Source organism: Sphingomonas sp. (genome assembly GCF_019749955.1).
Classification (GTDB): Bacteria; Pseudomonadota; Alphaproteobacteria; order Sphingomonadales; family Sphingomonadaceae; genus Sphingomonas.
On the sequence record NZ_JAIEPC010000033.1, the window covers coordinates 1 to 53,348 of the forward strand.

The 53,348-nt window shown below is 64.6% G+C and carries 60 protein-coding genes; 32 read left to right on the forward strand and 28 right to left on the reverse strand.

Annotated features, from left to right (window positions below):
- The first annotated feature begins 119 nt into the window (after positions 1-119).
- A complete protein-coding gene (locus K2W81_RS08970; RefSeq protein WP_294103504.1) occupies positions 120-1,121 on the forward strand; it encodes a hypothetical protein in 1,002 nt (333 codons plus the stop codon).
- Here the strand turns inward: K2W81_RS08970 and ung are convergent.
- Positions 1,118-1,828, reverse strand: a complete 711-nt coding sequence (gene ung, locus K2W81_RS08975) for a uracil-DNA glycosylase (protein ID WP_294103506.1) — start codon at positions 1,826-1,828, stop codon at positions 1,118-1,120. The two genes, K2W81_RS08970 and ung, sit on opposite strands and share 4 nt — an antisense overlap.
- Before the next feature lie 97 nt (positions 1,829-1,925).
- Here ung and K2W81_RS08980 point away from each other — a divergent pair, with 97 nt between their 5' ends.
- On the forward strand, positions 1,926-2,531 hold the full coding sequence (locus tag K2W81_RS08980; protein WP_294103508.1) for a DUF6445 family protein: 606 nt from the start codon (positions 1,926-1,928) through the stop codon (positions 2,529-2,531).
- Positions 2,532-2,558: 27 nt separating this feature from the next.
- Complete coding sequence (locus tag K2W81_RS08985; RefSeq protein WP_294103510.1) at positions 2,559-4,148, forward strand: cisplatin damage response ATP-dependent DNA ligase; 1,590 nt, start codon at positions 2,559-2,561, stop codon at positions 4,146-4,148.
- Here the strand turns inward: K2W81_RS08985 and K2W81_RS08990 are convergent.
- Both K2W81_RS08990 and K2W81_RS08995 read right to left on the reverse strand, forming a co-directional pair.
- Positions 4,129-4,650 carry a GNAT family N-acetyltransferase gene (locus K2W81_RS08990; protein WP_294103512.1) on the reverse strand — a complete coding sequence of 174 codons (522 nt, stop codon included), beginning with the start codon at positions 4,648-4,650 and terminating at the stop codon, positions 4,129-4,131. The two genes, K2W81_RS08985 and K2W81_RS08990, sit on opposite strands and share 20 nt — an antisense overlap.
- Before the next feature lie 124 nt (positions 4,651-4,774).
- Entirely contained in the window at positions 4,775-5,548 is a 774-nt protein-coding gene (locus K2W81_RS08995) for a cold-shock protein (RefSeq protein ID WP_294103513.1), read from the reverse strand.
- A gap of 361 nt (positions 5,549-5,909) precedes the next feature.
- On the opposite strand from K2W81_RS08995, the gene K2W81_RS09000 reads away from it, so the two are divergent.
- From K2W81_RS09000 to K2W81_RS09025, 6 genes are all read left to right on the forward strand, one after another.
- Positions 5,910-6,530 carry a ribonuclease D gene (locus K2W81_RS09000; RefSeq protein WP_294103515.1) on the forward strand — a complete coding sequence of 207 codons (621 nt, stop codon included), beginning with the start codon at positions 5,910-5,912 and terminating at the stop codon, positions 6,528-6,530.
- Positions 6,523-7,161: an LPS export ABC transporter periplasmic protein LptC gene (gene lptC, locus K2W81_RS09005; protein ID WP_294103517.1), complete on the forward strand. Its 639-nt coding sequence runs from the start codon at positions 6,523-6,525 to the stop codon at positions 7,159-7,161. The genes K2W81_RS09000 and lptC overlap by 8 nt, the downstream gene beginning before the upstream one ends.
- Positions 7,162-7,166: 5 nt before the next feature.
- Positions 7,167-7,709: an LptA/OstA family protein gene (locus tag K2W81_RS09010; protein WP_294103519.1), complete on the forward strand. Its 543-nt coding sequence runs from the start codon at positions 7,167-7,169 to the stop codon at positions 7,707-7,709.
- A gap of 135 nt (positions 7,710-7,844) precedes the next feature.
- Complete coding sequence (gene lptB / locus K2W81_RS09015) at positions 7,845-8,618, forward strand: LPS export ABC transporter ATP-binding protein (protein ID WP_294103521.1); 774 nt, start codon at positions 7,845-7,847, stop codon at positions 8,616-8,618.
- A 4-nt stretch (positions 8,619-8,622) separates the two neighbouring features.
- Positions 8,623-10,107, forward strand: a complete 1,485-nt coding sequence (gene rpoN / locus K2W81_RS09020) for an RNA polymerase factor sigma-54 (RefSeq protein ID WP_294103523.1) — start codon at positions 8,623-8,625, stop codon at positions 10,105-10,107.
- 78 nt (positions 10,108-10,185) lie between these two features.
- Positions 10,186-10,590, forward strand: a complete 405-nt coding sequence (locus K2W81_RS09025; RefSeq protein ID WP_294103525.1) for a hypothetical protein — start codon at positions 10,186-10,188, stop codon at positions 10,588-10,590.
- A 23-nt stretch (positions 10,591-10,613) separates the two neighbouring features.
- Here the strand turns inward: K2W81_RS09025 and K2W81_RS09030 are convergent, their stop codons facing one another.
- Together K2W81_RS09030 and K2W81_RS09035 are read right to left on the reverse strand one after the other, a co-directional pair.
- Positions 10,614-11,096 carry a hypothetical protein gene (locus K2W81_RS09030; protein WP_294103527.1) on the reverse strand — a complete coding sequence of 161 codons (483 nt, stop codon included), beginning with the start codon at positions 11,094-11,096 and terminating at the stop codon, positions 10,614-10,616.
- Between the two features lie 95 nt (positions 11,097-11,191).
- Entirely contained in the window at positions 11,192-12,190 is a 999-nt protein-coding gene (locus K2W81_RS09035; protein ID WP_294103529.1) for a ligase-associated DNA damage response exonuclease, read from the reverse strand.
- Between the two features lie 18 nt (positions 12,191-12,208).
- Between K2W81_RS09035 and K2W81_RS09040 the strand changes: the two genes are divergently transcribed.
- The 3 genes from K2W81_RS09040 (at position 12,209) to K2W81_RS09050 (ending at position 17,051) form a co-directional block, all read left to right on the forward strand.
- Complete coding sequence (locus K2W81_RS09040) at positions 12,209-14,644, forward strand: ligase-associated DNA damage response DEXH box helicase (RefSeq protein WP_294103531.1); 2,436 nt, start codon at positions 12,209-12,211, stop codon at positions 14,642-14,644.
- Positions 14,645-14,683: 39 nt separating this feature from the next.
- Positions 14,684-15,589, forward strand: a complete 906-nt coding sequence (locus K2W81_RS09045; protein ID WP_294103533.1) for an aspartyl protease family protein — start codon at positions 14,684-14,686, stop codon at positions 15,587-15,589.
- A 64-nt stretch (positions 15,590-15,653) separates the two neighbouring features.
- Entirely contained in the window at positions 15,654-17,051 is a 1,398-nt protein-coding gene (locus tag K2W81_RS09050; protein WP_294103535.1) for a M20/M25/M40 family metallo-hydrolase, read from the forward strand.
- A gap of 7 nt (positions 17,052-17,058) precedes the next feature.
- Here the strand turns inward: K2W81_RS09050 and K2W81_RS09055 are convergent, their stop codons facing one another.
- Positions 17,059-19,020 (reverse strand): potassium transporter Kup, encoded by a 1,962-nt coding sequence (locus K2W81_RS09055; RefSeq protein ID WP_294103537.1) that lies wholly within the window; start codon positions 19,018-19,020, stop codon positions 17,059-17,061.
- 87 nt (positions 19,021-19,107) lie between these two features.
- On the opposite strand from K2W81_RS09055, the gene pdeM reads away from it, so the two are divergent.
- A complete protein-coding gene (gene pdeM, locus K2W81_RS09060; RefSeq protein WP_294103539.1) occupies positions 19,108-19,782 on the forward strand; it encodes a ligase-associated DNA damage response endonuclease PdeM in 675 nt (224 codons plus the stop codon).
- A 159-nt stretch (positions 19,783-19,941) separates the two neighbouring features.
- On the opposite strand, the gene msrA is transcribed toward pdeM, so the two are convergent.
- The 4 genes from msrA to pabB all read right to left on the reverse strand — a co-directional run bounded on the left by msrA (position 19,942) and on the right by pabB (position 23,963).
- On the reverse strand, positions 19,942-20,601 hold the full coding sequence (gene msrA / locus K2W81_RS09065) for a peptide-methionine (S)-S-oxide reductase MsrA (RefSeq protein WP_294103541.1): 660 nt from the start codon (positions 20,599-20,601) through the stop codon (positions 19,942-19,944).
- A 64-nt stretch (positions 20,602-20,665) separates the two neighbouring features.
- Positions 20,666-20,809 (reverse strand): hypothetical protein, encoded by a 144-nt coding sequence (locus tag K2W81_RS09070; protein ID WP_294103543.1) that lies wholly within the window; start codon positions 20,807-20,809, stop codon positions 20,666-20,668.
- Between the two features lie 158 nt (positions 20,810-20,967).
- Positions 20,968-22,167, reverse strand: coding sequence for a pyridoxal phosphate-dependent aminotransferase (locus K2W81_RS09075; protein ID WP_294103544.1), 1,200 nt, complete (start codon positions 22,165-22,167; stop codon positions 20,968-20,970).
- A gap of 32 nt (positions 22,168-22,199) precedes the next feature.
- Positions 22,200-23,963: an aminodeoxychorismate synthase component I gene (pabB, locus tag K2W81_RS09080; RefSeq protein ID WP_294103546.1), complete on the reverse strand. Its 1,764-nt coding sequence runs from the start codon at positions 23,961-23,963 to the stop codon at positions 22,200-22,202.
- An 86-nt stretch (positions 23,964-24,049) separates the two neighbouring features.
- Here pabB and K2W81_RS09085 point away from each other — a divergent pair, with 86 nt between their 5' ends.
- The gene (locus tag K2W81_RS09085) at positions 24,050-24,709 is read left to right on the forward strand and encodes an MBL fold metallo-hydrolase (RefSeq protein WP_294103548.1); all 660 of its coding nucleotides are present in this window, start codon (positions 24,050-24,052) and stop codon (positions 24,707-24,709) included.
- A gap of 3 nt (positions 24,710-24,712) precedes the next feature.
- On the opposite strand, the gene K2W81_RS09090 is transcribed toward K2W81_RS09085, so the two are convergent.
- Positions 24,713-25,150, reverse strand: coding sequence for an MAPEG family protein (locus K2W81_RS09090; protein ID WP_294103552.1), 438 nt, complete (start codon positions 25,148-25,150; stop codon positions 24,713-24,715).
- A 204-nt stretch (positions 25,151-25,354) separates the two neighbouring features.
- On the opposite strand from K2W81_RS09090, the gene rpmF reads away from it, so the two are divergent.
- The 5 genes from rpmF to K2W81_RS09115 all read left to right on the forward strand — a co-directional run bounded on the left by rpmF (position 25,355) and on the right by K2W81_RS09115 (position 28,268).
- Positions 25,355-25,534: a 50S ribosomal protein L32 gene (rpmF, locus tag K2W81_RS09095; protein ID WP_294103553.1), complete on the forward strand. Its 180-nt coding sequence runs from the start codon at positions 25,355-25,357 to the stop codon at positions 25,532-25,534.
- 29 nt (positions 25,535-25,563) lie between these two features.
- Complete coding sequence (gene plsX / locus K2W81_RS09100) at positions 25,564-26,589, forward strand: phosphate acyltransferase PlsX (RefSeq protein ID WP_294103554.1); 1,026 nt, start codon at positions 25,564-25,566, stop codon at positions 26,587-26,589.
- Positions 26,586-27,548 carry a beta-ketoacyl-ACP synthase III gene (locus tag K2W81_RS09105; protein WP_294103556.1) on the forward strand — a complete coding sequence of 321 codons (963 nt, stop codon included), beginning with the start codon at positions 26,586-26,588 and terminating at the stop codon, positions 27,546-27,548. Before plsX ends, K2W81_RS09105 begins: the two co-directional genes overlap by 4 nt.
- Positions 27,549-27,629: 81 nt before the next feature.
- Complete coding sequence (locus K2W81_RS09110; RefSeq protein ID WP_294103558.1) at positions 27,630-27,929, forward strand: integration host factor subunit alpha; 300 nt, start codon at positions 27,630-27,632, stop codon at positions 27,927-27,929.
- Between the two features lie 12 nt (positions 27,930-27,941).
- Positions 27,942-28,268 carry a MerR family transcriptional regulator gene (locus K2W81_RS09115; protein WP_294103560.1) on the forward strand — a complete coding sequence of 109 codons (327 nt, stop codon included), beginning with the start codon at positions 27,942-27,944 and terminating at the stop codon, positions 28,266-28,268.
- Positions 28,269-28,350: 82 nt separating this feature from the next.
- Here K2W81_RS09115 and K2W81_RS09120 read toward each other — a convergent pair whose 3' ends face one another.
- Positions 28,351-28,980, reverse strand: coding sequence for a TetR/AcrR family transcriptional regulator (locus tag K2W81_RS09120; RefSeq protein ID WP_294103562.1), 630 nt, complete (start codon positions 28,978-28,980; stop codon positions 28,351-28,353).
- 110 nt (positions 28,981-29,090) lie between these two features.
- Between K2W81_RS09120 and K2W81_RS09125 the strand changes: the two genes are divergently transcribed.
- Together K2W81_RS09125 and cutA are read left to right on the forward strand one after the other, a co-directional pair.
- Positions 29,091-31,424, forward strand: coding sequence for a TonB-dependent receptor (locus K2W81_RS09125; protein ID WP_294103564.1), 2,334 nt, complete (start codon positions 29,091-29,093; stop codon positions 31,422-31,424).
- On the forward strand, positions 31,394-31,747 hold the full coding sequence (cutA, locus tag K2W81_RS09130) for a divalent-cation tolerance protein CutA (protein WP_294103566.1): 354 nt from the start codon (positions 31,394-31,396) through the stop codon (positions 31,745-31,747). The genes K2W81_RS09125 and cutA overlap by 31 nt, the downstream gene beginning before the upstream one ends.
- 186 nt (positions 31,748-31,933) lie before the next feature.
- Here cutA and K2W81_RS09135 read toward each other — a convergent pair whose 3' ends face one another.
- The 8 genes from K2W81_RS09135 to hisN all read right to left on the reverse strand — a co-directional run bounded on the left by K2W81_RS09135 (position 31,934) and on the right by hisN (position 39,981).
- Positions 31,934-33,505, reverse strand: coding sequence for a peptide chain release factor 3 (locus tag K2W81_RS09135; RefSeq protein ID WP_294103568.1), 1,572 nt, complete (start codon positions 33,503-33,505; stop codon positions 31,934-31,936).
- Between the two features lie 101 nt (positions 33,506-33,606).
- Positions 33,607-34,479, reverse strand: coding sequence for an aldose 1-epimerase family protein (locus K2W81_RS09140; RefSeq protein WP_294103569.1), 873 nt, complete (start codon positions 34,477-34,479; stop codon positions 33,607-33,609).
- A 20-nt stretch (positions 34,480-34,499) separates the two neighbouring features.
- On the reverse strand, positions 34,500-34,928 hold the full coding sequence (locus tag K2W81_RS09145) for a DUF6855 family protein (protein WP_294103570.1): 429 nt from the start codon (positions 34,926-34,928) through the stop codon (positions 34,500-34,502).
- An 18-nt stretch (positions 34,929-34,946) separates the two neighbouring features.
- Positions 34,947-37,310, reverse strand: a complete 2,364-nt coding sequence (gene pheT / locus K2W81_RS09150) for a phenylalanine--tRNA ligase subunit beta (protein WP_294103571.1) — start codon at positions 37,308-37,310, stop codon at positions 34,947-34,949.
- Entirely contained in the window at positions 37,307-38,386 is a 1,080-nt protein-coding gene (gene pheS / locus K2W81_RS09155) for a phenylalanine--tRNA ligase subunit alpha (protein WP_294103572.1), read from the reverse strand. Before pheS ends, pheT begins: the two co-directional genes overlap by 4 nt.
- Positions 38,387-38,490: 104 nt before the next feature.
- Positions 38,491-38,856, reverse strand: a complete 366-nt coding sequence (rplT, locus tag K2W81_RS09160; RefSeq protein ID WP_294103573.1) for a 50S ribosomal protein L20 — start codon at positions 38,854-38,856, stop codon at positions 38,491-38,493.
- A gap of 14 nt (positions 38,857-38,870) precedes the next feature.
- Entirely contained in the window at positions 38,871-39,074 is a 204-nt protein-coding gene (gene rpmI, locus K2W81_RS09165) for a 50S ribosomal protein L35 (protein ID WP_294103574.1), read from the reverse strand.
- Positions 39,075-39,198: 124 nt separating this feature from the next.
- The gene (gene hisN / locus K2W81_RS09170; RefSeq protein WP_294103575.1) at positions 39,199-39,981 is read right to left on the reverse strand and encodes a histidinol-phosphatase; all 783 of its coding nucleotides are present in this window, start codon (positions 39,979-39,981) and stop codon (positions 39,199-39,201) included.
- Between the two features lie 73 nt (positions 39,982-40,054).
- Here hisN and K2W81_RS09175 point away from each other — a divergent pair, with 73 nt between their 5' ends.
- From K2W81_RS09175 to K2W81_RS09195, 5 genes are all read left to right on the forward strand, one after another.
- On the forward strand, positions 40,055-41,128 hold the full coding sequence (locus K2W81_RS09175; protein ID WP_294103576.1) for a phospholipase A: 1,074 nt from the start codon (positions 40,055-40,057) through the stop codon (positions 41,126-41,128).
- A gap of 67 nt (positions 41,129-41,195) precedes the next feature.
- Positions 41,196-41,735: a peroxiredoxin gene (locus tag K2W81_RS09180; protein ID WP_294103577.1), complete on the forward strand. Its 540-nt coding sequence runs from the start codon at positions 41,196-41,198 to the stop codon at positions 41,733-41,735.
- Positions 41,736-41,850: 115 nt separating this feature from the next.
- Positions 41,851-42,894 carry a GGDEF domain-containing protein gene (locus K2W81_RS09185; RefSeq protein WP_294103578.1) on the forward strand — a complete coding sequence of 348 codons (1,044 nt, stop codon included), beginning with the start codon at positions 41,851-41,853 and terminating at the stop codon, positions 42,892-42,894.
- A gap of 552 nt (positions 42,895-43,446) precedes the next feature.
- Positions 43,447-43,569, forward strand: a complete 123-nt coding sequence (locus K2W81_RS09190; protein WP_294103579.1) for a hypothetical protein — start codon at positions 43,447-43,449, stop codon at positions 43,567-43,569.
- A gap of 8 nt (positions 43,570-43,577) precedes the next feature.
- Entirely contained in the window at positions 43,578-43,883 is a 306-nt protein-coding gene (locus K2W81_RS09195) for an alkylphosphonate utilization protein (protein WP_294103706.1), read from the forward strand.
- An 18-nt stretch (positions 43,884-43,901) separates the two neighbouring features.
- On the opposite strand, the gene K2W81_RS09200 is transcribed toward K2W81_RS09195, so the two are convergent.
- Positions 43,902-44,396, reverse strand: coding sequence for a DNA starvation/stationary phase protection protein (locus tag K2W81_RS09200; protein ID WP_294103581.1), 495 nt, complete (start codon positions 44,394-44,396; stop codon positions 43,902-43,904).
- 99 nt (positions 44,397-44,495) lie between these two features.
- On the reverse strand, positions 44,496-45,059 hold the full coding sequence (locus K2W81_RS09205) for a TMEM165/GDT1 family protein (protein ID WP_294103583.1): 564 nt from the start codon (positions 45,057-45,059) through the stop codon (positions 44,496-44,498).
- Between the two features lie 184 nt (positions 45,060-45,243).
- On the opposite strand from K2W81_RS09205, the gene rpmG reads away from it, so the two are divergent.
- Entirely contained in the window at positions 45,244-45,411 is a 168-nt protein-coding gene (gene rpmG, locus K2W81_RS09210) for a 50S ribosomal protein L33 (RefSeq protein WP_294103585.1), read from the forward strand.
- Between the two features lie 36 nt (positions 45,412-45,447).
- Here rpmG and K2W81_RS09215 read toward each other — a convergent pair whose 3' ends face one another.
- The gene (locus K2W81_RS09215) at positions 45,448-45,852 is read right to left on the reverse strand and encodes a response regulator (protein ID WP_294103587.1); all 405 of its coding nucleotides are present in this window, start codon (positions 45,850-45,852) and stop codon (positions 45,448-45,450) included.
- 43 nt (positions 45,853-45,895) lie between these two features.
- Between K2W81_RS09215 and K2W81_RS09220 the strand changes: the two genes are divergently transcribed.
- The 3 genes from K2W81_RS09220 to K2W81_RS09230 are packed head-to-tail and all read left to right on the forward strand — an operon-like array spanning position 45,896 to position 47,267.
- Positions 45,896-46,168, forward strand: a complete 273-nt coding sequence (locus K2W81_RS09220) for a DUF3572 family protein (RefSeq protein ID WP_294103589.1) — start codon at positions 45,896-45,898, stop codon at positions 46,166-46,168.
- Positions 46,165-46,803 (forward strand): HAD family hydrolase, encoded by a 639-nt coding sequence (locus tag K2W81_RS09225; RefSeq protein WP_294103591.1) that lies wholly within the window; start codon positions 46,165-46,167, stop codon positions 46,801-46,803. Before K2W81_RS09220 ends, K2W81_RS09225 begins: the two co-directional genes overlap by 4 nt.
- Positions 46,800-47,267 carry a RidA family protein gene (locus tag K2W81_RS09230; RefSeq protein ID WP_294103593.1) on the forward strand — a complete coding sequence of 156 codons (468 nt, stop codon included), beginning with the start codon at positions 46,800-46,802 and terminating at the stop codon, positions 47,265-47,267. The genes K2W81_RS09225 and K2W81_RS09230 overlap by 4 nt, the downstream gene beginning before the upstream one ends.
- Positions 47,268-47,429: 162 nt before the next feature.
- Here the strand turns inward: K2W81_RS09230 and rlmN are convergent, their stop codons facing one another.
- From rlmN to K2W81_RS09245, 3 genes are all read right to left on the reverse strand, one after another.
- Positions 47,430-48,614, reverse strand: a complete 1,185-nt coding sequence (gene rlmN, locus K2W81_RS09235) for a 23S rRNA (adenine(2503)-C(2))-methyltransferase RlmN (RefSeq protein WP_294103597.1) — start codon at positions 48,612-48,614, stop codon at positions 47,430-47,432.
- 1 nt (position 48,615) lies between these two features.
- A complete protein-coding gene (locus K2W81_RS09240; RefSeq protein ID WP_294103599.1) occupies positions 48,616-49,335 on the reverse strand; it encodes an NYN domain-containing protein in 720 nt (239 codons plus the stop codon).
- Positions 49,336-49,483: 148 nt separating this feature from the next.
- Positions 49,484-50,236, reverse strand: coding sequence for a Coq4 family protein (locus K2W81_RS09245; RefSeq protein WP_294103600.1), 753 nt, complete (start codon positions 50,234-50,236; stop codon positions 49,484-49,486).
- A 198-nt stretch (positions 50,237-50,434) separates the two neighbouring features.
- Between K2W81_RS09245 and K2W81_RS09250 the strand changes: the two genes are divergently transcribed.
- Together K2W81_RS09250 and K2W81_RS09255 are read left to right on the forward strand one after the other, a co-directional pair.
- Positions 50,435-50,647: a helix-turn-helix transcriptional regulator gene (locus K2W81_RS09250; RefSeq protein ID WP_294103601.1), complete on the forward strand. Its 213-nt coding sequence runs from the start codon at positions 50,435-50,437 to the stop codon at positions 50,645-50,647.
- On the forward strand, positions 50,634-51,311 hold the full coding sequence (locus tag K2W81_RS09255) for a hypothetical protein (protein ID WP_294103602.1): 678 nt from the start codon (positions 50,634-50,636) through the stop codon (positions 51,309-51,311). The genes K2W81_RS09250 and K2W81_RS09255 overlap by 14 nt, the downstream gene beginning before the upstream one ends.
- An 89-nt stretch (positions 51,312-51,400) precedes the next feature.
- Here the strand turns inward: K2W81_RS09255 and K2W81_RS09260 are convergent, their stop codons facing one another.
- Both K2W81_RS09260 and dnaN read right to left on the reverse strand, forming a co-directional pair.
- Complete coding sequence (locus K2W81_RS09260; protein ID WP_294103603.1) at positions 51,401-51,823, reverse strand: contact-dependent growth inhibition system immunity protein; 423 nt, start codon at positions 51,821-51,823, stop codon at positions 51,401-51,403.
- 205 nt (positions 51,824-52,028) lie between these two features.
- On the reverse strand, positions 52,029-53,141 hold the full coding sequence (gene dnaN / locus K2W81_RS09265) for a DNA polymerase III subunit beta (protein ID WP_294103604.1): 1,113 nt from the start codon (positions 53,139-53,141) through the stop codon (positions 52,029-52,031).
- Between the last annotated feature and the right edge of the window lie 207 nt (positions 53,142-53,348).

Genomic DNA, 53,348 nt, shown 5'->3' on the forward strand with positions numbered 1-53,348 from the left:
TCGCGCGCCCGCGCGCGTGCGCGTAGGGCGTGACTTTTGGGACTTTTCGATCCGCGCGCGGCGCTTGTCGGTCGGACGGTCCGCCGATAGCATAGTGCATCCTCCGGGGGGCTCCGCACATGACGCTCGTCGAACGGCTCAAGGCGTTCCTGTTCCGCAAGCGGCGCTGGCGCTGGATCGCCGTCGGCGTCGCGCTGGTGGCGATCGGCCAAATCCTGGACGCGCAGAATATTGAGGCAAGCACGGCGGCAAAGCGCGGCGTCGCCTTGACGGCGCGGATTCACAACCGCCTGGCGACGCTACAGCCGCAGGCCATCGCCGAACTCTATCGCCGCGCCAGGCGTGATCGCCACGGCATCGGCTGGTGCGGGCCGACCGAAGCCCATGAGCCGCTGTCGCTGCGCCCCGGGCCGCATCTCAAGCGCAACCCCAATGCGCCGCCGGTCGATCTCGCCACGGTGCTGGCGGAGGCCGCGCGGCGCCATCCTGCGCCAGCCGCAGGCGGCCTTGGTGATCCGATCGGCAATGTGATGGCGCCGCTCGACCGCCAGGTCGGCTTGCCGCGCTCGCGCCTCACCCCCGATCCGCTCGCCCCGCTGACCGAGCGTGAGGGGCTGGGCGCGCGGCAGGCCGATGTCGCGCCCCCGCCAAAGCGGGCGGCGCCTGACTGGAACTGCGAGCGCGGCTGGCTTGCGATGATCGATGCCGCCGCGCTCAACCTGCGCACGACGCCCGAAATCATCTGGGTCGTGTGGAAGGAAGGCGGCTGGTCGGCGACGATCCTGCTCGCGCTGACGCTGGCCGGGATGGCGGCGCTGATCATTTCGATGTGGAAAACCAAGGACATCGGCTGCGCAGCCTTCCCGGCAACGCTGGTCGTGCTCGCGCTGGGGCCGCTCCTTGCGGGCGGGCTGTTCTGGGTGATGCTCTGGGCGTTGCTCGCGCTGACGAAGATACTGGGGCATGTGCTGGCCGGGCTTGCGCTGGTGCTGGGGTGGCTCGCCGGGCTGTCGAAAATCGTCATGATGGGCTTTGAAACATTGACCAAGAGCGACGAAGCCGAGGAGAATTATGCAGCGCTCAAGGCGAGCCTGGGGATGGAAAAGCCTCCCCCCGACTAAACGGCGGGCGGCAGCGCCCAGTCGATTGGCGCGAGCCCGCGCGCTGTGAGGAAGGCATTGGCCTGCGAAAAATGCCGACAACCGAGGAAGCCGTTATGCGCCGACAAGGGACTGGGATGCGCCGCCTTCAGCACCAGATGATGCCCCCCCGCCGCGACATCGCGCACGAACGCCGCTTTTTTCTGGGCATAGCTGCCCCACAGCAGGAACACGACGGGGGCCTCCTTGGCCGCGACCAGCGCGATGACGACGTCGGTGAAGCGCTCCCACCCCTTGTCCTTGTGCGATGCCGCGCGCCCGCTCTCGACCGTCAACACACTGTTGAGCAGCAGCACGCCTTGCCGCGCCCAGCTTTCGAGGAAACCGTGGCGCGGCGGGTCGATGTCGAGGTCAGCCTTGAGTTCCTTGTAGATATTGCCCAGGCTCGGCGGTGGCCGCACCCCCGGCGGCACCGAAAAGCAAAGCCCATGCGCTTGCCCCGGCCCATGATAAGGGTCCTGCCCCAGAATGACGACGCGCACCGCATCGAGCGGCGTCAGGTCGAGCGCGCGGAACCAGTTGCGCGCCGCCGGGAAGATCGCCTTGCCCGCGTCGCGCTCCGCGACAAGAAACGCGCGCAGTGCCGCCATATGGGCGCTACTGAACTCGCCCGACAGCGGCACGCGCCAGCTCGGGTCGAGTTTCACGGCTTGGTCGCTTGCGGTCACGCTGTCTCCTGGTCTGTCGCCAGCTTGGGCGACCACGCCCGGCGCCGTCAATGTCGGCGGGCTTTCGCTGGTGCGCCAAAACTGGCAGCAGGGGAGGGTGCTGCCCTCGCTCATGATCATCGACGATTTTCTGTCGGACCCGCACGCTGTGCGCCGCGCCGCGCTGGCGCTTGGCTATGATCCGGCGACCAAGGCGGGCAACTATCCCGGACTGCTGTCGGATCGGCCACTCGCGATCAAGGGATTCGATGAAGCGGTGTCGGCGCGGATCGGGGTGCCGGTCGCGCCGATGGCGGGGACCAGCCACGGCCATTGCCGCCTGACGCTCGCGGGCGACAAGGGTTTGAGCGGGGTGCACATCGATCCGTGTTTCTATTCGGGCATCCTCTACCTCAGCCTGCCCGAGCATGCGCGTGGCGGCACCGACTTCTTTCGCCACAAGCCGACCGGGCTCGAACGCGTTCCCGCCGACGATCTGGCGCTGGCGCGCAGCGGCTTTGTCGATGTCAACGATCTGGTCGAGCGCGTGGTCAACGCCGATACGCTCAAGCCCGCGCGCTGGGAAAAGGTGATGACGGTGCCGATGCGCTTCAACCGGCTGATCCTGTTCAGTCCCTGGCTGTTCCACAATTCGGCGCCGGGCTTTGGCAAGTCGGGCGACGACGGGCGGCTGGTGATGCTGCTGTTTTTCGCGCGACGCTGAAACCGTGGCGCGGGCGGTGTTCGGCTGATGCGTGCCTTTTCCAACCTGCTCGATTCGCTCATTTACACGCGCTCGCGGAACGCCAAGCTCAAGCTGATCGCCGATTATCTGACGGCGACGCCCGATCCCGATCGCGGCTGGGCGATCGCCGCGCTGACCGGCACGCTTGATATTCCGGCTGTGAAGCCTGGCGTCATCCGCGCGCTGATCGAATCGCGAGTCGATCCGGTACTGTTCCGGATGAGCCGCGACTATGTCGGTGACACGGCCGAGACGGTTGCCCTGCTCTGGCCCGCACCAGCGCTGCCCGACGATCCGGCGCCGCTGTCGCTCGATCAGGCAGTGGCGCGGTTGCTTGGCCTGTCGCGGTCGGACGCGCCGGCGGCGCTCGCGGCCATGCTCGACCGGCTGACAGCGGAGGAGCGGTTCGCGCTGCTCAAGATGGCGACCGGCGCCTTGCGGATCGGCGTGTCGGCGCGGCTGGCGAAGACGGCGTTCGCGCAAGCGTTCGGCGTCGATGTCGAGGTGGTGGAGGAGCTGTGGCACGGCCTGACCCCGCCCTACACCGCGCTGTTCGCCTGGGCCGAAGGGCGGGCCGAGGCACCCGATACCGCCAACCTGCCGCTGTTCCGCGCCTTCATGCTTGCTCAGCCGCTCGAGGATTTGCGCGTCGAGCTCGATGACTATGCCGCCGAGTGGAAATGGGATGGCATTCGCGTTCAGCTGGTGCGCGCGGGCGGGGCAACGCGGCTCTATTCGCGCGCGGGCGACGATATCACGGCGAGCTTTCCTGAAGTCGCCAGTGCGTTTGTCGAAGACGGGGTGCTCGACGGCGAATTGATGGTTCGCGGTGCGGCGCAGGGCATCGATTTGGGGCATGAGGGTGCAGCGAGCTTCAACGCGCTCCAGCAACGGCTCGGGCGCAAGACTGTGTCGGCGAAAATGCTCGCCGAAGCCCCAGCGTTCGTGCGGCTCTACGACATATTGTTCGACGGGGCTGAGGATCTGCGCGGCCAGCCGTGGACAGCGCGGCGTCTGCGGCTCGAAGCCTTCGCCGCGCGCTTGCCGCCCTCGCATTTCGATGTGAGCGCGCTGATCGACGCGCCCGATTTCACCGCGCTTGAGGCCATGCGCGCGGGCGCCCGTGATGCCGCCATTGAAGGGGTGATGCTCAAGCGGCGCGATTCGCTCTACGTCACCGGCCGGCGTGCCGGGCTATGGTATAAATGGAAGCGCGATCCGTTCACCGCCGATTGTGTGATGATGTACGCGCAGCGCGGTAGCGGGCGGCGCTCGTCCTTCTACTCGGACTATACCTTTGGCTGTTGGACCACGGCGGGCGATCTGTTGCCGGTCGGCAAGGCCTATTCGGGGATTACCGATGAAGAGCTCAAATTCCTCGACAAGTTCGTGCGCGACCACACCAGTGCGCGCTTCGGCCCGGTGCGCGAGGTTGAAAAGTCGCTGGTGCTCGAAATCGCGTTCGATTCGATCCATTTGTCGAAACGCCACAAATCGGGCGTCGCAATGCGCTTCCCCCGCATCGCGCGCATCCGCACGGACAAGCCCGCTACTGAGGCCGACACGATCGACGCGCTCAAGCGGCTGGTGACGTAAACGGCTTTTCGAGCACGACGAAGATCAGGTCGGCGACACGCGGTTGGCCGAAGCGTTCGTCGCCATAGGGGAAGGGGCGCGTTTCGCCCGTCAGCGCATAACCACGCCGCTGGTAAAAGGCGATCAGCTCGGTGCGCTGGCGGATCACCGTCATTTCAATGCGGGTTGCGCCAAAGCGCGCGCGTGCTTTTTCCTCAGCCGCGTCGATCAGCGCCTTGCCAAGCGCGCGACCCTGCCAGTTGGGGGCGACCGACAGCATCCCCAGATAGGCCAGACCCGCCACCGCGCGGCTGATCTCGACGCAGCCGACCAGTGCATCGCCGTCGCGCGCGAGCAGGATGATGTGATCAGGGTCAGCTATCGCCTGCGCCAGCGCGGCTTGATCGGTGCGCTGGCCGTCGAGCAGATCGGCTTCGTGCGTCCAGCCCCCGCGCGCCGAATCGCCGCGATAGGCCGATTCGACCAGCGCATGCAGCGCCGGGACGTCCCTGGGAGTCGCCACGGAAAAGTCGATCGGCAAGGTCATCGGCGCAAATCACTGTCCTGGGCGTGCCACCAACGACAACGGCCCGGCCAGCAAGCTGACCGGACCGGTAATCGTCCCAACCACCCGAGCGGGCGTTTGGTTATTGGATGCCCGAAAGGTTCACCGCAGCATATTTGCCACGGCGATCGACTTCGAGTTCGAACTCGAGCCGGTCACCTTCGTTGAGCGTCGGCATACCGGCGCGTTCGACCGCGCTGATGTGCACAAACGCATCGGGCTGGCCGTCATCGCGCTGGATAAAGCCGAAGCCCTTCATCGCGTTGAAGAACTTGACCGTGCCCGTCGCCTTTTCGCCGGTCAGCTGGCGCTGCGGTCCGGCACCACCCGACGGGGCTGCGTCGCGCGGCGCGCGTTCCTGCACCGCGATCGGCTCGCCGTCGATCTTGAGGTCGGTCGCCGAAATGCGGCCGCCGCGGTCAACGAGCGTGAAGCCCAAAGGCTGGCCTTCCGCAAGGCTGGTCAGGCCAGCCTGTTCGACCGCGCTGATGTGCACAAACACATCCTCGCCGCCGTCATCGCGTACGACAAAGCCGAAGCCCTTTTGCGCGTTGAAGAATTTGACGATGCCCGTGCCTTCGCCGACGACCTGGGGCGGCATGCCACGGCCTGCGCCGCCACCACCACCACCGCCGCGGAAGCCACCGCCACCGCCGCCGCCGCCGAATCGGTCACCACCGCCACCGAAGCGATCACCGCCGCCGCCGAATCGGTCGCCACCACCGCCAAAGCGGTCACCACCGCCAAAACGATCACCGCCACCGAAGCCGCTGTCGAAGCCGCCATCGCCAAAACCGTCGCGTTTATCCCTACCGCGCCCGCCGCGATCACCGCGGCGCCCTTTATCGAAACTCATGCCCTGTTCGTCTTCCCGGTCCGCCCGTAACACATGCAAGAACCCTGGCTTCGGACGACAAACGCAGGTCTTCGGACGCTCTTTCGCTTTGCGCCACGACACTTCATATCGCAAAAGCGCCGTTGCTGCGAATAAATTCGTCGCCTTGACCTTAGCGGATCATGCGCGGCCTGCGCGAGGGCTGAATCACCGTGTTTTGAGGTTTTTCGCACTTCGTTCAGCGACGTGGCACGCCGCGCTTGGCGCAAGCGCCTCCCGGTGCCAATCGCCCCTCCTGACCGACGACGGCAAGATGCCGCGACTCGGAGGAAAAGCCGCACGAGCCATTGAGCCGAACGCCGCAAGCCGCTACGCGCCGCACATGACCGTTTATTTCCACGAAGAAGATCTGCCCGGCGACGTTTTTGCACCGGGCGCCGCGATTGCTGTCGACACCGAGACGATGGGGCTGATCACGCCGCGCGATCGGTTGTGCGTCGTGCAGCTATCGGATGGCAGCGGCGACGAGCATCTCGTCCGCTTCGGGCCCGGCAGCGATTACGCTGCGCCGCACCTGCGCGCGGTGCTCGGTGATCGCACGCGGCTGAAGCTCTATCACTTCGCGCGCTTCGATCTGGCCGCGATCAGCCATTATCTCCACGTTACCGCAGCGCCGGTTTATTGTACCAAAATTGCCTCAAGGCTGATCCGCACCTACACTGATCGCCACGGGCTGAAGGAGCTGGTGCGCGAATTGCTCGGCCAGGAATTGTCGAAGGTCCAGCAATCGTCGGACTGGGGTGGCCCCGATCTGTCCGATGCGCAGAAGGATTATGCCGCCTCCGACGTGCGCTATCTGCATGCGCTGAAGGCGGAACTCGACCGGCGGCTGATCCGCGAAGGGCGAATGGCGCTGGCGCAGGCGTGCTTCGATTTCCTGCCGGCGCGGGCCGGGCTCGATCTGGCGGGCTGGCCCGAGGTCGATATCTTCGCCCATGTCTGACGTCGCTGTCCGCGTCCGCTCGGAACGGCGGCGCTGGGCAGCGCCGGGCAGCAGCCATGACCGCGTCGTCGCGGTGTCGCGCTTCTCGCTGCCGGTGCTGATCGGCGTGTTGGGCGCGTTCATGGTGTTCATGCCGCTGCAAGGCGGCGGCGACGTCAGTTTTCTGCTCGACAAGAAGAAGGTTGAAGTCGCGACCGAGCGGCTGCGCATCCAATCGGCGATGTACCGCGGGTCGGATCAGCGCGGGCGCCCCTTTTCGATCAGTGCCGATTCGGCGGTGCAGAAGAGCTCGGACGAACCGATCGTTCAATTGAGCGGCCTGGCCGCGCAAATCGGCATGGCGGAAGGGCCGGCGACGCTCTCGGCCGATCAGGGTCGCTATGACCTGCGGCGCGAGCAGGTCGAGATCGACAGCAATGTGCAGTTCAAGGCAGCCGACGGCTATAAGCTGACCGCCAGCAGCGCGGTGATCGATCTGAAGTCGCGCGAATTGCGGAGCGATTCGCCGGTGAAAGGCACGCTGCCGCAAGGGGCGTTCAGCGCCGACCGGATGACTGCCGATCTCGACGCCCGCGTCGTGCGGCTCGATGGCAACACGCACTTGCGCATCACGCCGCGAAGAACGAGATAGCTGCCATGCGCTTGTTGCCGACTCTTCCGCTCCTGATATTTGTCGGCCTCGCCAGCGTTGGCAGCGCGCAATCGCGCCACGATTCGTCGGCGCCGATCGATTTTTCGGCGGCGCATCAGGAATTTGATGACCGCGCCAAGCGGGTTGTGTTGTCGGGCGATGTCGTCGTCCGCCAAAGCGAGATGACCTTGTCCGCCGCGCGCATGTCGATTGCCTATAGCGGTGATATTTTCGGCGGCGGGTCGCCGCAGGCATCGCGCGTCGATGCGTCGGGCGGCGTCACGCTGACCCGCCCCGAACAGACCGCGCGCAGCCAATATGCGATTTATGATCTCAATCGCCGGGTGGTGACGATGATCGGCAATGTCTCGCTGCGGCAAAGCAACGGCAATGTCATCAATGGCGGGCGACTGACCTTCAATCTCGATACCAACCGCGCGACGATTGACGGCTCGTCGGTGGGGGGCGGTGCGCCCGGCACGACCGAAACGGCGCCCGGCGGCCGCGTGACCGGACGGTTCTCGGTCCCCAAGCGCGACGACAAGTAGCGCCGGCGCGGGCAATCGAGTCGACCGACGCTTCCCAGCATCCGATTGTTCGGGCAATAGAGCCATGCAGGAATCTTGCCAGCCGCCGCGCGGGTCGGAATCGATTAACCATTTAACGCCACAGATGGACCGATAATGGACGATGTGACCAGCCTTGCCGCCCCAATCGCTGAAGCGCAGGCCGCATCGTCCGGGCTTGCAGTGGTCTCGATCGCCAAGGCCTATGACAAGCGCCCGGTGCTGACCGATGTGTCGGTGTCGGTCGGCCACGGCGAAGTCGTCGGGCTGCTCGGCCCCAATGGCGCGGGCAAGACGACGTGCTTTTATTCGGTGATGGGGCTGGTGAAGCCCGATTCGGGCCGCATCATGCTCGATGGCGTCGATATCACCGGCTTGCCGATGTATCGCCGCGCGATCCTGGGGCTCGGCTATCTGCCGCAGGAAACCTCGATCTTCCGCGGGCTATCCGTTGAGAAAAACATCCTGAGCGTGCTCGAACTGGTCGAACCTGACCCGGCAGCGCGATCGGCGCGGCTCGACGAGCTGCTCGATGATTTCGGCCTCACCCGGCTGCGTGATGCGCCTGCGATGGCGCTGTCGGGGGGCGAGCGCCGCCGTGCCGAGATCGCGCGCGCGCTGGCCGCCGATCCCTCGATCATGCTGCTCGATGAACCGTTCGCGGGCATCGACCCGATTTCGATCGCGGATATCCGCGATCTGGTGATTGCGCTCAAGAATCGCGGTATCGGCGTGCTGATCACGGATCACAATGTCCGCGAGACGCTCGAAATCGTCGATCGCGCCTATATCATCTATGACGGTCGCGTGCTGTTCGCCGGGTCGCCCGACGAGCTCGTCGCCGATGCCAATGTCCGCCGCCTGTATCTGGGCGAGGGCTTTTCGCTTTAGTGCCATGAGCCTCGCCCCCCGGCTGGACCTGCGTCAATCGCAATCGCTGGTGATGACGCCCCAGCTGCAGCAGGCCATTCGCCTGCTCGCGCTGTCGAATCTCGAGATTGAGACGTTCATCGCCGAGGAGATTGAGCGCAACCCGCTGCTCGATTCAGCGCCCGAGGACGACGGCACGCCCGAACTTCCCGCGCCGCCCGCCGAACGCAGCGAGCCCGCGAGTGCCGACGAGCTACTGTCGGGCGTTGGCGATACCGGCGAGGCTGCACTCGACGTCGATTTCGCCGCCGAAACCTTCCATCACGATAGTGCCGCTGACGGCGCAGGCATGGACGGCGCGCTCGGCCTGAACGGTGCGAGCGGCGCGGCAAGCCTCGACGCGCCCGATTTCGACTCAGTCGCCGATACGGGCATCAGCCTTGCCGATCATCTGCTCGCGCAGGCGGGGCCGGTGGTGAGCGGCGCCGATGCCTTCATTGCCGCGCATCTGATCGATCAGATCGACGAGTGCGGCTATCTGACCGTGCCGTTGCTCGATATCGCCAACCGGCTCGGGGTGCCGCTCGCGCGGGTCGAAGCGGTGCTGGCGTTGATCCAGACCTTCGATCCGACCGGCGTCGGCGCGCGCAACCTTGCGGAATGTCTCGCGCTTCAGGCGAAGGAAGCCGATCGCTATGATCCGGCGATGGCGCGGTTGATCGACAATCTCGATTTGCTCGCGCGCGGCGAATTGACGCGGCTCAAGCGGCTGTGCGGCGTCGACGACGAAGACATGGCCGACATGATCCGCGAGCTGCGCAACTATGATCCCAAGCCCGGCTGCCGTTATGGCGGCGAGCCATCGCAACCGGTGATTCCGGACATTTTCATCGCGCGCCGCAAGGGTGGCTGGGCGATCGAAATGAACGCGGCAACGCTGCCGCGCCTGCTCGTCAACCGCAGCTATTACAGCGAGTTGAGCACCGGCCCGCAGGACAAGACATCGAAGGCGTGGCTCGGCGAAATGCTCGCAAGCGCCAATTGGCTGGTGAAAGCGCTCGACCAGCGCCAGCGCACGATCGTCAAGGTCGCCACCGAAATCGTCAAGCAGCAGGAAGCCTTTTTCCTGAACGGCGTCGCGCATCTGCGCCCGCTGACATTGCGCCAGGTAGCCGACGCGATCGAAATGCACGAATCGACCGTCAGCCGCGTGACGAGCAACAAATATCTCAGCTGCGAGCGCGGGCTGTACGAGCTCAAATATTTTTTCACCTCGGCCATCCAGTCAGCGGACGGCGGCGATGCGGTGTCGGCCGAGGCGGTGAAGGCGGCGATCAAGACGCTGATCGCGGGCGAGGGCAATGCGATCCTGTCGGACGACACATTGGTCGATCTGTTGAAAACCAAAGGCTTCGACATCGCGCGGCGCACCGTCGCCAAATACCGCGAGGCGCTGGGAATCGGCAGCAGCGTGCAACGGCGGCGGGCCAAGGCGCTCGGCGGCGGCTAGTCGCACATCGTGGCGCGCTTGGTGCGCTCAAATCCCAGTTTTGCGCTTTTTTAACCTTAAGCCGGATAATCAATTCGGATGAACGCAAACTTCTCCTTCGATGTCGACCCGGCCCGCGATCTGGTGATCATCACCTTGGGTGGCTTCTTCTCGCGCGCCGATGTTGACGCTTTTCTTGCCGCCCGTGTGGCCGCGCATGCGCGACTGCGCTGTGGTCCCAACCAGCATGTAACGCTCGCCGATGTGCGCGCGATGCAGATTCAGGCGCAGGATATCGTGACCGCCTGGGGCGATGTGCTGTCCGGCGCCGCCTATCGCTCGCGCAAGCTGGCGTTCGTCCAGGCATCGTCGCTCGCCCGGATGCAGCTGCAGCGCGCGGCGGCCATGCGCGACGTGCGCTACTTCACCGCCGTCGCCGATGCCGAAGCCTGGCTGTTCGAAGATGAGCAGGCGGTATCGTACCCGAACCGGGCCTTCGGCTAAGCTGGCTAGCCCATCTGCGGGCGCTATTTGCGGGTCTTGGTCCCGAAGGTGACCCCGGCTTCGATCTGCACCTTCGCCCACTCGCGCACATCGACTCCGGCCAGCAACCCAACCATGCTGTTGATGACGGCAGGGTCCTTGATCAACCCTTCCATCGAATATTCTCCGAGCGCGCCGAATGCCTTTTCGAGTGCGCCGTCACCATCCTGCTTGATCGTCTGGACCGCTTCAGCGCGGCAATCCACCGTAACCAAACGATTGAAGATTTGGCCCGCCTGCTTCGAAAGCTCGTCGCGTTGCGCTGTAGTAATGGTCGACATGTCCTTGACCTGCGGGCTTGCCGTCATCACCCCGAAAATCCACCGTACCAACGTCAATTGATCGGCGCGCGATACTTTGGCGATCAAACATTCGGAAAGGGGACCTCGGCCCTGTGCGTGCGCGTGGCCGGGGTTCGCCGCAACCAGCGAGAACGCCGTCAGAATCCAAGTCATGCGCTTTGTCATCAGTGCCCCCGCGACCGGTGAAGTTAAGCTCTCACGCTAACCAACAGGCAGCACCGTGCAAGTCTGAACTCCGACGATATGTCGGTTTTTGCTTCTCAATCGTCCTCATCTTCGAATCCGGCGACGTGCAGCGATTTCGCTTTGATCTGGCGCGTCATGCACCAGTGCACCAGCGCTTCTTCGCGGCCGTGCGTGACCCAGACTTCCTTGGGCGCAATTTCGGTAAGCGTGTCGGTCAGCTCATCCCAATCGGCGTGATCGGACAGGATCAGCGGCAGTTCGACGCCGCGTTGCACCGCGCGCTGGCGCACGCGCATCCAGCCGCTTGCCATCGCGGTGATCGGGTCGGGCAGGCGGCGCGACCAGCGATCCTGTAGCGCCGAGGGCGGCGCGACGACGATATGCCCGGCCATCGCCGCTTTCGCGGCCTCAGTCGCGGGACGTAAGTCGCCAAGGTCGACGCCGTGCGCGACATAAAGGTTACACAGCCGCTGCATCGCGCCGTGGATGTAGATCGGCGCTGCATGACCCCGGTCGCGCAGCTCACGGATCACCCGCTGCGCCTTGCCGAGCGCATAGGCACCGACCAGCACGCAACGGTCCGGGTTGGCGTGCAGGGCCGCCAGCAGCTTGTCGATCTCGTCGCCGGTATCGGGATGGCGGAACACCGGCAGGCCAAAGGTGGCCTCGGTAATGAAGACATCGCATTTGACCGGCTCGAACGGTGCGCAGGTCGGGTCGGGTCGGCGTTTATAATCGCCCGAGACCACAATCGTCTCGCCGCGATGCTCGAGCACGATCTGCGCCGAACCGAGCACATGCCCGGCAGGCACGAAGCGCACCGACACATCGCCCATGGCCAGCCGCTCGCCATAGCCGACAGCGGTCCCCGCCTGCGGCCCATAGCGCACGCCCATGATGGCGAGCGTTTCCGCCGTCGCCCACACCGCGCCATGCCCGCCGCGCGCGTGATCGGCATGGCCGTGGGTGACGAGCGCGCGCGGCTGCGGCGTTGATGGGTCGATCCACGCATCGGCGGCGGGCACATAGATGCCGTGCGGATGCGGTTCGATCCAGTCGCCGAGCTTGGTCATCCATCCTATATGCCGGCGATGCCCGACGGTTCCCAGCCCGACTTGCCGCCAGCGCTACCCTTGGTGCTCAGCGACTGGTTCGCCGCCAAGGGCTGGGCGCCACGTCGGCATCAGGTCGACATGCTTGCCGCCGCGCGCGCCGGCGCCCACGCGCTGCTGGTCGCGCCGACGGGGGCGGGCAAGACGCTTGCGGGATTTCTGCCGACCCTGACTGACCTGATCGAACACCCGGCGGAAGGTCTGCACACGCTCTACGTTTCGCCGCTAAAGGCGCTCGCGGTCGATGTGCAGCGCAATTTGATTACCCCGATCGCGGACATGAACCTCGACATTCGCGTCGAGACGCGGACCGGGGACACGCCATCCGACCGCAAAGTGCGGCAGCGGATCAGGCCGCCGCAGATATTGCTGACAACGCCCGAATCGCTGTCGCTGCTGCTCAGCTATCCTGACAGCTTCCTGATGTTCGCAGGGCTGAAAACGATCGTGATCGACGAAGTTCATGCCTTTGCGACCCAGAAGCGCGGTGATTTGCTGAGCCTGTGCATGGCGCGGTTGCAGGCGATTGCGCCCCACATGCGCCGGGTGGCGCTGTCGGCGACAGTGGCCGATCCCGATGGCTATCGCGCCTGGCTCGCGCCCGATGGCGATATCGATCTGGTCACCACTGTGCAGGGCGAGGCGGGGGCAGACCCCGACATATCGATCCTGCTCCCCCAAGGGCGCGTACCCTGGTCGGGACATTCGGGGCGCTATGCCGCTGAACAGGTGATCGCCGAGATCGAGACGCACAAGACCACGCTCGTCTTCTGCAATACGCGCGCGCTGGCCGAGCTGATTTTTCAGGATCTGTGGAAGGCGAACGACCTGCAGCTGCCGATCGGCATCCACCACGGATCGCTCGCGCTGGAGGCGCGGCGCAAGGTCGAAGGCGCAATGGCCGATGGCAAGCTGCGCGGCCTTGTCTGCACCGCCAGCCTCGACATGGGGATTGACTGGGGCGATGTCGATTGCGTGATCCAGATGGGCGCGCCCAAGGGCGCGTCGCGGCTGTTGCAACGTATTGGCCGCGCCAACCACCGGCTCGACGAACCAAGCGAGGCGATCGTCGTGCCGGGCAATCGCTTCGAATATCTCGAAGCACGCGCCGCGCTCGACGCGGTGGCGGACCGCGAGCTCGATGCCGATGATTTCCGCCCCGGCGGGCTCGATGTGCTGGCGCAGCACATCATGGCGTGTGCCTGCGCCGCGCCGTTCCGCGAGGATGCGCTGCTGGCGGAGGTACAGTCGGCGCTGCCCTATTCCGCGCTGACGGCGGAGCAGTTTACGCATGTGCTCGGGTTCATCAGCGACGGTGGCTATGCGCTCAAAGCCTATGACAAATTCAAGCGGCTGGTGCGCGATGCCGACGGCAGCTGGCGCGTCAGTCACCCGAAATTTGTGGCGCAGCACCGGCTCAACGCCGGGATCATCGTCGAGGCGACGATGCTCAAGGTGCGCTTTCGCAACGGGCGACAATTGGGGCGCGTCGAAGAGGGGTTCGCCGCGACGCTGTCGGTCGGCGATACCTTTTTCTTTTCGGGCATGAGCCTCGAGGTTGAAAAGATCGATACCGAGGATCTGGTGGTGCGCGCGACGGCGCGGCCTGCGCGCATCCCGAGCTACGGCGGGGCGCGGATGCCGCTGACCACCAATTTGGCGAACCGGGTGCGGGGTTTCCTGGCGGATGCAAGCGGCTGGGATCGGTTTCCGCCCGATGTGCGCGAATGGCTCGACATCCAGTCGAAGCGGTCGATCATGCCCCAGCCGGGGCAATTGCTGGTCGAGACCTTCCCGCATGAAGGGCGGCACTACTTGGTCGCCTATTGCTTTGAGGGTTGGAACGCGCACCAGTCGCTTGGCATGCTGCTGACGCGGCGGATGGAGACATTGGGGCTGAAGCCGCTGGGCTTTGTGGCGAACGACTATGCGCTCGCCTGTTATTCGCTCGATCCCGTCACCGACCCGGCCGCACTGTTTTCGGCGGACATTTTGGAGGATGAGTTCGTCGACTGGGTGCAGGGTTCGCATCTGCTCAAGCGCGCGTTTCGCGAAGTCGCGGTCATCGGCGGGCTGGTCGAGCGCCAGCATCCGGGCAAGCGTAAGACCGGCAGGCAAGTGACCTTCTCGACCGATCTGATCTACGACGTACTGCGCCGCTATGAGCCCGATCATCTGCTGCTCAAGGCCGCCTGGGCCGATGCCCGCGCGAAAATGACCGACGTCGGGCGCCTCGCCGATCTGCTCGACCGGGCGGCGGGAACGATGCTGCATGTGACGCTTGACCGGGTGTCGCCGCTCGCGGTGCCGGTGCTGGTGATGATCGGGCGCGAAAGTGTGCCGCAGGGACTCGCCGATGATGCGATCCTGATCGAAGCCGAAGCGCTTGCCATCGAGGCGATGCGGCTCGACTGAGCGCTTGGAGAAACGATCGGGCGGGCGTATCGTGCTGGCATGCGTGGCTTTATCGCCCTGTTGCCGTTGTTGCTCGCTTCTGCCGCCCCGCTGGCTGGTCAGGATCCCGAACCGCCGACCGATGCCCAGATTCTGGGGATCGGCACCGATATTCCCGGCCGGATGACGGTACCGGTGACGATCGAGGGCAATGGCCCCTATCCCTTCACGATCGACACCGGCGCCGAACGCACGGTGATTTCGCGCGAACTGGCGGCGCGGCTGAACCTGAGCGCGGGGCGCGGCGTTCGGATGACGGCGATGACGGGGACCAGCACCGTTGGCACGGTTGTCGTCCCCGCCCTGTCCGTGTCGACGGCCGGCAAGGCACGGATTGAGGCGCCGCTGCTGGCGGGTGTCGATCTGGGCGCGCCCGGCCTGCTCGGGCTCGATTCGCTACAGGGGCATGCGGTCTCGATCGATTTCGACCAGCAGCGCATGGCGGTCACCAAATCGCGGCGCGGCGGGCTGGTCGGCAGCGATCCGGCTGATATCGTCGTTCAGGCCAAGAGCTTGCACGGCCAGTTGGTCGTCACCGATGCCTTTTATCGCGGCGTCCGGGTGCGGGTGGTGCTCGATACCGGATCGGTGGTGAGCATGGGCAATCTGGCACTGCGCGCGAAAGTGGCGCGGCGGCAATCGGCCTTTCAGCCGATCACCCTGTCGAGCGTGACCGGCGACACGATGACCGCCGATTATGCGCAGATCGGCGAAGTCAGCATGGGCGCGGTGATCTTCCAGAACCTGCCGGTTGCCTTCGCGGATGCCGCACCCTTCCGGCAATTGGGGCTGAACGACAAACCGGCGATTCTGCTCGGCATGGACGCGCTCAAGCAGTTCCGCCGCGTCGACATTGATTTCGCCAGTCGTCAGGTCCGCCTCGCATTGCCCCGCACCCCCCGCTGACGGCTTGCCAAGCGACGCACGACCGAGTCTAATCGGTGGCAAAGCGAACAAGGGAGTCGGGGCGATGCGGTTTTTCGGGCTGATGATGACGGCGGCAGCCGCGTTGATTCCGGCGGCGGCGCATGCACAGGCGCGGCCCGATCAGAAAGCGTTCTTCGGGCTCTATAAGGAACTGGTCGAAACCAACACGACCTTGTCGGTCGGCGATTGCACCAAGGCCGCCGAGCAGATTGCGACGCGGATGAAAGCGGCGGGCTATGCGGCCAAGGATTTGACGATCTTCGCGCCGCCGGGCCATCCCAAGGAAGGTGGCCTTGTCGCGATCCTGCCGGGCAGCGATGCGAGCGTGAAGCCGATGCTGCTGCTCGCGCATCTCGATGTGGTGGAGGCCAAGCGCGAGGATTGGGCGCGTGATCCGTTCAAGCTCGTCGAAGAAAACGGCTATTATTACGCGCGCGGGACCGTCGACGACAAAGCGCAGGCCGCGATCTGGACCGATTCGATGATCCGCTTCAAGCAGGAAGGCTATAAACCCAAGCGGACGATCAAGCTCGCGCTGACCTGCGGCGAGGAGACCAACGAAGCGACCAACGGGGCTGACTATCTGACGCGCGAGAAACGCGCGCTCGTCGACGCCGAATTCGTGCTCAACGAAGGTGGTGGCGGGCGCTACACCCCCGACGGCAAGCGTGAAGTGCTGGCGCTTCAGGTCGGCGAGAAAGCCTCGCAGAATTTCACCTTCACGGTCACCAACCCCGGCGGGCACAGCTCGCAGCCGGTGCCCGACAATGCGATCTACCAGCTCGCCGACGCACTCAAGGCCGTCCAGGGCTATGAATTCCCGATCAAATTCACCGAAACGACGCGGCAGTTCTTCGGCGCGATGGCGTTTGCCAAGGGCGGCGCGCTCGGCAGCGCGATCACCAAATTGCTCGCCGATCCGACCGACAAGGCGGCGGATGCGATCGTTAGCCAGGACAAGACGCTGCATTCAACGCTGCGCACCACCTGCGTCGCAACGATGGCGAGCGCGGGCCATGCCGGCAACGCGCTGCCGCAGCGCGCGCAGGCGACGGTCAATTGTCGCATCTTCCCCGGCGAAACGGTGGAGGGGACGCTTGCCAAGTTGAGCGAACTGGCAGGGCCGAAGGTGAAGGTGTCGGCCAACCAGCCGATCCGTCCACTGGCGATTCCGCCGACGCTCGACCCCAAGATTGTCGGCCCGGCCAAGGCGCTCGCGGCCAAGCATTTCCCCGGTGTCCCGATGTTGCCGATCATGTCCACGGGCGCGACCGACGGCATTTTCTTCGAAGCGCTCGGGATTCCGGTCTACGGCGTCCCCGGCACTTTCGTCGATCCTGACGGCAATGGCACGCACGGCCTCAACGAACGCATCCGCGTCGAGTCGATCTATGCGAGCCGTGACTATCTGTTCGATCTCGTGAAGGCCTATGCGGGGTAGTCCCGACCTAGACCGTCACCTGCTCGCCCAGTTCGAGCACCTTGCCCGGCGGGATGCGCAGGAAATCGGTCGGGTCGCTCGCGTTCCTTTGCAGGAACATGAAGATGCGGTCCTGCCATAGCGGCATGCCTTCGTCGGCCGATGCTTTCAGCGTGTTGCGGCCAATGAAATAGCTGGTCTTCATGGGGTCGATCGGCGCCATCGCGTCGCCCGCGCCGCGCGCCAGATCGGCGGGGACGTCGGGCGTTTCCATAAAGCCGTATTTCAGCACAACGGCAGCGAAATTTTCGTCGATCCGCTGCACATGCGCGCGCTCTTCGGGCAGCACGACGGGCCGGTCAGCGGTGCGGACGCTGACGATCAGGTTGCGAGCATGCAGCACTTTGTTGTGCTTCAGATTGTGCAGTAGCGCGCCCGGCGTGTTCGCCGGATTGGCGGTGAGGAACACGGCGGTCCCCTCGACGCGTTCGGGCGGGCGTTTGGCGAGTGCTGCGGCGAGATCGGCGAGCGGAATCGCCTGGCGCCCCTCAAACGCGCCGACAATTTTGCGCCCGCGCATCCAGGTGATGATCAACAACCCGATCGTCCCTGCGATCAGCAACGGCACCCAGCCGCCTTCGACCACACGCAGGATATTCGCGCCGAAGAAGATGAGGTCGAGCGCAAGGAAAGGCGCGATCAGCAGGATCGCGGTCGACCGCTTCCAATGCCAGTGATGCCGCACGACAATATAGGCGAGGCAGCTCGTCACCACCATCGTGCCCGTTACCGCAATGCCGTACGCCGCCGCCATTGCCGATGACGTGCGGAACTGCGTTACCAGCACGATGATGCCGATCAGCAGCAGCCAGTTGATCGACGGCAGGTAAATCTGCCCGAGGTGCGCCGCCGAGGTCTGGCGGATGCGCAGGCGCGGCAGCAGTCCGAGCTGAATCGCCTGTTGCGTCAGCGAATAGGCGCCGGTGATGACAGCCTGGCTCGCGATGATCGTTGCTAGCGTCGCGAGGATGATCAGCGCAATGCGCACCGGCTCGGGCGCCATCAGGAAGAACCAGTCCTGATTGGCAAAGGGCTTGCCCGCGGCCGCCGCAGCCTCGAGCGCTGAAAGCGCGAACGCGCCTTGCCCCAGATAATTGAGCGAGAGCGCCGGCAAGGCGAGCGCGAACCAGCCGAGCTGAATCGGGGCACGACCGAAATGGCCCATATCGGCGGTCAGCGCTTCGGCGCCGGTGACGGTCAGGAACACGGCGCCCAGCACGAACAGCCCGATCACGCCGTGGCTGAACATGAAGCCGACGCCATAGCTTGGGATCACCACCCGCAGGATCGATGGCTCGTCAGCGATGTGATAAATGCCGAGGCCTGCAAGCGTCAGGAACCACAGCACGCAGATCGGGCCGAATAATTTCGAGACGCTCGCGGTGCCGCGTGACTGAATGAGGAACAGCCCGACCAGAATGGCGATCGTCAGCGCGATGATCGTGTCCTCGCTGAACAGCGCACCGGCCCCCGGGATCGTCTTCAGCCCCTCGACTGCCGACAGCACCGACAGCGCGGGCGTGATGATTGCATCGCCATAGAACAGCGCGGCGCCGGTCGCACCCAGCGCCAGCGCGATCGTCGCGCGCGCGCCAGCCCCCTGCGATTCGCGAAGCGACCGGCGGGCAAGCGCGGTGAGCGCCAGCACCCCGCCTTCGCCCTGATTGTCGGCGCGGGTCAGGAACAGCACATATTTTAGGCTGACGACCAGGATCAGCGCCCAGAGCGCGAGGCTGAGCACACCCAGGATTTCGCTCGGGTCGATGCCATCGCCTGCGGTTTGCTGAAGCGCTTCACGAAACGCATAAAGCGGGCTGGTGCCAATATCGCCGAACACAACCCCGATCGCGCCCAGCGTAAGCGGCAGGGTGGCGAGGCTGATCCGCGACGAGCCGGGGGGCGCATGGGGAGCGGAAAGCGTAATGGTCATGGGGTCGCGCGGCCTTTACGCCTGTCGTTGTGGGGTGCAAGAAATTTCGGTGCTTGAAGGCGGCGCGCGCACCCTGCATAGCGAGCCATGGTTCGCCTTTCGTTCGCTGGACATGATTTCGACGCCCTGCCGCAGGGCGCGCTTTATTGGCCTATGCGGCGGGCGTTGCTGGTTGCCGACCTCCATTTCGAAAAGGCGAGCTGGTTTGCCCGCGGCGGCCAGATGCTGCCGCCCTATGACAGTATGGCGACGCTGAGCGATCTGACGGCAATCGCCGCCGCGCTCGACCCGGTCGAAGTCTGGTGTCTTGGCGACAGTTTTCACGACAACGCAGGCTGCGACCGGCTGGGCGACGAAGCACAAACCCGGCTCCGCGCGCTGACAGCCGCGACGCGTTGGACCTGGATCACCGGTAATCACGACTTTCGCGCGCGCGCCGACCTGGTCGATCGTTGTGGCGGCGCTGTGGTCGACGAAGCGTTGGTCGACGGATTGCTGCTCCGGCACGAGGCCGATCCTGCCGAGACACGTCCTGAACTCTCGGGGCATTTTCATCCCAAGCTGCGCGTGCGGCTGCGCGGTCGCTCGGTGTCGCGGCGGTGCTTCGTCGCCAGCGCGACCAAGCTGGTGCTGCCCGCCTTCGGATCGCTGACGGGCGGCCTCGACGCCGCGCACCCCGAAATCGTGCGCGCGGTTGGCCGCGAAGCCGAAGCGCTGGTGCCGGTGGAAAACCGGCTGCTGCGCTTCGCCCTCGCGGCCTGAACGCGGTTGCAGACTGAGCTGACTCTCTTCCAACCGTTCGCCCTGAGCTTGTCGTAGGGCTGTCCTTTCTACCGCGATGACCTCGCAAAGAAGAGCGGTGCTTCGACAGGCTCAGCACAAACGGGGTAAGGTTGGTCAAACCCCGTCGGACGTCGCCTTTTAGCGCGCAATTGGCGCGAAGGCGGTCTTGAACGCTGCGACCTTGGGCTTGTCCCAATGGACGATGTACGGGTGGTAGGGATTCCGGTCGAAGAAATTCTGGTGATAGTCTTCGGCGGCGAAAAACTGGCCCTGTTCGATCCGCGTTACGATCTTCGACGGATAGACATGCGCGTTGTCGAGCTGCGCGATGTACGCTGCTGCAACCGCGCGCTGCTGGGCATTTTGCGGGAAAATCGCCGAACGATAGCTCGGGCCGCTGTCGGGGCCCTGACGATTGAGCTGCGTCGGGTCATGCGCGACCGAGAAATAGACGCGCAACAGCGTGGCATAGCTCACCACCGACGGATCATAGACGATCTTCACGGCTTCGGCATGGCCGGTGGCTTCGGTGCTGACCTGATCATAGGTCGCGGTGGCTGCGGTGCCGCCGGCATAGCCCGACGTGACGGACTTCACGCCCTTCACATGTTCGAAAACGGCTTCCATGCCCCAGAAACAGCCGCCCGCGACGATCGCGGTCTGGAGTGTGCCGGTGCGGGGGGCATCGATCTTGGCGGCCGGAATAACCACCGCGCGTTCGGCGCTGGCCGAACCGGCACTCAGGGCGGCGATGGAAAGTCCGGCAAAGCCGACAAAAGCTATCAAACTGCGCGTCATACAAATCCTCTTGGTTGACCCAAGCGACTATTCGGTCGGCGCTCGCTGACGGTTACAACCGAAATCAGTGCACGCCCGACACAGCCGCTGGGACGAGCGCAAGCAGCGGCGACGCGGTGGCGGGCGACATTGCCATCATGCCGATCGTGCCGAGCACGAAACCGCTGGAGATCTGCCACAACAGCGGCGACTTGAAAAACTTCAACATAACATTCTTCCCTAAGGCGCAGCGCGATCACATCGGCGACCAGACGCTGGTGCATTCGCAGTAGCGCCAAAATCGTTACGACCGGTTGCGAAACAAGCCTTCTCAATCGTCAACGCAGCGTTTCGCAACACGGCGCGATTGGGATGGATGATCGACGCTCAAGCTACGGCGGCGCAGGCTTCCTGGATGCGCGTGCAGGCTTCGCGGAGGATTGTTTCCGACGTCGCGTAGCTGATCCGCATCGCCGGCGAGAGGCCAAAGGCGACGCCGGGGACGGCCGCGACGCGCGCTTCGTCGAGCAAATAGGTGACGAGCGCGCTATCGTCCGTGATCACCGCGCCCTTGGGCGTACGGCGCCCGATCAGCCCCGAACAATCGGGATAGACGTAAAAGGCGCCCTCGGGCTTGGGGCAGTGCATGCCGCGTGTGCCGTTGAGCATACCGACGACGAGATCGCGCCGCGCCTGAAATGCCGCCGCGCGCGTTTTCAAAAAGCCGTGGTCGCCGTTGAGCGCGGCGACTGCCGCCGCCTGCGCGATCGAACAGGGGTTCGACGTCGATTGCGACTGGAGCTTGCCCATCGCCTTGATCAGCCATTCGGGGCCACCAGCATAGCCGATCCGCCAGCCGGTCATTGCATAGGCTTTCGAACAGCCATTGACCGTCAGCGTGCGCTCGTAAAGCTCTGGCACCACTTGCGCGATCGTTGCGAATTCAAAGCCGTCGTACAGGATGTGCTCGTACATATCGTCGGCAAGCACCCAAACCTGCGGGTGGCGCAGCAACACCTCGCCCAACGCACGCAATTCGGCGATTGAATAGGCGGCCCCGGTCGGGTTCGACGGCGAATTGAGGATGACCCATTTGGTGCGCGGCGTGATCGCGGCTTCGAGCTGTTCGGGGGTCAGCTTGTAATTCTGGTTGGGACCGGCGGGCACGAACACGGGGGTGCCGTTGGCGAATTGCACGACATCGGGGTAGCTGACCCAATAGGGCGCGGGGATGATGACTTCGTCGCCCGCGTCGATCGTCGCGACCATCGCGTTGAACAGCGTGTGCTTGCCGCCGACATTTGCGGTGACCTGGCTGATGCCATAATCAAGCCCGTTGTCGCGCTTGAACTTGGCGACGATCGCGGCCTTGAGCGCGGGCGTGCCGTCGACGTCGGTATATTTGGTTTGGCCTGCGCGGATTGCCTCAATCGCCGCTTCTTTCACGAAATCGGGGGTGTCGAAATCGGGTTCGCCTGCGCTCAGGCCGATCACATCGACGCCAGCGCGCTTCAGGGCGCCGACTTTCGCGGTGATGGCGAGCGTGGGCGACGGGCTGATGCGGTTGAGCGCGGCGGAGGGCTGCATGCTGCGGGGCCTTATGCGGGAGGGTCGCAGGGCTATAGACGCGCCCGTTGCTGCGGTGCAACCACCGCCGGGACCAGGCCGCGCAAGGCATTGCCGATGAAGAAGCCGTTGGCGAGATCAGCGGGCGTCAGATCAGCTTCGACCGCGCCACCGCTATCGATCAGGCTCGAGCGTAGCACCCCGGGGAGCAGCCCGCGCGCGAGCGGCGACGTCAGCAGCATACCGTCGCGTTCGATGAACAACGAGGTGAAGCTGCCCTCGGTCAGAAAACCCTCGGCATCGGTGAAGGCGACTTCGAATGTGCCCGCCGCGATCCGGGCATCATCGTAAAAGGCTCGGTCGCTCGTCTTGTATCGCAGTCGGAAGTCGGTCGGGGGCACGGGCAGGGGGACGACGGCCACCGCCACGGGCGTATCGGGCCGCATCGGGGCGGCGGCGGTTTCAATGGCGAAGGCGCCGCTCTTGCTCAGCAACAGCCGCACCCGACTGGGGCTGGCCAAGCGGAATGTCGCCGCCTGGAGCTCGTTGCGCGCGGCATGCCGGTCGAAGGCGAAGCCGAACGTCGCGGCGCTCGCCTTCATGCGGGCGAGATGGCGTTCGAGCAGCGGGATGCCCGCGACGGGATCGAATGCCATTGTTTCAATCAGGTCGAAACCGCGCAGCCCGGTCGTCAAGAAGGCGCCTTTCGCTTGCGCCTCGTCCCATTCGGCGAAGCTGGTTGAATCGGCGACGATGCCCCCGCCCAACCCGATGGTTGCTTCCGCCGCGCCTTCAGTCAGACGCAGCGTCCTGATCGCCACGTTGAACATCGCGTTACCGCCGGGATCAATCCGCCCGATCACGCCGGTATAGACGCCGCGCGGCTGGCCTTCGATCGCGGCCAGCGCTTCGATCGCCCGGATCTTCGGCGCGCCTGTAATCGATCCGCAGGGGAAGAGCGCGCCCAGTACGTCGACCGCGTCCTTGCCCGGCGCGAGATCGGCGGTGATGGTCGACACCATCTGATGCACCGTCGGATAATGCTCGACCGCGAACAGCTCGGGCACGGCGACCGATCCCGCGACGGCGACGCGCGACAGGTCGTTGCGCATCAAGTCGACGATCATCAGATTTTCGGCGCGCTGCTTCGGATCGGTCGCGAGCGATTCGGCTGCCGCGCGGTCAAGTGCCGGGTCGGCATCGCGTCGCGCGGTGCCCTTCATCGGGCGCGCCGTCAGCTGCCCGCCTTCCAGCGCGAAGAACAGCTCGGGCGATAGCGACAGCAGGGTTTCCTCCCCGGTCGCGACCACCGCGCCATAGCCTGCCGCCGATGCCGCGCGCAGCCGCGCATAGAGCGCGAGCGGATCGCCCTCGACCCTGACCTGCGCGGGAAAGGTCAGATTGGCCTGGTAGAGATCGCCGGCGTTGATCAACGCAATCACTTGCGCCAGTCGGGCGTCATAGGTGGTGCGATCAATCTGCGGTTCGGGCGCCGCGTTCCACGCTCCCGCCGGATCGGGCAGCCATCCCGCGACATCGGCGATGGTTGCAAAACCGTCGAACAGGCCGAACCACAGCAGTGGCCCGGCGATGTCGGCGGGCGGTGCCAGCCCGGGCTCGAAGGCGGCGGCGGCCTCATAGGCAAGATACCCCGCCGCATGCAGCCCACGCGCGACGCCCGCCCGCACCACATCAAGCGCTGGACCCACCGCCGCAATCTTGCCCGCCACGATCACCTCGACCGGATCGCGATAGAGGCGCGCGATCGCGCCGCCCGGTCGGGCATCGTCAAGCAGGATGAAGGGAGGCAAGGGCATGGGCTGCCGACAAATGCACCGTGGCGCGCCCGCTCGGCAACCCCCGTTGCTTGCGGCGCTCTATTGCGGGGGCTATCCCCGGGGGCATGACGACTTCACCGATTCAGGCCGCGATCATCCCGGTCACGCCGCTCCAGCAGAATTGCACCTTGCTGTGGTGCACGAAGACGATGCGCGGGGCCTTTGTCGATCCCGGCGGCGATCTGCCCAAGCTGCGCGCGGCGGTCGCCAAAACCGGGGTGACGATCGAGAAAATCCTGATCACCCACGGCCATATCGATCACTGCGGCGAGGCAGGTGTGCTAGCTGAGGAGCTGGGTGTGCCGATCGAGGGGCCGCATGAGGCCGATCGCTTCTGGATCGCGCGGCTCGATGAGGATGGCCGCAACTATGGCATTCGCGGCGTGCCGTTCGAACCCAACCGTTGGCTCGATGAAGGCGACACGGTCACGGTCGGCGATCTCACTCTCGCCGTGCGCCACTGCCCTGGCCACACGCCGGGTCATGTCATTTTCCACCACGCGGGCGCCAAGCTCGCGCTCGTTGGCGATGTGTTGTTTCAGGGCTCCATTGGGCGCACCGATTTTCCGCTCGGCAATCACCAGGACTTGCTCGACTCGATCGTCACCAAGCTCTGGCCGCTGGGTGACGACACGGTGTTCATCCCCGGCCATGGCCAGCCGAGCGATTTTGGCACCGAACGCCGCCAAAACATGTTCGTCAGCGACCGCGCGCTCGCGGCCTGAGGGTCAGCCGCGCGCCGGTGGTGCGTCGACGGCGACCGGCGCGGGCGCGGCGCGGAGTGGCAGCGACAGCGCGTAAAGGCCAAGGCCCAGCGTCACCAGCAGCGCAAGGATGGTGCCGATGAACCGGCCTTGCGGGAAACGATTCTCCATCCCCAGCGGATGCGCGATTCGGCCAAACAGGAACAGCCCGGCGACGATCCACAGCCACAGGCTCGATCCTTCGGCCAGCTCGATCACCCCGATCAGGACGAGCACAACGGGCGTGTATTCGGCGAAATTGGTGTGCGAGCGGCTGCGCGCCAGCAGCAGATCATTGTCGAGATGGCCCAGCCCACCGCCCGCCGCCGCGCGCGAACGACCGCTGCGAAGCGCGAGCCAGACATTGATCAGTCCGGCGATACCCGCCGCGCTCAAGGTGATCGGCAACAGGGCAACGGCCATCAGGCAATCTCGCAACGGGTGAAGGTGCGCGCGTGGTGCCACCCATCGGCACCGCTTGCAACTGCGCGTGAAATCGGTATAGGCAGCGCCCTTCGCGAAGAGTCTGGCCGCTGGTGGCTATCTGCGGCCGGGCGGCTGTGGTATCCATCGGCAGCTTGGCGTTCGCCGTTCGTTTGCCATTTTGTCGAAAGCTAAGGTGCCGCCATGGCCGTCCCAAAAAGAAAGACCTCGCCCTCCAAGCGCGGCATGCGTCGCAGCCACGATTCGCTGAGCGTCGCCTCGTTCCAGGAATGCCCGAATTGTGGCGAACTGAAGCGCCCGCACGTGCTATGTGGTGCCTGCGGCCATTATAACGGCCGCGAGATCGTCTCGGTCGAAGGCTGAGATCAGCCGACCGGGGGGACTGACGTGGCATGAACTCCCGGATCGCGATCGACGCGATGGGCGGCGATGACGGCTTGGCGGTAATGCTGGCCGGCACGGCGCAAGCCTGTTCGCGCTATCCCGACTCAAGCTTCCTGCTGGTGGGTGATGAAGCGGCGATTCGCGCCGGCTTGGCGCGCTATCCCGATCTGGCCGCGCGCGCGGAAATCGTCCACGCGCCCGATGTCGTCACGTCGAGCGAAAAGCCGAGCACGGCGCTGCGCCGCGCCAAGACCACCTCGATCGGCATCGCGATCGATCTCGTCAAGCAAGGTCAGGCCGCCGCCGCCGTATCGTCGGGCAATACTGGCGCGCTGATGGCGATGGCCAAGCTCGCGCTGCGCACGCTCCCCGGCATCGACCGGCCGGCGCTCGCCGCGACCATGCCGAGTCTCGGCGAGAATGACGTGGTGATGCTCGATCTGGGCGCCAACACCGAATGCGATGCGGCCAATCTGGTGCAGTTCGCGGTGATGGGCGCGGCCTATGCCCGTACCACTTTCGACCTCGCCTCGCCGCGCGTGGCCCTGCTCAATATCGGTACCGAGGATCTGAAGGGCACCGACAATATTCGTGACGCCGCCGCGCAATTAAAGGCCGCGACGCATTTGCCGATGACTTTTGCCGGCTTTGTCGAGGGCAACCGGCTGTCGCGCGGCGATCTCGATGTCATCGTGTGCGACGGCTTTTCGGGCAATATCGCGCTGAAGACCGCCGAGGGGACCGCCCGCTTTGTCGCCGACCTGCTCAAGCGCGCGTTCAGTAGCTCGTTCCGCTCGAAGGTCGGGTTCCTGATCTCGCGCCCGGCGACCAAGCTGCTGCGCGATCACCTCGACCCCAATAATCATAATGGCGCGGTGTTTCTGGGGCTGAACGGCATTGTCGTCAAAAGCCACGGCAGCGCCAATGAGAATGGCGTGGCGCATGCGATTGCGCTCGCCGCCAAGCTGGTGCGCGACGATCTGACCCGGCGGATCAGCGACGACCTCGGCAATTTCGAGGCCAAGGCAGCATGATTCGCGCGGTCATCAGCGGCACCGGCTCGGCCCTGCCCAAGCGCTGCGTGCTCAATGCCGAGCTAGCGGCGATGGTCGATACCTCGGACGAATGGATCGTCGAACGCACCGGCATCCGCATGCGCTATATCGCTGGCGAGGGCGAGACCACCGCGAGCCTTGCCACCGATGCCGCCCGCGCCGCACTGGCAGCGGCGGGTCGGGACGCGCGCGATGTCGACCTGATCGTGCTGGCAACCGCGACGCCCGACCAGACTTTTCCGTCGTCAGCGACCAAGGTCCAGCATGCGCTCGGTGCGGGCGATTGCGTGGCGTTCGATGTCGCGGCGGTCTGCTCGGGCTTCCTCTACGCGCTGCAAGTGGCGGAAAACATGATCCGCGCCGGGACCGCACGCTGCGCGCTGGTGATTGGCGCCGAGACGTTCAGCCGCATCCTCGACTGGGAAGACCGTGCGACCTGCGTGTTGTTCGGCGACGGCGCAGGCGCGATCGTGCTTGAGGCCGAAGAGGGCGACGGCACGCGCGGCGTGCTCGCAAGCAAACTCCACGCCGATGGCGCGTTCAACGATCTGCTGTTCGTCGATGGCGGCCCGTCGACCACGGGCACGGTCGGCAAGGTCCGCATGAAGGGGCGCGAGGTTTTCCGCCATGCCGTGTCGAAGCTCGCGGCCGTGATGGAAGAAGTGCTGGCGACTGCCGGGCTGACCGCCGCCGATGTCGACTGGGTCGTGCCGCACCAGGCCAATGTCCGCATTTTGGATGCAACCGCGAAGAAGCTTGGGCTCGATCCGGCGCAGGTGATCGTGACGGTCGATGTCCACGCGAACACCTCGGCGGCCTCGGTGCCGCTCGCGCTCGACACGGCGGTGCGCGACGGTCGCATCAAGCGCGGTGACCTGCTGGTGCTCGAAGCGATGGGCGGTGGCTTCACCTGGGGCGCAGCGCTCGTTCGCTTTTGATCGCCACGGCGGCGCATCAGGTAATTTGCTAAGCTTTACGGCTGTGTTAGGCTGATTTCCTGTCAAGGGGAGGAATGCCGCATGGTTGCAGCGGGGACGTTAACACGGGCCGATCTGGCCGAAGCGCTTCATCGTCAGGTCGGTCTGTCGCGGACTGATTCGGCGCGGATGGTCGAACAAATCCTGGGTCACATGTGCAACGCACTGGCCGAGGGCGAGAATGTGAAAATCTCGGGCTTCGGCACGTTCGTGCTGCGCGAAAAGGGCGAGCGCATCGGTCGCAATCCAAAGACCGGCGTCGAAGTGCCGATCGCACCGCGCAAGGTGATGACCTTTCGCGCGAGCCAGATGATGCGTGAGCGCATCGTCAAGGCGGGGTAAGTCATTCCTATCATGTCGGAAAAGGCGCCGGGCGCCTATCGGACGATTGGCGAACTGTCGGAAGAAACGGGCGTCGCGCGGCATATATTGCGCTATTGGGAAACGCGTTTCCCCCAGCTCAGGCCGCTGACCCGGGCGGGCCGGCGACGCTATTACCGACCCGATGATGTGGCGCTGGTACGCCGCATCAACGCGCTGTTGGGCAGCGAGGGCTATACCATTCGAGGCGTGCAGACGCTGCTCGCCAGCGAAGCCAAACGTGTGGCGACCTGCGACGCTGATGCGGTTGGAGCCGTGCGCCGTGCCCTTGTTGCCGCGCTCGACGCCGATCGCGGTTGACGATCACCGTCGCGAGTCGCGGCAGTATTTGTGGTCCGATCACGCGCCAAAATCGGCTGATGGCGTTCGAATCGCTGCCCAATTACCCGGATTGGGTACCTTGCTCCGGGACCAAGCCGCTGCGCAACAATCGGGCGACCGCGCGCGCCACGGTGTCGGCGCTCAATTCCTCGCCCCACACGCCATAGCGCAGGCCGAGGAACACGTTCATGCCCATGATCGCCCACGCATGGACTTCGCTGTGGTCGCCGCGCACTTCGCCGCGCGCCGCTGCCGCTTCCAGACGCTGGGCAATGCGCTCCGCCGTCGTCGAATAATGCGCGCGAAAGCTTTCGGGATCGACGAATTCAGCCTCGTCGATGATGCGGTAGATTTCCTTGTGGCCGCGCACAAAGTCGATGAACGCTTTCAGCCCCGCCTGCTCGGCGGCAACCTGGTCGGGCGCCGACTGTAGCACCGGGGCGACATGATCGCGGACCTGATCCGACATGTCGCGCACCAGCGCGCGGAACAGCGCGTCCTTGCTGTCGAAATAAGTGTAGAAACTCCCCAGCGCGACGCCCGCGCGTCGGGTGATGCCGCTGATCGACGCTTCATGAAAACCGCGCTCGCCGAATTCGCTGCGGGCGGCATCAAGGATGGCGCGCCGCGTCTTGCGACCGCGATCGGTGCGCGGCTGTTTGGCGTCGGGTGAGGCGGTTGTTACCGGCATTGCGTTTGGTGTTATCTCCGAAGTTGAAACATGGTTCAACTTTCAGTATAGGTCGCTGGAACCCGAGCGCAACCCGCAGAAGTCCGCGCCGGCCATAGGAGGGACTCACGATGACACACCGCACTGCCAGCCTTCGTGCCGCGCTTTTCGCAGGCGCCACGTTGATCGCCTTGCCTGCCGCCGCCCAGACAGCGCCCGCGCCGGAACCGCAAGCCACCCCTGCGGTCGCCGATACGGACGATGTAGTCGTGATTGCGCGGCGCCGCGAGGAACGGCTGCTCGACGTGCCGATCGCGGTATCGGCGCTGTCGCAGACCGATCTCGCCAAGCTGCAGGCAATCGATCTGTCGGGCATCCAGGGCGCCATCCCGAACGTCAATCTGGTGCAGGGGCGCGGCTCTTCGACCAGCGCCAACTTCTTCATTCGCGGCATCGGCCAGCCCGATGCGCTCCAGACTTTCGATCCGGCGGTCGGCGTCTATGTCGACGGCGTTTATCTCAGCCGCATTCAGGGCGCGCTGCTCAACCTGTTCGACGTCCAGCGCGTCGAAGTACTGCGCGGGCCGCAGGGCACGCTTTATGGCAAGAACACGATCGGCGGTGCGGTCAACATCGTCACGCGCAAGCCCGATCTCACCGGCTTCCATGCCAGCGCCGACGTCACCTATGGCGCGTACAATCAGGTGCTGCTCAACGGCTATGCCACTGCGCCGCTGATCGAGGACAAGCTCGCGCTGTCGCTGGCGGGGACGTATGACACGCGCGACGGGCTGGTCACCGATCCACTGACCGGGCGCCGCTTCAACGACCGCAATTTGTGGGCCGGACGCGGCATTTTGCGCTTCAAGCCCGCTGACGGCTTCGAATTCACGCTGTCGGGCGATTACACCAAGCAGCGCAATGCCGCGACCTTGGGCTATCCGACCGCGCCGCTGCTGCGCACCAGCCTGTTCCCGGCCGGCGCCACGGTGCTGGTACCGGCCCAACCCTATGGCCCCTATAATTTCCGCGCCTCGACCAGCCTGACACCCACCCAGGGCCAGCGGCTCGACCATTGGGGCATCGGCTTCACCGCCAACATCGACATCACCGACACGCTGCAATTCGTGTCGATCACCGGCTATCGCAAGCTCGACCCCAGCTTCTTCATCGACATCGATGCCAGCCAGTTCCTGCTCGGCGACGTGTTCGTCGGCGTGAACCAGAAGCAGTTCAGCCAGGAACTCCAGCTCAAATACAACGGCAACAAGCTGAAGGGCGTGTTCGGGCTTTATTATCTGAACGAGGATGTCCGCTCGCATCAGGAAGCCTATGGCAACGACATTTTCACGTTCCTCGGCGGGCCGGTGTCGTTCACCCGGCTGATCGACGATGTGCAGAACACCAAAAGCTATGCCGCGTTCGGCCAGCTCACCTATGATTTCACCGATCGTTTCGCCTTCACCGGGGGTTTGCGCTACACCAAGGAAGACCGGCGCTATAACCGCTTCACGACGACAATCTCGTCGCTGGCGTTGCTGAACAACCTTCAGTTCCGTTTCCCCGACAATCTGCCGGCGCCGCTCAACACCGATAACGTGGCGAGCTTCGATGCCTGGACGCCGAGCTTTACGCTGAGCTTCAAGCCCAACCGCGACAGCCTGATCTACGCCAGCGCCAATCGCGGCTTCAAATCGGGTGGGTTCAATGGCCGTGCGAACAGCGTCAATGATCTGACGTTGGTCGTCAACGGCGCGCCGACGATCGTCAACCGCTTCCGCCCCGAAACCGTGTGGACGTATGAAGTGGGCGCCAAAGGCAGCTTTGCTGATGGCCGGGTTAAGCTGTCGGCAGCCGCCTTCTATTCGGATTACAGCGATTTTCAGGCACGCGTCGGCGGCGGCGTGGTGGGCGCGGCCAACACCGGCGTGTTCCCGGTGATCAACGCCGGCAAGCTGCGCATCTGGGGGATCGAACTCGAAGCGATCGCCAAGCCGACGCGCAACTTCACGCTGACGGGGTCGTTCGGCTATCTCGACGCCAAATACCTGCGCTTCGATGATGGTCGCCGGGTGCCGCCGGGCACCTTCTCGTGCAACCCGACCGGGGCTGCGATCACCTGCCGTCCGGCGTTCGCGCCGCCAATCTCGGCGCGCCTCGCAGGCGATTATGTCGTGCCGATCGGGTCGAGCAAGCTGACACTCGGGCTCGAAGGGCGCTTCATCGACAAGCAGTTCCTGTCGGTCGACAATCGCGCAGGGTTGACCGAGCCGGGCTATGCGCTCGGCAATGCCTATGCGCAGCTCGACCTGGAGCGCAATTTCTACCTGCGCGCGGCGGTGAAGAATTTCTCTGATACGCGCTATCGCACCGACGGGCAGGAATTTTCGAGCGTCGCCAACATCCAGACGGTCTATTATGGTGACCCACGGACATGGTCGATCACGGCGGGGTTCCGGTTCTGAGCGATTGCGTGGTGCTGATGTGCGCGGTGGGCGAGCGCGACGAGGCCGAGGCGATTGCTGCGGCGCTGGTCGCGGCCCGGCTCGCCGCGTGCGTCCAGCTGATGCCGGTCGATAGCGTCTATCGCTGGGAGGGGAAGACCGAGCGCGCAAGCGAAGTGATGCTGCACGCGAAGACGACGCGCGATCGACTGGCCGAGGCCGAGGCGCTGATCAAGGCGCGGCATAGTTACGCGCTCCCGGAGATCATCGCGGTGCCGATCGTCGGCGGGTCGGCGGAGTATCTGGCGTGGGTGCGGGCGGCGGTGACTCAGGAGCCAGCGTGATCCATCTCGACCCGTTTGTTTCGAGCGAAGTCGAGAAACGGGCCGCGAGCGACGCACAAGGTGTCTCGACTTCGCTCGACACGAACGGGAAGGGCTATGCTTGACCCAATCTCATCGCCCGCCCGCCGCCCTGTGGGCCACGGCACAAGGCCGGGGTGACGATGAGCGGGGAAGGCGGGCTGGGCGCTACCGCTCCCGCGTCGCGCTGAAGGTGACCTTGTTGTAGCGTTCGGCGATGTAGTTCACTTCCCACGCCGATTTCGCCAGAAACACCGGGTTGCCGTCGCGGTCCTTGGCCATCGCGCCGCGATTGAGGTCCATGAAGCTCTTGAGTTCGGCCGGGTCGGTCGCCGATACCCAGCGCGCTGTTTCGAACGGTGCCATTTCGAGTCCCGCGTCGACCTTATACTCGGCCTCCAAGCGCGACAGCAGCACTTCGAGCTGGAGCTGCCCGACCACGCCGATGATCCAGTTCGAGCCGATTTCGGGATAAAAGACCTGCGTCACCCCTTCCTCGGCCATATCGTCGAGCGCCTTGCGCAGTTGCTTGGTTTTGGTCGGGTCCTTGAGCGCCACGCGGCGCAGGATTTCGGGCGCGAAATTAGGGAGGCCGGTGAAGCGCACATCGGCGCGCTCGCTTAGCGTGTCGCCGACCCGCAGCGTCCCGTGATTGGGGATGCCGATGATGTCGCCGGGAAAAGCCTCGTCGGCCAGTTCGCGGTTCTGGGCGAAGAACAGGATCGGCGAATGGATCGCGATCGGCTTGCCATGACCGGTGGGGGTGAGCTTCATGCCACGCTTGAAGGTGCCCGAGCACAGCCGCATGAAGGCAATACGGTCGCGGTGATTGGGGTCCATATTGGCCTGCACCTTGAACACGAAGCCGGTGACTTCGGTGCCGTCAGGGCTCACCGGCGCAGGCTCGGCGGGTTGCGGGCGCGGACCTGGCGCGTGGCGGGCGAGCGCGTCGATCAGCTCGCCAACCCCGAAGTCCTTGAGCGCCGAACCGAAATAGACGGGCGTCTGATCGCCCGCGCGATAGGCTTCGGCATCGAACGCGCCGTATCCGCCGAGCGCGAGTTCGGCCTCGTCGCGCAGCCGCGCCACGCCGACATCGGACAGCGGCCCGGCGAGCGCGGGATCGTCGACGCCGGTGAACTGCGCTGCCTTCCCGAGATATTCGCGGCTGCCGCCCTCGGGCTGCATCAGCCGGTTGGTGTGGAGGTCGTAAATCCCCTCAAACTCGCCGCCCATCCCGACCGGCCAGCTCATCGGCGTCACGTCAAGCTGGAGCATGTCGGCAATCTCGTCGAGCAACGCGAACGCGTCGCGCCCCTCGCGGTCGACCTTGTTGACGAAGGTGATGATCGGCACCGACCGCAACCGGCAAACCTCGAACAGCTTGCGCGTTTGTGCCTCGATCCCGCGCGCGGCGTCGATCACCATCACGGCGGAGTCGACGGCGGTCAGCGTGCGATAGGTGTCCTCGGAAAAATCCTCGTGGCCCGGCGTGTCGAGCAGGTTGAAGGTAATGCCGTCCTTCTCAAACGTCATCACCGACGAGGTGACCGAAATGCCGCGCTGCTGTTCGATCTTCATCCAGTCGGAGCGGGCGCGGCGATTCTGTCCGCGCGCCTTCACCTCGCCGGCGAGATGGATCGCGCCGCCGAAGTAGAGCAGCTTTTCGGTCAGCGTGGTCTTGCCGGCGTCGGGGTGGGAAATGATCGCGAACGTGCGACGGGGAGAAATCGAGGTCATCCCTACCCCCTACCCGTTCGTGTCGAGCGAAGTCGAGACACGGGCGCCAGGCGAGTCGCTTTTGGCCCGTCGCTCGACTGGGCTCGGGACGAACGGGGGGATCAAGGCGTGAGCGTCACGCGCATCTCGCATTGCCATGTCGCACCGGGAAGAATCTCGAACACGCCGGGCTTGTCGCGGAATTCGCCGTTGAACCCGACGCTGTCGGCAATGCCGTGCCACGGCTCGATGCAGACGTAGCGCGCGCCGGGCTTGGTCCAGACGCCGAGCCGGGGCGTGTCGGGAAAGGCGATGTCGAGCTGCGGCCCGGTGCTCGCGCCATAGCGCAAAGCGCGTGAGGTGACGGGGTTCCAGATCAGCGCGTCGGCTTCAAACAGCGCATCGGCGAGGGCGAGCGTGTCGCTGGCAACCGGGGTCGGGCGATCCTCGGCGATCAGGCCGTCAAGGTTCAGGCCGCGCACCGGACCCGGCTCGGGCGCCTTGAAGACGATCCGGTGATCCTCACGCGCGGCGCCGTACGGCAGTGGCCACGCAAAGGCGGGGTGCCAGCCGAAGCTTGCGGGAAGCGGCGTATTGCCGGGATTGCCGATCTTCGCCGTCATCGTCAGCGTTGCGCCGTCGATCGCAAAGCCGATCTCGAGCAGGAATCCGAAGGGGTACATCGCGCGCGTTTCAACCGAATCGGTCATGCGGAACAGCGCATGGGTCGGCGACGACTCGGCGAGATCGAACGTCGATCGCCGCGCAAAACCATGCTTTTCCATCCGGTAGGATTCGCCGTCGACCCATAAAGTGTCATCGTTCAGCCGCCCCACGATCGGGAACAGGATCGGCGCGCGTCCGCGCCAGAATGCCGGATCGGCATCGGTCATCAGTTCACGTCCGTCGGCGTCCTTGAGCGACGAAAGCTCGGCGCCAAGCGGGTTGATCGCGGCGCGAAGGTCGGCGGAGCCGATTGTGAGAAACTCGGTCATGCGTGCCTTTGTCGAAAGAATCAGGCCGGGATCGCACGCATGCGATTGCCGCGCGCGTTGTGCTCAACCTCGGCCAGCCCCAGCCGCTCCATCAGCGGCGGCACATACATGCCGAAGCGGCCACGAAAGCCCTTTTTCAGGCCGTACCAGCCGCCGATCGGATTGTCGGGCGATCGTCCCCAAGCCTCGACGGTGCCGGGTTTGGCCTCCTTCTGCTCATCGGCCGAGCCGAGTTCGATCCAGTCGCCCTGCGCAACGAGCATCGCGTGCAGGTGGTCGAGGCACCGGGCGTCATAGTGCAGCACGGTCTTGCCGACCGTACACACCAGGATCGCGGCGCCGCCGCGCTCGCCGCGGTGCATCGTGAAGTCGCTCGTCAGCGGCGGCGTCTTCAACTGCCACGGGTCTTCGGGCGTGCCCGATCCCAGCGCTGATGTGCCGTCGCTCATGACCGCGAGAATAGCCGATCAGCCGCGCAGAGTCGCCCCCAGTTTCGCTGCCGCCGCCACGACCTTGTCGGCGATGGCCTTCAACTCCTCATCGGTGAAGCTCTTGTCGACGGGTTGCAGCGTCACTTCGATCGCGAAGGACTTTTGCCCGTCGCGCTCGAACCGGTCGAACAGCCGCGCCCCGGTGATCGCCTTTTTGTCGACGCCGCGCACCGCGCGCACCAAAGTGTCAGCAGCGAGATCGGCGGGGACGAGGAAGGCGAAGTCGCGCGTCACGGCTTGCAGCGCGGGCGGCGCATAGGCCGCGCGCATGAAGCCGCTCCCGCCACGCTTGGCCGGAATCGCATCGAGATACAGCTCCACCGCCGCAACCGCGCCGTCGAGGTCGAACGCCTTGAGCGTCAGCGGATGGAGGATGCCGAACGCCGCGAGCACCGTCTTCGGCCCCAGCCGCAGCGTCCCCGACTGGCCGGGATGCCACGCCTCACCTGCGTCGCCAAACACCTGGAGGTTCTCGACCGGCACGCCGGCTTCGGCCAACAGCGCCAGCGCTTCGGCCTTGGCGTCGAACGCGTCGAAGCCCTGCGCCTTGCCGCTCTGCCAGTTGCGCGGTGCCTTGTTGCCCGCGAGCACGACGCCCAACGTCATCCGCTCGGCATCGCTCAGGTACCGACGGCCGAGTTCGAACAGCCGCACGCTCGGCACGCCGCGCTTCAGGTTGCGCGCGGTGGCGGCGAGCAACCCCGCCAGCAGCGAGGGGCGCATCACCTTCAGGTCTTCGCTGATCGGGTTGGCGAGCGTCCAGCTAAAGTTGCTCGACCCCCGGAACACCGCCGCCTGCGCTTCAGGTAGGAAGCTCCACGTCACGGCTTCGTTCAGCCCGCGCGCAGCGGCGGCGCGGCGGACGCGGCGTTCGAGCTTCTGTTCGGGGGTCGCGGTCGGGCGCGCGACGCCGGGGGTGCGCGGGAGCGGCACCGGCGGCACCTTGTCGATGCCCTCGATGCGAATCACTTCCTCGACCAAGTCGGCGGGGCCATCGACGTCGCGGCGCCAGCTCGGCACGCCGACGTGCCAGTCGGGCGACACGGTGAAGCCGAGCGATTCGAGAATGTCGCGCTGGCGATCGGGCGCGATTGCCAGTCCGCCAAGGGTTTCGGCCCGGTCGGGATCATAGGCGATCGTCTTCGTCGCCAAGGGTGGGGAGCCGGCGCGCGTGACTTCGCTCGGCGTCCCGCCGCACAGCTCGACCACCAGCGCAGCGGCAATCGCCAGCCCTTCGTCGAGGAAAGCGGGGTCGACGCCGCGCTCGAAACGGGTGCGGGCGTCGCTGGTGAGGAGCAGCTTCTGGCCGGTGCGGGCAATGCCTTCGGGATCGAAATAGGCGCATTCGATCAGCACCTCGGTGGTCGTCGCCGACACGCCGGTCTCTTCGCCGCCCATGATGCCGCCGATGTCGTGGACCTTCACCGCATCAGCGATGACGGTGATCGTCTCGTCGAGCGCATAGGTCTTGCCATTGAGCGCCACCACGCTTTCGCCCGCGCGCGCCTTGCGCGCGACGAGGCCACCGTCGAGCTTCGCCACGTCATAGACGTGCAGCGGGCGGCCAAGATCGAACATCACATAATTGGTGATGTCGACCAGCACCGAAATCGGCTTTTGCCCGATCGCTTTCAGACGCCGCTGCATCCATTCGGGGGCGGGGCCATTGGTCACACCCCGCACCAATTGCCCGTAGAAGGCCGGGGCGCTGTCCGGATCGTCGGTGGCTACTGAGGGACCCGCGCCCGATACGGACAGCGAGACGGGCTTCAGCGGGCGCAAATGGCCCATGCCGCCCGCCGCGAGGTCACGCGCAATGCCGCGCACGCCCATGCAATCCTGCTTGTTGGGCGTCACCGACACATCGATCACCGGGTCGGTGAGTCCGGCATAATCGGGATAGGCAATGCCGACCGGCGCATCGCCAGGCAGCTCGATGATGCCGTCATGATCGTCGCCGAGCTCAAGCTCTTTCGCCGAGCACATCATGCCGTTCGATTCAACGCCGCGGATCGAGGCGACCTTGAGCTCGAAGCCACTCCCCGGCACGACCGCGCCTGCGGGTCCGAACACGCCGAGCATCCCGGCGCGGGCATTGGGCGCCCCGCAAACGACTTGCAGCGGGCCATCGCCTGCATCGACCTGAAGCACTTGCAGTTTGTCGGCCTGCGGGTGCCGCTCTGCCGACAGCACGCGCGCCACCCGGAACGCCGCGAGCGCCGCGCCGGGGTCTTCGACGCCTTCGACTTCGAGCCCGATCCGGGTGAGCGCGAGCACGATCTCATCGAGCGAGGCGCTGGTATCGAGATGCTCCTTGAGCCAGCTTAGCGTGAACTTCATGCGCCGACTCCCCCGCTCAAGGTCGGCACGTCGAGCACGCCGAAGCCATAATGGCGCAGCCAGCGGATATCGCCGTCGAAAAAGGCGCGCAGATCGTCCATCCCGTATTTGAGCATTGCGAGGCGATCGATCCCGCAGCCGAACGCAAAGCCCTGCCACACATCGGGATCATAGCCGCCCGCCTCGATCACCTTGCGGTGGACCATGCCGCTCCCCAGCACTTCCATCCAATGGTCGCTGCCGCCGATCACGCGCTTGCCGTTCTGGATGGTGTAGCCGACATCGACTTCCGCCGATGGCTCGGTGAAGGGGAAATAGCTCGGGCGCAGCCGCAGCACGATGTCGTCGCGCTCGAAATAAGCCTTGAGGAACGTCTCGAGCGTCCATTTGAGATGGCCGAGCGTGATGCCCTTGTCGATCACGAGGCCTTCGACCTGGTGGAACATCGGCGTGTGCGTGGCGTCGCTGTCGCTGCGATAGGTGCGGCCCGGCGCGATGATATACACCGGCTTGTCGCCGCCTGCTGCCTGCATCGCGCGGATTTGCACCGGGCTGGTGTGCGTGCGCAGCACCATCGGCTTTTCATGCTCGCCCGCGAGGTAGAAAGTATCGTGCATCGCCCGCGCCGGGTGGGTCTCGGGGATGTTGAGCGCGGTGAAGTTATACCAGTCGGTCTCGATTTCCGGCCCGGTTGCCACCGCGAAGCCGAGATCGGCGAAGATTTCGGCGAGCTCGTCCATCACCTGGCTCACCGGGTGGATCGTGCCGAGCGGCAGCGGCTCGGCGGGCAGCGTCATGTCGAGCGTCTCGGCGGCGAGCCGCGCATCGAGCGCTGCCCGGTCGAGCGCGGCCTTGCGCGTGGTCAGCGCTTCGGTGACGGCTTCACGCAAGGCGTGGATACGCGGCCCTTCGCTCTGGCGTTGCTCTGGGCTCATGCCCCCCAATGTCTTGAGCAACGCCGTCACGCCGCCCGATTTGCCGAGCGCCGCGACACGGATCGCCTCGACCGCGTCGGGACTCGTCGCCGCTTCGATCTGGCCGATCAGGTCGGTTCGCATTTGTTCGAGATCAGTCATCCGCCCGTTCCTTTGCCCCGCGCCTGCTAGCGGGAGATGCACCAAAGAAAAAGGGCGCCGGTGTTGCCACCGACGCCCCATATTCAAACTCGCGCCAGAACCGCTCAGGCGGCCTGGGGCAGAGCCGCCTTCGCTTGCGCGATGATGCCGCTAAATGCGCCGCCTTCGTGCATGGCGAGATCGGCGAGGACCTTCCGGTCGAGTTCGATGCCGGCGAGCTTCAGCCCGTGCATGAACTGCGAATAGGTGAGGCCTTCGGCGCGGACGCCGGCGTTGATGCGCTGGATCCAGAGCGCCCGGAACGAGCGCTTCTTAACCTTGCGGTCGCGATAGGCATATTGCCCGGCCTTTTCGACGGCCTGGCGAGCGATGCGGATCGTGTTCTTGCGACGGCCATAATAGCCCTTCGCCGATTCGAGGATCCGCTTGTGCTTGGCGCGGGTGGTTACACCCCGTTTGACGCGTGCCATTTATCTGTGCTCCCTCAGCTCAGGCCGTACGGCGCCCACGCCTTGACGGTCGCGGTGTCGGCCTTCGACAGCACCGAGGTGCGGCGATTCTGGCGAATATATTTGGCGTTGTGGCTGATCAGCCGGTGACGCTTGCCCGCGACACCATGCTTCAACTTGCCCGTCGCGGTCAGCGTGAAGCGCTTCTTCACACCGCTCTTGGTCTTGAGTTTGGGCATTTTCGTCTCCTTCGTTTGCGCGACGATCTATGAACGACCACGGCAGCCCATACCGGCCGGACCATTCCTCTTACTCGCGGAAAGGCGGGCGCATAGAGGAAGGTCTGGCAAAACGCAAGCGCGCTCAGTGGCCGCGACAGGCGAGCGCTTCGATGATGTCGTCCACCCGCGCAGGTTCGCCCGCGGCGATCACTTCGCCGATGCTGTCGCTGGTCAGCGGATCACCCGCCCAGTCGCACATCCGCCCGCCCGCGCCTTCAACCACCGGCACCAACGCGGCGAAGTCGTGAATCTTGAGCCCCGCCTCGACGACCACATCGATATGCCCGCTCGCGAGGCAGCCGTAATTATAGCAGTCGCCGCCGAGCACGGTTGAGCGCACCTGCGCATCGAGATGTTCGAACGCGTGCAATTGGTCATCGTCGAACAGCGCCGGTGAGGTCGTCGCGAGCAGTGCCTCGTCGAGCGCCTTCACCAGCCGCGTGCGTGCGTGCGCGCCGTTGAACAGCGTCGGCTGGCCGATCACGCCGCTCCAGCGCTCGCGCAGGATCGGCTGGTCGATCACCCCGAGCATCGGCCACCCTTCGACCATCAGCGCAATCAGCGTGCCGAAGATCGGGCGGCCCGAGATGAACGCGCGCGTGCCGTCGATCGGGTCGAGCACCCAGGTGCGACCGCTCTTGCCGGGTTTCGTCCCATATTCCTCGCCGATGATCGCATCATCGGGAAAGGTCCGCTCGATCAACTGGCGCATCGCGGCTTCGGCAGCGCGGTCGGCCAGCGTCACGGGGGAGGCATCAGCCTTGCTCTCGAGCCCGAATTCAGCCCGAAAATAGGGCCGGATCGCCGCACCCGCGACATCGGCAAGGGCGGTGGCAAGATCGATATCGGCTGGAGAGATGCGCATCGCCGCTGCCTAGCCGCGTCGCCCGCACAACGCCAGACTCGCATCCGTCACAAAGCCCTGACAAAAGGCGGTCATGCGCCATTTGATCCCATCGCTCGCCGCCCTTGCGCTCATCGCAAGCCCTGCCGCCGCGCAGCTTCGCCCGCTGGTCGCGCCGCCCGAAAGCGCGGCCAAGGCGAGCAGCGACGGCGTCGATGTCTTCGTGGTCAACGAAGGACCCGAAGCGGCGCCGGTGACCGCGCCCGAGACGATCGACACGATCGCCAAGGATGGCACCGCGCTGACGCTCGAACTCATCCGCTCGACGGCCGATACGGCGCCCGTGCCGCCGGGGGGCTTTGCCAAGCTGCGCTACCGGCTCGCGCCGATCCGGGTCGATATGCCGCAAGTCGCGACGGCAACCCCGCGCGCGCCGCGGCCCGAAGAACCCGGCGAGACCCAGGTCGCCGACTCACATGGCCTTGCGAGCGGCTTCCTCGGGCGCTTCCGCCCTTATGAACCGACCTATGTCGCGATCGGATCGGGGCAGGAAAATACCAAGGCGCAGTTCAGCTTCGCGATGCGGCCGTTCGGCGGCACCGGTGCGCTCTCCTACCTCAATGTCGCCTATACCCACACGTTCTTCTGGGCGTTCAACCGCGCCTCGGCGCCGATCACGACCACAATCTACAGCCCTGAAGTCTTCATCGACGTGCCCGTCGGCGAGCAGGTCAATGTCGCCTTTGGCTATCGCCACAGCTCGAACGGCGGCGGCCCGCGCGATTCGGTCGACGCCAATCGGCTCTATCTGCGGGTGAACAAGGCGTTTGATCTCGGGCGCGGCTGGCGGCTCGATGTCGCACCGCAGGGCTGGGTCTTTTTCGGCACGCGCGGCGTCGCCACCGACCTCGATCGTTTCTGGGGCAATGCCGGCATCACCGCGTCGATCGCCAAGCGCGACGGGTTGAAGCTGCAAGTCTATGGTCGGGGCGATCCGACCAGCGGGCGCGGGGCCGCCGAGCTGTTCCTGTCCTATCCGTTGCAGCGGATCGGCGGCGATGTCGGACTCTACCTCTTCGGCCAGGCCTTCACCGGCTATGGCGAGACGTTGCCGCGCTATAATCAGCAAGCCACCACCGCGCGGATCGGGATCGCGCTTACCCGCTAAGGGCCCGGTTGGCGCAGCCGCGCCGGTCGGCTAGTGGCGGTTCATCATCCCGTCGAGGAACCATTGCATGCGCGTTGCCCTTGCTGCCGTCGCTCTGCTCGCTGCCACCCCGGCGCTTGCCGAACTCAAGCCGGGCGCTGCCGCGCCGCTGTTCACCGCCGCGGGATCGGTGGCCGGCCAGCCCTTCACGGTCGACCTGAAGGCGGCGCTCAAGAAGGGGCCGGTCGTGCTCTATTTCTTCCCCGCCGCATTCACGCCTGGCTGCAACGCCGAAGCCCATGCCTTTGCCGAGGCGATTGCCGACTTCAAGGCAGCGGGCGCGACGGTGATCGGCATGACGGCGGGCAATACCGACCAGATCGCCAAATTCTCCAGCGCTTATTGCGCGGGCAAATTTCCGGTCGCGGCGGCGACCCCGGCAGTAGCGGCAAGCTATGACGTTGCCCTCAAGAAGCCCGACGGCAGCGCCAGCGGCTATACCAGCCGGACCAGCTATGTGATTGCGCCCGACGGCAAGGTTATCTTCGTGCATAGCGACATGAGCGCGGCCGAGCATGTCAACATGACGCTGGCTGCCGTGAAGCGCTATCAGGCAACCCGTCGCTGACCTTTGCGCAATCGACCGTAGCGCTCACCGAATATTAGGCCTTTTCGCGATAGAAACCACGTGTTCGACGCTCGCATCACTGCGGGCGACAGTGCGATGATGGGCTTGGCAGTCGATGAGCGGAAGCAGGGCAGTGCGGCAGGTAACGCAATTGGCGGATCGCCATTCGGCCGAACAGTCGATGTTCGACCGCGTGCGCGATTTTTTGACGCGCAATGCGCTCGGCCCCGATCCGGTCAATTATGAATTCGGCTATCGCGTCGCGAGCAATCCCGACAGCGACCTTGCGCGCACAGTCGATGAACTCACCGACGGGGGCATCCGCCTGACCCGTACCGATATCGAAATGTTGGGCGGCGCGGTTGGCATCGGCGCCACGCCCACCACCGAATCGCAGCGCGAGGCGATCGGTCAGGTGCTGGTCGCGCAGACCCAGATGCAGGTCGAAGGCTTTCAGGACCTCGTCGCCAATATTCGCAGCGAGGCGCGCGACTTTGGCCGCGACCTCGCCGCCAAGGCCGATGCGATACGCGACATTGGGCCATCGGTATCGGTCTCCGATATCGTTCGCCTGACAAGCGCGATGCTCGAACGCGTGCAGAGCACCGAAGAACAGCTTGAGGCCGCGACGCGCGAAGCCGATGAACTGCGCCAAAAGCTTGAGGAAGCGCGCGACAATGCCCAGCGCGATCCGCTGACCGGGCTCGCCAATCGTCGCGCCTTTGAAGAAGGCTTTGCCGAGCACGCCGCCCGGGGCGCCACTATCGGCGTGGCAGTGTGCGACATCGATCATTTCAAGCGCGTCAACGACGGGTTCGGGCACGCCGTCGGCGACCGGGTGCTCAAGGCGATTGCCAAGACCTTGTCCGAACGGTGCGAAGGCCACTTGGTCGCGCGCTATGGCGGTGAGGAATTCGTCGTGCTGTTCGCCGACCTGACGCTCGACGCGGCCCATCTGCTGCTCGAAACGGCGCGCGAGGAAGTGTCGCGCAAGCGCTATCGGCTGCGCGAAACCGATGTGCCGCTCGGCGAAGTCACTTTTTCGGCGGGTCTGACGATGGCGCGACCGAATGAACCGGCGAGCGACGTGTTCGTGCGCGCCGACGGTCTGCTCTATGCAGCCAAGGCGGATGGACGCAATTGCGTGAAGATCGGCTGATCGTTCCGGTAAAATTCGCCATAAATTGGCGTTGAATTCACAGCTCATTGGCGCAAGATGCCAAACGAACTGGGTTACCGCAGCGATAACCGCAGATTTCGACCATTTTCCTGACTTGGCACGGTCGATGCAAATCCCTTGAGCATCGCCGCCGAATGGTTCGGCAGGCGGTTCAAGAGGGAGAATTTCAATGGCTCGTTTCGAATCGGTTCAGCGCGTGGTGCTCTCGGTAGCAGCGTCGCTTTTCGTTGGTGTGCTGATGTTTTCGGCTGCCGTTCCCGTCATCCCGGTTGCCTGATCCAGGCACGATTACAGGAGTGAAAGCGATGACGAAGTTTCTGACCCCCGGCCTGCTCGCCTTTGCGATGACCGGCCTGCTCATCATCGGGCACAGCGCCCTGATCAATGTGGTAGCCGGCGCCTGATGCGCGCCGCACCACGCCAGGCGCGCGACCCGCGACGCGACGTGGTGCCGATTTCGCGCGCCACGTCGCGCCGAAAGGCCTAGGCTGCGCGCCGATCGCAGGCATCACGCCCGCGCGGGAGCCGCACATGGCCAAGGCCCAGAAAAAATCGAACAAGGAAATCCGCAAACCCAAGGCGGAAAAACCCAAGAAGCTCAACGCATCGAACCCGTCGACCAAGGGCGCGGTGACCCCGGCGGGCAAAGCTTGAGCCCGACAATGGGTGACGATGACAGCTATATCTATGACGAAGCCAGCGGCGAATGGATCAGCGCCGCCGCCGCAGCGGCAGCACCCGCCGACAGCGATCGCATCGAAGTGCGCGATTCGGTCGGCAATGTGCTCGCCGATGGCGATCAGGTAACGCTGATCAAGGATTTGACGGTCAAGGGCGCGGGGCAGACGCTCAAGCGAGGCACGCTGATCAAATCGATCCGGCTGACCGGCGATGCCCAGGAAGTTGATTGTAAATATGACGGGATCAAGGGCCTCGTCCTGCGCGCGGAATTCGTGCGCAAGCGCTGAGGCCCTTTACCCTTGGGGTCAGCCTTTGCGGCTGGCTTCGAACAGGAACCAGGCGCGCTGTTCGGCTTCGTCGGTCCAGGTGTCGAGAATGCCGCTGGTGGCATTGTCCTTGGCCTCATCGACGATGTACTTGGCTTCGCGCAGCGCCGCGATCAGCTTCAGATTATCGTCGCGCAGCTCGGCGAGCATATCATCGGGCGCGACATAGCTCTCGTCATTGTCCTTGATCGTCTGGTGCCGCGCGATGTCGCCGATCGAGCGCAATGTGGTGTTGCCGGTCTTGCGCACGCGCTCGGCAATCGCATCGGTGGTCGCGAAAATCTGCGCCGCCTGCTCGTCGAGCAGCAGGTGATAATCGCGGAAATGCGGCCCGGACACATGCCAGTGGAAATTCTTGGTCTTGAAATAGAGCGCAAAGCTGTCGGCGAGGATCGCGTTGAGCGCCTCGGCGGCGGTCTTGGTGGCGTTTGATTTCAGGTCGGTCGGGGTCTTGAGCGCTGCTTCGGTCGCCATCTGCGATCTCCTGTGCGGGTGAATCGACACGATAATGATTCGCCTGGCAAATTGTATCCATCGCGACCGGGAGAATCTTCGATCAGACTGGGCGAACGGCTAAATCAGCCGCAAGGCGCTGAGCGCTGCAACGATTGCCGCAAGAATCAGCAAACTACCGACGGGCAGGCGCGCCACGCGCTGGCGCAGCGGCGCGGCGCCTTTCTCCCCCAGTGCGAGCGCAGCGGCGATGACCACCGCGCCGCCGATTGTCGCGCCGACGGCGGCAAAGACGGGCTCGCCGACCCGCAGCGCAATCGCCATTGTCAGGAACTGCGCGCTGCCAAAGCCCAGCGTCAGCATGCCGATCAGCGGCGTAACGAGCGGTCCGGTCCGCCATCCGGTCATCGATTCGGGCGGCTTGAGCGTGCCGAAACAACCAAGTCCGGCTGCACCAAGCGCAATCGCAAGGAACAGCGCGCGGGCATTGGGGGTCAGGCGCGGTGCGATCAGCGCGCCGCCGTTTGCGGCCAGCGCATTGACGATTGCCAGCGCGGCCACTGCCCCGAGCAGCACAAGCGCGTGCTGGCGATAGCGCGCGCCAAGGCCTGCCATCAGCCACGGCGTGCGATCGGTCGCGTGTATCAACAAGGCCGCGACGAGCGCCGCCATCAATGCGTCCATGCCCGTCCCATTCGATCGAGGCATTTGCTATGGGGCGGGTTGCGTAAAGATGACGTTAGCCGGAAACGTCCACCCGCACAGGCTTGACTTTCGCGCGCGCCTCCGCCAATTGGCCCGCCTGTTCAAGCGGCGGGCACCCCTGCTCTTCGCTTGTTGCTTTTTCAACTTCGCAGGATTTCGGGTCATGGCAAAGCCGACCACCGTCAAGATCAAGCTCGTCAGCTCGGCCGACACCGGGTTCTTCTACGTGACCAAGAAGAATCCGCGCACCAAGACCGAAAAGCTGAGCTTCAGGAAGTATGACCCCGTCGTGCGCAAGCATGTCGACTTCAAGGAAGCCAAGATCAAGTAACGGCTTGGCTGCCCCAATCGTCCGGCGTGAGCCGGTTCAAAGAGCCGCAGGCCCCGGGCCGTGCGGCTCTTCGCTTGTCGGGAGCAGCGCGTTCACTTGGGCCACGAACGCTGCGAGCGCGATCGGCTTCGACACATAGGCATTGGCGCCCGCCGCGCGGATCCGTTCCTCATCAGCGCGACTCGCATAAGCCGTGACCGCGAGAATCGGCGTGGTCCGCAGCGTCAGATCGCCGCGGACCTGCGCGATCAGGTCGTAACCACTGACATGCGGCAGCTGGATATCGGTGATCAGCAGGTCAGGCTGGAACGCGCGCGCCCGCGCCACCGCCTCGCGTCCGTCGCGCACGCCCTCGGTTTCGAAGCCATGCGCACGCAGCAGATCGCAGAAAAGTTTGAGGTTGAGTTCGTTGTCCTCGACAACCAGCACCCTTTTTGCCACGTCCGCGCCACATCCTTTTTCAGATCAGGTCCCCGATTAGGCAATGCGCGCGCGCGATACAAATGAAGACGCGGCGGCACTGGCGTTGCAGGCGCTGGTGTGGGCGCTCGGCGAGCCTGCCCGGGCCGAACGGCTGCTCGCGCTGACCGGGCTGACGCCTGAAGGGCTAAGGGACGGCGCCGATTCACCGGCGGTACTGGCGGCGGTGCTGAGCTTCCTTGAAAGCCATGAACCCGATTTGATTGCCTGTGCCGACGCATTGGGCGTCACCCCGCCGACACTCGTCGCGGCGCGTGCACGGTTGGAGGATGCATGAAGCCATTGCTGATCTGCGATTGCGACGAAGTGCTGTTGCACATGGTCCGCCATTTCGGCGTGTGGCTGCGCGAACGCCATGATATCGAATTCAACATGTCGGGCGGCGATTTCCGCAACAGCATGAAGCGCCCTGACGGCGCGCTGGTCGAGTTCGAAGAAATGCGCGGGCTGATCGACGGCTTTTTCCCTGACGAGATGGAGCGTCAGACGCTTGTCGTGGGCGCGCGCGAGGCATTGTTGGCGTTGAGCGCGACCGCCGACATCGTCATCCTGACCAATCTCGGCGATCATTGCCGCGATGCGCGCATTGCCCAACTCGCCGCCTTCGGTATCGAGCACCGCGTCGAAACCAATCAGGGCGGCAAGGGCGATCCGGTCGCGCGGCTGGTCGCCGAGCATGGCCATCCCGTCACGGTGTTCGTCGATGATCTCGGCGTGCATCACGAATCAGTCGCCAAGCATGCGCCCGCCGTCCACCGGCTGCACATGGTGTCCGAGCCCGAACTGGCGCCGTACATCAAGCCCGCGCCGTTCGCGCATGCCCGCATCGACGATTGGCATGAAGCGCTGGCGTGGATTACCGAGCGTTTTGCGCAAAATCTTCCTGCCCCCGACCAAGGAGCCCCTGCATGACCGACCGCATCGCCACCAAGCTCGCCGAACTCGGCCTGACGTTGCCCGCAGCAGCAGCGCCCGTTGCGGCCTATGTGCCGGCGGTCGAAGTCGGTGGGCTGCTCCACATCTCGGGCCAGCTGCCGTTTGCTGCCGATGGCGCGCTGATGACGGGTCGGGTCGGCGAGGATCGCGATCTCGATTACGCCAAAGCGGCCGCAGAACGCTGCGCGCTGATGCTGGTCGCCCAGATGCACAAGGCTTTGGGCGTTCTGCACCGCGTTGAGCGCGTCGTGAAGCTCGGCGTGTTCGTCAATTCGGCGCCGGGCTTCACCGATCAGGCAAAGGTTGCGAACGGCGCGTCGGAACTGATGGTCGCGCTGTTTGGCGAGGCGGGCAAGCATGCGCGCAGTGCAGTTGGCGTTGCGGTGCTGCCCTTGGGCGCGGTGGTGGAGATCGATGCGATCGTGGAGGTTCAGGGGTAAGCGCGGCAACCGACTTGTCCGCCTATCCGCCCAACCACCGTTCGTCCCGAGCGTAGTCGAGGGGCGGGCCAGGGGCGGTTCGCGTGGCGCCCGTGTCTCGACTACGCTCGACACAAACGGGGTATTGAGAATGGGGAATGGTGCGGGGCCCGTCTCCCAACATCACCCCAGCGCCGCGAGCTTTTCCTCGGCCTGCCGATCCAGCTCGGCGCGCGTCTTCTTTTCCGACGCGGTCTTCAACTGCCCGCATGCCGCATCGATGTCGCGCCCGCGCGGGGTGCGCGTCGGGGCCGAAATGCCGGCCTCGAAGATGATGTTCGAAAACGCCTTGATCCGCTCCGGCAGTGACGTGTCATAGGGCGCGCCGGGCCAGGGATTGAACGGGATCAGGTTGACCTTGGCAGGCAGCTTGTACTTGCGGATCAGCCGGACAAGCTCGCGCGCATCGGCGTCGCTGTCGTTCTTGTCCTTCAGCATCACATATTCGAAGGTGATCCGCCGCGCGTTATTGGCGCCGGGATAGTCGGCGCAGGCCTGAAGCAGCTCCTCAATCCCGTATTTGCGGTTCAAGGGCACGATCTCGTCGCGGATTTCCTTGGTGACCGCGTGCAGCGAGACCGCGAGGTTGACGCCGATCTCGGCGCCCGCGCGCGCCATCATCGGCACCACGCCGCTGGTCGACAAGGTGATCCGCCGCTTCGACAGCGCCAGGCCATCGCCATCCATAACCAGCTTCAACGCATCGCGGACATTGTCGAAATTATAGAGCGGTTCGCCCATCCCCATCATCACGATGTTGGTGAGGAGGCGCCCCTCGGGCTGGCTCGGCCATTCGCCGAGCGCATCGCGCGCGAGCATCACCTGGCCGACGATCTCGCCCGCGCTCAGATTGCGTACCAGCCGCATCGTGCCGGTGTGGCAAAAGCGGCAATTGAGCGTGCAGCCGACCTGGCTCGACACGCACAAGGTCCCGCGATCGGCGTCGGGGATGAACACCATCTCATAATCCTGCGCATCGGGCGCGCGCAGCAGCCATTTGCGGGTGCCGTCGGTCGAGACTTGCGCTTCGATCACTTCGGGCCGCCCGATGACGAAGCGCTGTTCGAGCCACGGCTGCATTGTCTTCGCAATGTCGGTCATCACCGCGAATTCGGTGGCGCCGCGATTATACATCCAGTGCCACAACTGCTTGGCACGCAGCTTCGCCTGTTTGGGCTCAAGCTGCGCGGTTTCGAGCGCGAGGCGCAGCTCGTCTTTCGACAGCTCGATCAAGTCGATGCGGCCATCATCGCGGCGCGGCGCGGCGCGCGGCACCGCGACAGGATCGATATAGCCAGGGATTTGCATGTTATGGGTCCAGCGGATTCGGTTTAGGAAGAAAGCAATCTCGGATCGCATCAACGTGTTGGATCAAATCCTGCGCAGCGCGATGATCCCCCATTCGATCAAGAATCACGTCAATTCCTTCACGACGAGCTAGCTTTGCCGCTGGTACAAAGTCCGCGTCTGCTGCCACGATTACGATCTGATCAACCTGTCCTTTGAAAGCGAGCGATGCCACATCTAGCCCAAGGCGCATATCCACGCCTTTTTGTTTTGTATCAATTTCAAAATCTTGGTCGGTCGGGTGAAATGAGGCCGGGTCTTTGATAAGTCTGGCTGTTGCGTTTTCGCTGAGCCTCCAGCGCGAAGTGTCGTTCAGTCTGCCAAGCCGGAGGGCTACCTTTCGGAGCTTTTGTATTTCTTGATGGAGTTGAAGCCGAAACCTCGCGTCGCTCGTCTTCGAGAAATCGACTGACTTTCGCGAAAGCGGGGCGTGCATTCGCTTCGTGAGAGGAGGGCAATCATAGAAGAACAAGCGATAAAACTGGCGCGACTCTGCCAGTGGCAATTGCTGCGAAAGTTGCTCGCTTACGGTTGTTGGTCCGATGCGCTGGACGAGATGCCAATAGGCCAGCATGCCTAGACCATGGGCGACGCTTTTCGGATCGTGTCTGTCATGATCGGGGAGGCTATGCCTGAACCGGCGCAGAAAAAATGCGCCATCAACAAGGATTGCCGTCGCCATTTTGGTTGCTCAAAAAAATGTCCCCGGGAGCGGCCTTGAGCTGATGTCTGCTCTCGCGAGCGCCTCAAGACGACTGCCGGGGACGGGATATTTCCCTAATAGCTATTCTGTCGGAAAAGTCAATATTTGCTGACGCGCAGGCGCTGGATCAGGCAGGCGCTTTCACGGGCGTCGCATAGCTCGCAAAAGCGCCCAGCGCCCGCTGCGCCTGCTTATACGCCTTGGGCTCGCGGATGCCGAGCCGGGCGCGCGCCGCATCGATTGGCTCGTTCAGCAGCGTGGGATAATCCTCGCCCGCCAGCCACGCGGTGCGCTTGCCGCTGCGATAGCCTTCCCAGACGGCGCGCGCGAAGGCGAAGCTTTTCGTCACGAACACCGACTTGATCGACGCGCCCACCGCGATGAACGCCCAGCCGAGCCCGCCGACCTGCGCATAGCTGAACGCGACAAGGCAGGCCTCGCCCAGCGTTTCGTCGGCCTTATAGCCGGTCAACGTGTGCCAGATGTCGTGCGTGTCGCGGATGCGCCGCCCGAACCAGGCATAGGGGTGGCGCATCGGCACTTCGGCCTTGTCGAGGTTCGACACTTCGGCCAGCCCCATCGCGGTGTAACCCGTGGCGGCGAGGAAATCGCGATAGGCCGCGCCGACGGTGCCGGGCTTGAACGATGCGATATAGGCAGGGTCGGACAGCGTGTCGGCAAGCTCGATCTGGGCATAGGCCATTTCGCCGCCTTCGAAACTGCGCACCAGCCGCTGGAAATTGCGCTTGCCATTGCCCGCGTTGAGCGCGCGCATGATCACGAACACCTGCGTGGTGTCATCGCCGTTGCTCAGCAGCGTGCGCAGCGCGCGCCACGCGGTCTTCCAGTCACGACGATCGGGGATGAGCGTTTCGGCCATGAGCGAGTCCCTTGCTGACAGACGTGTCAATAGCATCCCCCCTAGCCGTTAAGCAACCGTTGCCAGCACCCCATTAGGACATGAACTCTGGACACAATGACAAGAGGAATTGACAGGCACGGCGAGTCGTGACAAGAGCTCTTGTCATATGGTCAATACCTCTTGTCTTCACTCGATTCTCGCAACGGGGCGCTGACCGTGGAAAATCGCTTGCGTGTGCTGCGCGCCGAAACCGGGATCAGTCAGGGCGAACTCGCGCTGAAGCTTGGCGTGTCGCGCCAGACGATCAATGCGGTCGAAACCGACAAATATGATCCCAGCCTGCCGCTCGCGCTGCGGCTCGCCAAAGTTTTTGGAGTGCCTGTCGATGCCATCTTCCTCGATGATTGGACCCCCGATGACCAGCGTTGATCCTTCGGCCCGGCGTCGCTTCGGCATACGCCAATTAGGCATCGCCGTGTTTGTTTTCGCGCCAATTGGCGGCGGTGTCGGCTATCTGGTGGGCCGCGCGCTCCGGAAAGCGACGCCCGCCGGCGTCCCGCTGAGCTGGACCGCAGTCGAAGGAATCAGCCTGCTGATTGCCGCGTTGCTTATCGTGAGTGGCGCGGTGGTGGCTTTTGCTGCGACCAGCAACCGTCGCTGGAACAGCATCGTCGAGCGTCAGCCACGCGATGAGCCGGTCGATCCCGCCGCGCGCACCGGCGGGCTGTGGCAGGCGCTGGTCTGCATCCTCGCAGCCGGGATGATGATCCTGCCGCCGGTCGCGGCCCACGCAGGGTTGAGCGTCGAGACGCGGGTCGCGATTGCGGGCAGCATCGGCTTGCTGCTCGCGGTCCAGACCTGGCTCAACCTGAAGCTATGGCGCGACGGCGATGAGCTGACCCGTGCCGTGATCGCGCAGACCGGCGCGCTGTGCTTCTGGTCGCTCCAACTGGCGCTGTTCGGCTGGGCCGCGCTCGCCAAGCTTGACCTCGTTGCCGATATCGACAGCTGGACGATGTTCACCGTTCTAATGGGGGCCTATCTGGTGGCGTCGCTTGTGATTTCGCAGCGCCGGGGGCTGACGCCGGGCTAAAGCGCGGTGACCATAGGTCGTGAACCCATAAACGACCGCTTTCAGCAAGAGGGCTAGACGGCCAAAACCGGTGGATTGCGGAAGGGCGCTCAGTTTGGCGGAGATTTGGAATCGGGCAGGCGAAGGCTTTCTCGAAATGCCTGAACCTCGTCAGGAGAGCGCTCCAATGCTCGTCGGTAGAGGTGTTCGAGCGCCGCTTTGTAGCTAGGTCGGTCAGCCCAGATGCCTGACTCGGCCCTAATCAGGTTCGACAGCACGTCTCCCGGATAGTAGCCGCCTTCGAACAACGGGTCATGCTCTAGCTTCGGCCAGACCAGATCGAGCAGGTAAGGGTACCCATAGTGCTGGACTACAAGCCGACCAATTTCTTCGTCGGTTAGCTCTCGCAGTGGTTTTTTCCATGACCTCTGGATCGCCGCAATCATGGGCGTCGGAGCATCGTCCGGGTTCCCCTCGCTCCAACCACTTAGTTGCTCGAGGGAAAGCGAGAGATCGGTGAGTGCAGCGGCCATCCAGTAGTTAGGACACAACTACTGATTGTCCACAACTGGGGCGAAAGCCGACCGGCAACTTTTATGAGCCTATGGCGTAAGCTAATGCTCACTCCCGACCCGTTTGTGTCGAGCTAAGTCAAGACACCGTGCGCGCCGCTTGTGGCCTGTTTCTCCACTTCGCTCGAAACAAACGGATCAGTGTACAGCCGCCAAAATCAACCGTTCAAACCCGCATCGGCATGATGACGTAGAGCGCCGGTGATTTGTCGTTCTCGCGGATCAGCGTGGGGGCGGCGGCGTCGGCCAAGTGGACCTCGACCGTGTCGCCTTCGAGCTGCGCCAGAATATCGAGCAGATAGCGGCTGTTGAAGCCGATCTCGAACGGTTGCGCGGCATAGTCGCCGGGGACTTCTTCGGCTGCCGTGCCATTTTCGGGGCTGGTCACCGACAGGATGATCTTGTCGCGGTCGAGCGCCATCTTCACCGCGCGGGTCTTTTCGGTGGCGATCGTCGAGACGCGGTCGACGCCTTCCTGGAACGCGCGCGGGTCGATCTTGAGGATGCGGTCGTTACCGGTCGGGATCACCCGGCTGTAATCGGGGAAAGTGCCGTCGATCAGCTTCGACGTCAGCAGCGCCTGCCCCAGATCGAAGCGGATTTTGGTGTTCGACAGCGACACGCCGACCGAACCGTCAATCTCGTCGAGCAATTTGCGGAGTTCCGCTACACATTTACGCGGCACGATCACGTCGGGCATGCCCTCGGCGCCATCGGGGCGCACCACGGTGACGCGCGCGAGCCGGTGACCGTCGGTCGCCGCTGCCTTCAACACTGGCGTCGGATCGTCCGACACATGCAGGAAAATGCCGTTCAGATAATAGCGCGTTTCTTCGGTCGAAATCGCGAAGCGCGTCTTGTCGATGATCTGCTTGAGCGTTTCGGCGGGGAGTTCGAACTGCACCGGCAGTTCCCCTTCCGCGATCACCGGAAAATCGTCGCGCGGCAGCGTCGCGAGGCTGAACTTGGCGCGGCCCGCCATGATCGTCATCCGCCCTTCGGCCGCCGACAGCGCGACCTGGCTGCCTTCGGGCAGCTTGCGGACGATGTCGAACAAGGTGTGCGCCGACACCGTGATCGCGCCCGGCTGATCGACGGCGGCGGCGACATGTTCGTTGATCTGCAGGTCGAGATCGGTCGCCATCAGCTTGAGCGTGCCTTCAGCCGTCGCCTCGATCAAAACGTTCGACAGGATGGGGATGGTATTGCGCCGCTCGACCACCGACTGGACGTGGCTCAAGCCCTTCAACAAGGTTGCGCGTTCGATCGTCGCCTTCATTCTGCTCCCCCGGGGCCGCCACCCCTGAATATTTGTTGCCCGGATCGGTTCCACAGGCAAAGCGCCAGCCTTATTCCTTAAACATAAAAAGGGCCGGGGCAATGCCCCAGCCCGCTTCATTCGGCCCTTGGCGGGGCAGTCCGAGCAGAAGCGGTAACCAAGCCAAAGCACGGCGGCGCCGCATTGTTGCATCATCGCTGGATAAAC

What these genes read in the sequence shown, in the direction of transcription:
- K2W81_RS09245 (WP_294103600.1), bottom strand. Translation starts at nt 50,236, where the DNA reads ATGGCCGAAACGCTCATCCCCGATCGTCGTGACTGGAAGACCGCGTGG.
- K2W81_RS09185 (WP_294103578.1), top strand. Translation starts at nt 41,851, where the DNA reads ATGAGCGGAAGCAGGGCAGTGCGGCAGGTAACGCAATTGGCGGATCGC.
- K2W81_RS09115 (WP_294103560.1), top strand. Translation starts at nt 27,942, where the DNA reads ATGTCGGAAAAGGCGCCGGGCGCCTATCGGACGATTGGCGAACTGTCG.
- K2W81_RS09070 (WP_294103543.1), bottom strand. Translation starts at nt 20,809, where the DNA reads ATGTTGAAGTTTTTCAAGTCGCCGCTGTTGTGGCAGATCTCCAGCGGT.
- K2W81_RS09045 (WP_294103533.1), top strand. Translation starts at nt 14,684, where the DNA reads ATGCGTGGCTTTATCGCCCTGTTGCCGTTGTTGCTCGCTTCTGCCGCC.
- K2W81_RS09000 (WP_294103515.1), top strand. Translation starts at nt 5,910, where the DNA reads ATGACCGTTTATTTCCACGAAGAAGATCTGCCCGGCGACGTTTTTGCA.
- msrA (WP_294103541.1), bottom strand. Translation starts at nt 20,601, where the DNA reads ATGACGCGCAGTTTGATAGCTTTTGTCGGCTTTGCCGGACTTTCCATC.
- hisN (WP_294103575.1), bottom strand. Translation starts at nt 39,981, where the DNA reads ATGCGCATCTCTCCAGCCGATATCGATCTTGCCACCGCCCTTGCCGAT.
- rpoN (WP_294103523.1), top strand. Translation starts at nt 8,623, where the DNA reads ATGAGCCTCGCCCCCCGGCTGGACCTGCGTCAATCGCAATCGCTGGTG.
- K2W81_RS08995 (WP_294103513.1), bottom strand. Translation starts at nt 5,548, where the DNA reads ATGAGTTTCGATAAAGGGCGCCGCGGTGATCGCGGCGGGCGCGGTAGG.
- pheS (WP_294103572.1), bottom strand. Translation starts at nt 38,386, where the DNA reads ATGACTGATCTCGAACAAATGCGAACCGACCTGATCGGCCAGATCGAA.
- K2W81_RS09260 (WP_294103603.1), bottom strand. Translation starts at nt 51,823, where the DNA reads ATGGCCGCTGCACTCACCGATCTCTCGCTTTCCCTCGAGCAACTAAGT.
- lptB (WP_294103521.1), top strand. Translation starts at nt 7,845, where the DNA reads ATGGACGATGTGACCAGCCTTGCCGCCCCAATCGCTGAAGCGCAGGCC.
- rplT (WP_294103573.1), bottom strand. Translation starts at nt 38,856, where the DNA reads ATGGCACGCGTCAAACGGGGTGTAACCACCCGCGCCAAGCACAAGCGG.
- K2W81_RS09225 (WP_294103591.1), top strand. Translation starts at nt 46,165, where the DNA reads ATGAAGCCATTGCTGATCTGCGATTGCGACGAAGTGCTGTTGCACATG.
- K2W81_RS09025 (WP_294103525.1), top strand. Translation starts at nt 10,186, where the DNA reads ATGAACGCAAACTTCTCCTTCGATGTCGACCCGGCCCGCGATCTGGTG.
- K2W81_RS09040 (WP_294103531.1), top strand. Translation starts at nt 12,209, where the DNA reads ATGCCCGACGGTTCCCAGCCCGACTTGCCGCCAGCGCTACCCTTGGTG.
- K2W81_RS09200 (WP_294103581.1), bottom strand. Translation starts at nt 44,396, where the DNA reads ATGGCGACCGAAGCAGCGCTCAAGACCCCGACCGACCTGAAATCAAAC.
- K2W81_RS09205 (WP_294103583.1), bottom strand. Translation starts at nt 45,059, where the DNA reads ATGGACGCATTGATGGCGGCGCTCGTCGCGGCCTTGTTGATACACGCG.
- rpmG (WP_294103585.1), top strand. Translation starts at nt 45,244, where the DNA reads ATGGCAAAGCCGACCACCGTCAAGATCAAGCTCGTCAGCTCGGCCGAC.
- K2W81_RS09110 (WP_294103558.1), top strand. Translation starts at nt 27,630, where the DNA reads ATGGTTGCAGCGGGGACGTTAACACGGGCCGATCTGGCCGAAGCGCTT.
- rpmI (WP_294103574.1), bottom strand. Translation starts at nt 39,074, where the DNA reads ATGCCCAAACTCAAGACCAAGAGCGGTGTGAAGAAGCGCTTCACGCTG.
- K2W81_RS09135 (WP_294103568.1), bottom strand. Translation starts at nt 33,505, where the DNA reads ATGACCTCGATTTCTCCCCGTCGCACGTTCGCGATCATTTCCCACCCC.
- K2W81_RS09175 (WP_294103576.1), top strand. Translation starts at nt 40,055, where the DNA reads ATGCGCCATTTGATCCCATCGCTCGCCGCCCTTGCGCTCATCGCAAGC.
- dnaN (WP_294103604.1), bottom strand. Translation starts at nt 53,141, where the DNA reads ATGAAGGCGACGATCGAACGCGCAACCTTGTTGAAGGGCTTGAGCCAC.
- K2W81_RS09255 (WP_294103602.1), top strand. Translation starts at nt 50,634, where the DNA reads ATGACCAGCGTTGATCCTTCGGCCCGGCGTCGCTTCGGCATACGCCAA.
- pheT (WP_294103571.1), bottom strand. Translation starts at nt 37,310, where the DNA reads ATGAAGTTCACGCTAAGCTGGCTCAAGGAGCATCTCGATACCAGCGCC.
- K2W81_RS08985 (WP_294103510.1), top strand. Translation starts at nt 2,559, where the DNA reads ATGCGTGCCTTTTCCAACCTGCTCGATTCGCTCATTTACACGCGCTCG.
- K2W81_RS09105 (WP_294103556.1), top strand. Translation starts at nt 26,586, where the DNA reads ATGATTCGCGCGGTCATCAGCGGCACCGGCTCGGCCCTGCCCAAGCGC.
- K2W81_RS09240 (WP_294103599.1), bottom strand. Translation starts at nt 49,335, where the DNA reads ATGGCGACGGCAATCCTTGTTGATGGCGCATTTTTTCTGCGCCGGTTC.
- K2W81_RS09140 (WP_294103569.1), bottom strand. Translation starts at nt 34,479, where the DNA reads ATGACCGAGTTTCTCACAATCGGCTCCGCCGACCTTCGCGCCGCGATC.
- K2W81_RS09050 (WP_294103535.1), top strand. Translation starts at nt 15,654, where the DNA reads ATGCGGTTTTTCGGGCTGATGATGACGGCGGCAGCCGCGTTGATTCCG.
- K2W81_RS09180 (WP_294103577.1), top strand. Translation starts at nt 41,196, where the DNA reads ATGCGCGTTGCCCTTGCTGCCGTCGCTCTGCTCGCTGCCACCCCGGCG.
- pdeM (WP_294103539.1), top strand. Translation starts at nt 19,108, where the DNA reads ATGGTTCGCCTTTCGTTCGCTGGACATGATTTCGACGCCCTGCCGCAG.
- K2W81_RS09145 (WP_294103570.1), bottom strand. Translation starts at nt 34,928, where the DNA reads ATGAGCGACGGCACATCAGCGCTGGGATCGGGCACGCCCGAAGACCCG.
- K2W81_RS09195 (WP_294103706.1), top strand. Translation starts at nt 43,578, where the DNA reads ATGGGTGACGATGACAGCTATATCTATGACGAAGCCAGCGGCGAATGG.
- K2W81_RS09230 (WP_294103593.1), top strand. Translation starts at nt 46,800, where the DNA reads ATGACCGACCGCATCGCCACCAAGCTCGCCGAACTCGGCCTGACGTTG.
- K2W81_RS08970 (WP_294103504.1), top strand. Translation starts at nt 120, where the DNA reads ATGACGCTCGTCGAACGGCTCAAGGCGTTCCTGTTCCGCAAGCGGCGC.
- rlmN (WP_294103597.1), bottom strand. Translation starts at nt 48,614, where the DNA reads ATGCAAATCCCTGGCTATATCGATCCTGTCGCGGTGCCGCGCGCCGCG.
- cutA (WP_294103566.1), top strand. Translation starts at nt 31,394, where the DNA reads ATGGTCGATCACGGCGGGGTTCCGGTTCTGAGCGATTGCGTGGTGCTG.
- plsX (WP_294103554.1), top strand. Translation starts at nt 25,564, where the DNA reads ATGAACTCCCGGATCGCGATCGACGCGATGGGCGGCGATGACGGCTTG.
- K2W81_RS09035 (WP_294103529.1), bottom strand. Translation starts at nt 12,190, where the DNA reads ATGACCAAGCTCGGCGACTGGATCGAACCGCATCCGCACGGCATCTAT.
- K2W81_RS09120 (WP_294103562.1), bottom strand. Translation starts at nt 28,980, where the DNA reads ATGCCGGTAACAACCGCCTCACCCGACGCCAAACAGCCGCGCACCGAT.
- K2W81_RS09030 (WP_294103527.1), bottom strand. Translation starts at nt 11,096, where the DNA reads ATGACAAAGCGCATGACTTGGATTCTGACGGCGTTCTCGCTGGTTGCG.
- K2W81_RS09125 (WP_294103564.1), top strand. Translation starts at nt 29,091, where the DNA reads ATGACACACCGCACTGCCAGCCTTCGTGCCGCGCTTTTCGCAGGCGCC.
- K2W81_RS09055 (WP_294103537.1), bottom strand. Translation starts at nt 19,020, where the DNA reads ATGACCATTACGCTTTCCGCTCCCCATGCGCCCCCCGGCTCGTCGCGG.
- K2W81_RS09085 (WP_294103548.1), top strand. Translation starts at nt 24,050, where the DNA reads ATGACGACTTCACCGATTCAGGCCGCGATCATCCCGGTCACGCCGCTC.
- K2W81_RS09220 (WP_294103589.1), top strand. Translation starts at nt 45,896, where the DNA reads ATGCGCGCGCGCGATACAAATGAAGACGCGGCGGCACTGGCGTTGCAG.
- pabB (WP_294103546.1), bottom strand. Translation starts at nt 23,963, where the DNA reads ATGCCCTTGCCTCCCTTCATCCTGCTTGACGATGCCCGACCGGGCGGC.
- lptC (WP_294103517.1), top strand. Translation starts at nt 6,523, where the DNA reads ATGTCTGACGTCGCTGTCCGCGTCCGCTCGGAACGGCGGCGCTGGGCA.
- K2W81_RS09090 (WP_294103552.1), bottom strand. Translation starts at nt 25,150, where the DNA reads ATGGCCGTTGCCCTGTTGCCGATCACCTTGAGCGCGGCGGGTATCGCC.
- K2W81_RS09010 (WP_294103519.1), top strand. Translation starts at nt 7,167, where the DNA reads ATGCGCTTGTTGCCGACTCTTCCGCTCCTGATATTTGTCGGCCTCGCC.
- K2W81_RS09075 (WP_294103544.1), bottom strand. Translation starts at nt 22,167, where the DNA reads ATGCAGCCCTCCGCCGCGCTCAACCGCATCAGCCCGTCGCCCACGCTC.
- rpmF (WP_294103553.1), top strand. Translation starts at nt 25,355, where the DNA reads ATGGCCGTCCCAAAAAGAAAGACCTCGCCCTCCAAGCGCGGCATGCGT.
- K2W81_RS09190 (WP_294103579.1), top strand. Translation starts at nt 43,447, where the DNA reads ATGGCCAAGGCCCAGAAAAAATCGAACAAGGAAATCCGCAAACCCAAG.